The 57671-nt window shown below is 60.4% G+C and carries 45 protein-coding genes and 3 tRNA genes (2 of these 48 cut by a window edge); 25 read left to right on the top strand and 23 right to left on the bottom strand.

Features of this window, described 5'->3' with window-relative positions:
• From ROI90_RS06000 to coaE, 6 genes are all read left to right on the top strand, one after another.
• Positions 1-120: the 3' end of a YtxH domain-containing protein gene (locus ROI90_RS06000; RefSeq protein WP_125436073.1), read on the top strand. The gene continues 192 nt to the left of window position 1, outside the view; the window shows 120 of its 312 coding nt (coding positions 193-312); its start codon lies off the left edge, out of view; the stop codon is at positions 118-120.
• A 223-nt stretch (positions 121-343) separates the two neighbouring features.
• Complete coding sequence (locus ROI90_RS05995) at positions 344-1348, top strand: isocitrate/isopropylmalate dehydrogenase family protein (protein ID WP_315997425.1); 1005 nt, start codon at positions 344-346, stop codon at positions 1346-1348.
• A 185-nt stretch (positions 1349-1533) separates the two neighbouring features.
• Entirely contained in the window at positions 1534-2061 is a 528-nt protein-coding gene (locus tag ROI90_RS05990; RefSeq protein ID WP_315997424.1) for a DUF1573 domain-containing protein, read from the top strand.
• Between the two features lie 112 nt (positions 2062-2173).
• A complete protein-coding gene (yajC, locus tag ROI90_RS05985; protein WP_315997423.1) occupies positions 2174-2494 on the top strand; it encodes a preprotein translocase subunit YajC in 321 nt (106 codons plus the stop codon).
• A gap of 151 nt (positions 2495-2645) precedes the next feature.
• Positions 2646-3605: a YbbR-like domain-containing protein gene (locus ROI90_RS05980; protein ID WP_315997422.1), complete on the top strand. Its 960-nt coding sequence runs from the start codon at positions 2646-2648 to the stop codon at positions 3603-3605.
• A 20-nt stretch (positions 3606-3625) separates the two neighbouring features.
• Complete coding sequence (gene coaE / locus ROI90_RS05975; RefSeq protein ID WP_315997421.1) at positions 3626-4219, top strand: dephospho-CoA kinase; 594 nt, start codon at positions 3626-3628, stop codon at positions 4217-4219.
• A gap of 67 nt (positions 4220-4286) precedes the next feature.
• On the opposite strand, the gene ROI90_RS05970 is transcribed toward coaE, so the two are convergent.
• Complete coding sequence (locus ROI90_RS05970) at positions 4287-5459, bottom strand: GNAT family N-acetyltransferase (RefSeq protein WP_315997420.1); 1173 nt, start codon at positions 5457-5459, stop codon at positions 4287-4289.
• 289 nt (positions 5460-5748) lie between these two features.
• Between ROI90_RS05970 and ROI90_RS05965 the strand changes: the two genes are divergently transcribed.
• Complete coding sequence (locus tag ROI90_RS05965) at positions 5749-7032, top strand: hypothetical protein (RefSeq protein ID WP_315997419.1); 1284 nt, start codon at positions 5749-5751, stop codon at positions 7030-7032.
• 3 nt (positions 7033-7035) lie between these two features.
• Here ROI90_RS05965 and ROI90_RS05960 read toward each other — a convergent pair whose 3' ends face one another.
• The 3 genes from ROI90_RS05960 to ROI90_RS05950 all read right to left on the bottom strand — a co-directional run bounded on the left by ROI90_RS05960 (position 7036) and on the right by ROI90_RS05950 (position 8947).
• Entirely contained in the window at positions 7036-8655 is a 1620-nt protein-coding gene (locus tag ROI90_RS05960) for an ArnT family glycosyltransferase (protein WP_315997418.1), read from the bottom strand.
• A 117-nt stretch (positions 8656-8772) separates the two neighbouring features.
• A tRNA-Val gene (locus ROI90_RS05955) sits at positions 8773-8847 on the bottom strand.
• A gap of 25 nt (positions 8848-8872) precedes the next feature.
• Positions 8873-8947 (bottom strand) — tRNA-Val (locus ROI90_RS05950).
• Between the two features lie 151 nt (positions 8948-9098).
• Between ROI90_RS05950 and ROI90_RS05945 the strand changes: the two genes are divergently transcribed.
• The 3 genes from ROI90_RS05945 to ROI90_RS05935 all read left to right on the top strand — a co-directional run bounded on the left by ROI90_RS05945 (position 9099) and on the right by ROI90_RS05935 (position 14306).
• A complete protein-coding gene (locus ROI90_RS05945; RefSeq protein WP_315997417.1) occupies positions 9099-11612 on the top strand; it encodes an AsmA-like C-terminal region-containing protein in 2514 nt (837 codons plus the stop codon).
• A 92-nt stretch (positions 11613-11704) separates the two neighbouring features.
• Entirely contained in the window at positions 11705-12616 is a 912-nt protein-coding gene (locus ROI90_RS05940) for a tellurite resistance TerB family protein (protein WP_315997416.1), read from the top strand.
• Positions 12617-12728: 112 nt separating this feature from the next.
• Complete coding sequence (locus tag ROI90_RS05935) at positions 12729-14306, top strand: DUF4139 domain-containing protein (protein ID WP_315997415.1); 1578 nt, start codon at positions 12729-12731, stop codon at positions 14304-14306.
• Between the two features lie 83 nt (positions 14307-14389).
• Here ROI90_RS05935 and ROI90_RS05930 read toward each other — a convergent pair whose 3' ends face one another.
• Both ROI90_RS05930 and ROI90_RS05925 read right to left on the bottom strand, forming a co-directional pair.
• Positions 14390-15499 (bottom strand): mechanosensitive ion channel family protein, encoded by a 1110-nt coding sequence (locus ROI90_RS05930; RefSeq protein ID WP_315997414.1) that lies wholly within the window; start codon positions 15497-15499, stop codon positions 14390-14392.
• Between the two features lie 115 nt (positions 15500-15614).
• Positions 15615-16844 carry a Glu/Leu/Phe/Val dehydrogenase dimerization domain-containing protein gene (locus ROI90_RS05925; protein WP_315997413.1) on the bottom strand — a complete coding sequence of 410 codons (1230 nt, stop codon included), beginning with the start codon at positions 16842-16844 and terminating at the stop codon, positions 15615-15617.
• Between the two features lie 376 nt (positions 16845-17220).
• Here ROI90_RS05925 and ROI90_RS05920 point away from each other — a divergent pair, with 376 nt between their 5' ends.
• On the top strand, positions 17221-17529 hold the full coding sequence (locus ROI90_RS05920; protein WP_044003755.1) for an ArsR/SmtB family transcription factor: 309 nt from the start codon (positions 17221-17223) through the stop codon (positions 17527-17529).
• Positions 17530-17631: 102 nt separating this feature from the next.
• Here the strand turns inward: ROI90_RS05920 and hemA are convergent, their stop codons facing one another.
• On the bottom strand, positions 17632-18903 hold the full coding sequence (hemA, locus tag ROI90_RS05915; RefSeq protein WP_315997412.1) for a glutamyl-tRNA reductase: 1272 nt from the start codon (positions 18901-18903) through the stop codon (positions 17632-17634).
• Positions 18904-19167: 264 nt separating this feature from the next.
• On the opposite strand from hemA, the gene ROI90_RS05910 reads away from it, so the two are divergent.
• Positions 19168-20355, top strand: a complete 1188-nt coding sequence (locus ROI90_RS05910) for a sensor histidine kinase (protein ID WP_315997411.1) — start codon at positions 19168-19170, stop codon at positions 20353-20355.
• Between the two features lie 74 nt (positions 20356-20429).
• Here ROI90_RS05910 and ROI90_RS05905 read toward each other — a convergent pair whose 3' ends face one another.
• From ROI90_RS05905 to ROI90_RS05865, 9 genes are all read right to left on the bottom strand, one after another.
• Complete coding sequence (locus ROI90_RS05905; protein WP_315997410.1) at positions 20430-21539, bottom strand: lipocalin family protein; 1110 nt, start codon at positions 21537-21539, stop codon at positions 20430-20432.
• A gap of 255 nt (positions 21540-21794) precedes the next feature.
• Entirely contained in the window at positions 21795-22832 is a 1038-nt protein-coding gene (locus ROI90_RS05900; protein ID WP_315997409.1) for a M14 family metallopeptidase, read from the bottom strand.
• Between the two features lie 383 nt (positions 22833-23215).
• Positions 23216-24598 carry a DUF3526 domain-containing protein gene (locus tag ROI90_RS05895; RefSeq protein WP_315997408.1) on the bottom strand — a complete coding sequence of 461 codons (1383 nt, stop codon included), beginning with the start codon at positions 24596-24598 and terminating at the stop codon, positions 23216-23218.
• Positions 24599-24602: 4 nt separating this feature from the next.
• Positions 24603-26021: an ABC transporter permease gene (locus ROI90_RS05890; RefSeq protein WP_315997407.1), complete on the bottom strand. Its 1419-nt coding sequence runs from the start codon at positions 26019-26021 to the stop codon at positions 24603-24605.
• Positions 26022-26024: 3 nt separating this feature from the next.
• A complete protein-coding gene (locus tag ROI90_RS05885) occupies positions 26025-26732 on the bottom strand; it encodes an ABC transporter ATP-binding protein (RefSeq protein ID WP_315997406.1) in 708 nt (235 codons plus the stop codon).
• Between the two features lie 106 nt (positions 26733-26838).
• Entirely contained in the window at positions 26839-29301 is a 2463-nt protein-coding gene (locus tag ROI90_RS05880) for a TonB-dependent receptor (RefSeq protein ID WP_315997405.1), read from the bottom strand.
• Between the two features lie 278 nt (positions 29302-29579).
• Positions 29580-29894: a hypothetical protein gene (locus ROI90_RS05875; protein ID WP_315997404.1), complete on the bottom strand. Its 315-nt coding sequence runs from the start codon at positions 29892-29894 to the stop codon at positions 29580-29582.
• 156 nt (positions 29895-30050) lie between these two features.
• Positions 30051-30773, bottom strand: coding sequence for a carboxypeptidase-like regulatory domain-containing protein (locus ROI90_RS05870; protein ID WP_315997403.1), 723 nt, complete (start codon positions 30771-30773; stop codon positions 30051-30053).
• A gap of 73 nt (positions 30774-30846) precedes the next feature.
• The gene (locus ROI90_RS05865; protein ID WP_315997402.1) at positions 30847-31500 is read right to left on the bottom strand and encodes a peptidase associated/transthyretin-like domain-containing protein; all 654 of its coding nucleotides are present in this window, start codon (positions 31498-31500) and stop codon (positions 30847-30849) included.
• A gap of 139 nt (positions 31501-31639) precedes the next feature.
• Here ROI90_RS05865 and ROI90_RS05860 point away from each other — a divergent pair, with 139 nt between their 5' ends.
• From ROI90_RS05860 to ROI90_RS05850, 3 genes are all read left to right on the top strand, one after another.
• A complete protein-coding gene (locus ROI90_RS05860; RefSeq protein ID WP_315997401.1) occupies positions 31640-33397 on the top strand; it encodes an amino acid permease in 1758 nt (585 codons plus the stop codon).
• A gap of 116 nt (positions 33398-33513) precedes the next feature.
• Entirely contained in the window at positions 33514-38283 is a 4770-nt protein-coding gene (locus tag ROI90_RS05855) for a DUF3320 domain-containing protein (RefSeq protein ID WP_315997400.1), read from the top strand.
• Positions 38284-38371: 88 nt separating this feature from the next.
• The gene (locus ROI90_RS05850) at positions 38372-39334 is read left to right on the top strand and encodes a lipid A deacylase LpxR family protein (RefSeq protein ID WP_315997399.1); all 963 of its coding nucleotides are present in this window, start codon (positions 38372-38374) and stop codon (positions 39332-39334) included.
• A 69-nt stretch (positions 39335-39403) separates the two neighbouring features.
• On the opposite strand, the gene ROI90_RS05845 is transcribed toward ROI90_RS05850, so the two are convergent.
• Positions 39404-40366, bottom strand: coding sequence for a DMT family transporter (locus ROI90_RS05845; RefSeq protein ID WP_315997398.1), 963 nt, complete (start codon positions 40364-40366; stop codon positions 39404-39406).
• Positions 40367-40466: 100 nt separating this feature from the next.
• Positions 40467-41456: a tRNA dihydrouridine synthase DusB gene (gene dusB / locus ROI90_RS05840; protein ID WP_315997397.1), complete on the bottom strand. Its 990-nt coding sequence runs from the start codon at positions 41454-41456 to the stop codon at positions 40467-40469.
• Positions 41457-41607: 151 nt separating this feature from the next.
• Between dusB and ROI90_RS05835 the strand changes: the two genes are divergently transcribed.
• From ROI90_RS05835 to ROI90_RS05820, 4 genes are all read left to right on the top strand, one after another.
• Positions 41608-42636, top strand: coding sequence for a CPBP family intramembrane glutamic endopeptidase (locus tag ROI90_RS05835; protein ID WP_315997396.1), 1029 nt, complete (start codon positions 41608-41610; stop codon positions 42634-42636).
• 48 nt (positions 42637-42684) lie between these two features.
• The gene (locus ROI90_RS05830; RefSeq protein ID WP_315997395.1) at positions 42685-43689 is read left to right on the top strand and encodes a phosphatidate cytidylyltransferase; all 1005 of its coding nucleotides are present in this window, start codon (positions 42685-42687) and stop codon (positions 43687-43689) included.
• Positions 43690-44012: 323 nt separating this feature from the next.
• Complete coding sequence (locus ROI90_RS05825) at positions 44013-45302, top strand: Glu/Leu/Phe/Val family dehydrogenase (protein WP_315997394.1); 1290 nt, start codon at positions 44013-44015, stop codon at positions 45300-45302.
• Positions 45303-45503: 201 nt separating this feature from the next.
• On the top strand, positions 45504-46184 hold the full coding sequence (locus ROI90_RS05820) for a phosphatidylserine decarboxylase family protein (RefSeq protein WP_315997393.1): 681 nt from the start codon (positions 45504-45506) through the stop codon (positions 46182-46184).
• Between the two features lie 95 nt (positions 46185-46279).
• On the opposite strand, the gene ROI90_RS05815 is transcribed toward ROI90_RS05820, so the two are convergent.
• On the bottom strand, positions 46280-47221 hold the full coding sequence (locus ROI90_RS05815) for a peptidase associated/transthyretin-like domain-containing protein (protein ID WP_315997392.1): 942 nt from the start codon (positions 47219-47221) through the stop codon (positions 46280-46282).
• A gap of 63 nt (positions 47222-47284) precedes the next feature.
• Positions 47285-47821, bottom strand: a complete 537-nt coding sequence (locus ROI90_RS05810; protein WP_315997391.1) for a dihydrofolate reductase family protein — start codon at positions 47819-47821, stop codon at positions 47285-47287.
• 335 nt (positions 47822-48156) lie between these two features.
• Here ROI90_RS05810 and ROI90_RS05805 point away from each other — a divergent pair, with 335 nt between their 5' ends.
• Complete coding sequence (locus ROI90_RS05805; RefSeq protein WP_315997390.1) at positions 48157-48639, top strand: GAF domain-containing protein; 483 nt, start codon at positions 48157-48159, stop codon at positions 48637-48639.
• Between the two features lie 204 nt (positions 48640-48843).
• On the opposite strand, the gene ROI90_RS05800 is transcribed toward ROI90_RS05805, so the two are convergent.
• Together ROI90_RS05800 and ROI90_RS05795 are read right to left on the bottom strand one after the other, a co-directional pair.
• Complete coding sequence (locus ROI90_RS05800; protein ID WP_315997389.1) at positions 48844-50376, bottom strand: carboxylesterase/lipase family protein; 1533 nt, start codon at positions 50374-50376, stop codon at positions 48844-48846.
• A 313-nt stretch (positions 50377-50689) separates the two neighbouring features.
• Positions 50690-50762 (bottom strand) — tRNA-Met (locus ROI90_RS05795).
• Positions 50763-50985: 223 nt separating this feature from the next.
• On the opposite strand from ROI90_RS05795, the gene ROI90_RS05790 reads away from it, so the two are divergent.
• Positions 50986-52137 carry an alpha/beta hydrolase gene (locus tag ROI90_RS05790; protein WP_315997388.1) on the top strand — a complete coding sequence of 384 codons (1152 nt, stop codon included), beginning with the start codon at positions 50986-50988 and terminating at the stop codon, positions 52135-52137.
• Positions 52138-52367: 230 nt separating this feature from the next.
• On the opposite strand, the gene ROI90_RS05785 is transcribed toward ROI90_RS05790, so the two are convergent.
• Complete coding sequence (locus ROI90_RS05785) at positions 52368-54182, bottom strand: BamA/TamA family outer membrane protein (RefSeq protein ID WP_315997387.1); 1815 nt, start codon at positions 54180-54182, stop codon at positions 52368-52370.
• 157 nt (positions 54183-54339) lie between these two features.
• Here ROI90_RS05785 and hemW point away from each other — a divergent pair, with 157 nt between their 5' ends.
• From hemW to ROI90_RS05765, 4 genes are all read left to right on the top strand, one after another.
• The gene (hemW, locus tag ROI90_RS05780) at positions 54340-55473 is read left to right on the top strand and encodes a radical SAM family heme chaperone HemW (protein ID WP_315997386.1); all 1134 of its coding nucleotides are present in this window, start codon (positions 54340-54342) and stop codon (positions 55471-55473) included.
• A gap of 141 nt (positions 55474-55614) precedes the next feature.
• Complete coding sequence (locus ROI90_RS05775) at positions 55615-56103, top strand: hypothetical protein (RefSeq protein ID WP_315997385.1); 489 nt, start codon at positions 55615-55617, stop codon at positions 56101-56103.
• Between the two features lie 182 nt (positions 56104-56285).
• Positions 56286-56939, top strand: a complete 654-nt coding sequence (locus ROI90_RS05770; protein WP_315997384.1) for an alpha/beta fold hydrolase — start codon at positions 56286-56288, stop codon at positions 56937-56939.
• A gap of 197 nt (positions 56940-57136) precedes the next feature.
• Positions 57137-57671: the 5' portion of a cyclase family protein gene (locus tag ROI90_RS05765; protein WP_315997383.1), read on the top strand. Its footprint extends 239 nt past the window's final position; 535 of the gene's 774 nt are visible here — the first part of the coding sequence; its start codon is at positions 57137-57139; the stop codon falls past the right edge of the window.

Raw genomic sequence — 57671 nt, 5'->3', positions numbered from 1 at the left:
CCCAGCTCGGCCAAGAGTGAAGGCCAGCGCGTAATTCAGGACGCCAAGAGCAAGGCCGAACAGCTGCTCGGCGACGTGGACCAGCTCATCAACCAGATTAACTCTCGCAAAACGGTATAGCCAAATGTGGAAATTGTGAGAATGTGCGAATGTGCTCCTGAGTAACCGGGGCACGTTCGCACATTTTCATTTTCAGCACCCGCCGGTAGGCGGTACCTTTATGCAAAATTGTGGGGTTGGCTGCGGCGCAACTGCCTGCTAACCCTATCATTTTTCCGCGAGCTGCTCTCCTCCTCGTCCGCCCGGCTCGCCCTCCTCTTGCCCATTAACCCAACTCAATAGCATGCATCTCATCACGCTCATCCCCGGCGACGGCATTGGCCCCGAAATCACGAAAGCAGTAACCGATATTTTCGCGGCGGCCCAGGTGCCCGTGCAGTGGGAAGAACAGAACGCGGGCCAGACCACCTTCGACCAGTCGGGCGAGTTGCTGCCGCAGGCCTTGCTGACTTCGCTGGAAAAGAACAAAGTAGCCCTGAAAGGCCCCATTACCACGCCCGTGGGCAAGGGTTTCCGCAGCATCAACGTAACACTGCGCCAGAAGTACAACCTGTACCAGAACGTGCGCCCCAGCAAAACCACGGCCGGTATCAAAACCCGCTACGAGGGCGTTGACCTGGTGCTGTTCCGCGAGAACACCGAGGGCCTGTACGCCGGCCTGGAAATCTGGGATGAGCAGAACGGCATCGGCGACTCTATTGCCCGCGTGACGGTGGCAGGGGCCCGCAATATCTGCCGCGCAGCCTTTGCTTACGCCGCCAAGCACGGCCGCAAAAAGGTGACGCTGGCCCACAAAGCCAACATCCTGAAAGTGCCGGGCAAAATTATGCTGGATGCCGCCCAGGAAGCCGCCCGCGAGTTTCCGCAGGTGCAGTACGAGGAGAAAATCATCGACAACATGTGCATGCAGCTGGTGGGCAAGCCTGAGCAGTTTGACGTGATTGTGACCACCAACCTGTTCGGCGACATCCTTTCTGACCTCTGCGCCGGCCTGGTAGGCGGCTTGGGCGTGGTTGCCGGCGCCAACATCGGCGACGACATGGCCATTTTCGAGGCTGTGCACGGTTCGGCTCCCGATATTGCCGGCCAGGGCAAAGCCAACCCCACCGCCCTGCTCCGCTCGGCTCTGATGATGCTGCACCACATTGGCGAGCATGAGCAGGCCGTGAAAATCGAGAAGGCGCTGGAGCTGACCCTGCAGGACAAAGCCAAGTGCACCGGCGACCTGGGCGGCTCGGCGTCCACCTCGGAATTCGCCCAAGCCATCATCAACAACCTGGGCAAATAGAGTTAGCTGTGAAAAAAAGGACGTCATTCCGAGCTTGCCGAGGAATCTCGCGTGCTGATGTTGAGTTACTATTCCAACGTCAGCACGCGAGATTCCTCGGCAAGCTCGGAATGACGTGCTAATGCCAACTCGTTAGTACATTTACCTTTCCGAAGACCACTGACGGCCTTCTTTTTCTGCTTTATATGAAACGTACGCTGTTTTCTGCCGTTCTGCTTTCCGGCGCGCTGCTGATGGGCGCCTGCAACAACAATAAAACCGCCGAGGTGGGTGCCGAAGGCATGAACGCCGCCGCCGCCACCGCCAACGAGGCCGCCGCTAACCCCGTGGTGGACAACCCCAACGTAACCACCGAAACGGAGGCCCCCAACCCCAACGCCCCCGTAATGACCTTCGCCGTAGCCGAGCACGATTTCGGCAACATCAAGCAGGGTGAGGTGGTGAAGCACACGTTTGAGTTCACTAACACCGGCAAGTCGCCGCTGCTGATTGAGAATGCCACCGCCAGCTGCGGCTGCACCACGCCTAACTGGACCAAGGAGCCCATTGCCCCCGGCGCCAAAGGCACCATCGACGTGCAGTTCGACTCGCACGGCAAGTTTGGCATTCAGAACAAGGAGGTTGCCATTCAGGCTAACACCCAACCCAGCATCACCAAAGTGGTGATTAAGGCCAACATCCCCGGCGACGGCCAGAACGGTCCTACCCGCTAGATTATCCAAGTTGATTGCGAAGGAGTTGGCGAGTTGAGGAGGGCGCAGATTCACTGACCCACCGACAGCTCGCCAACTCTTTCTTTTTTGTCATTTTCTGATTTCGCAACACATGCTTGCATCTCTCTTTCTCCAGGCGGCCCCGGCCAGCACTGGTGGTATCACCCAGGTCATTCTTCTGGTAGGAATGGGCATTGTGATGTACTTCTTCATGTTTCGGCCCCAGCAAAAACGGCAGGCCGAGGCCAAGAAATTTCGGGCTGCCCTGGCTAAAGGCTCCAGCGTGGTAACCATTGGCGGCCTGCACGGTAAGGTGGTGGACCTGAACGAGGAAACCGTAACCGTGGAAGTGGACAAAGGCGTACGCCTGCGCTTTGACCGCTCGGCCATTGCCCGTGAGGTAGTCGGCAAAACCACTGCTCCTGCTGCGTAGCTGCCACTTGGTACTACTGGCCATTATGTGCCCGCTTTGGGCCGCCTTGTGTACGCAGGTGGCCCAGGGCGGGCACTTTGCCTGCCGTAAGCAGTAGCGCCTATGCAGGCGAGTTAGTACCTTGCCAGCTTCTCATCAAGTTTTCGTCTCTGTGTCGTCTGTTCCGTCCCGTTGGCTGCGCTGGTTCGTGGACCCGTTTTTCGGGCAGGAGCGGAGCTATTGGCGGGCAGTAACGGCCTGTTTTCTGATTGCCAGCACCTTCTGGCTGCTTAACGCCCTCAACAAGACCTACACCACGCGCATCACCTACCCTTTGGCCTGGCGCTACGACCAAAGCCGGTTTATTCCGGTGCAGCCGCTGCCTACTGAGGTGCCCGTGAACGTAACCGGCCGGGGCTGGAAGCTGCTGCGCCGCCAGCTGCTGCTGGATGTAAAGCCCGCTGAACTTACGCTTAGTACCCCCGCCAACACCCGCTACCTTACGGCCCGCGCCCTGCGCCCGGCCCTGCAGCAGGCCATGGAAGGCTTACAGTTCAATTACCTACTCTCTGATACGCTGTGGGTGGAGCTGGACCGCCTGGTAAGCCGCCGCCTAGCCCTGGGGCTAAGCCCGGCCACCAACGGCCTGGCCCTTCCTTACGATGCTAAGTTTGAGCCGGCCAACGTAGTTTTTCGGGGCCCCCAAAGTAAAATCAGCACCCTGCCCGACCCTTATCCGGTGCATCTGCCCCAGGCCCCGGCCGGCTCCTCTACCGGTGATATCCGGGTGCCCATTGGCGGGCCTGAGCTAGTGCAAACCAACGTGCAGGACGTGCGGGTAAGGCTGCTGCGCCGGCCCATGGTTACCATTCCGGTGGAGGTAATACCAGAGCTGCTGGATGCCCCGGCTGGCCACCAGTATCAGTTTTCGCCTGCCAAAGTGCGCGTGCGCCTGCAGTTTTTTCCGGAGGATACGGTAGGGTTCCGGCCGGAGCAGGTGCGGGTGCAGCTGCATTTTGGGCAGTTCACCAACCAGGATTCCAGCCTGCGGCCCTTCCTCTCGAAAAAGCCAACCCACACGCGGGGCTACCTCGTCCTGACCCGGGGCGTGCGGGTGCACAGCGTACACTAAGCCAACTAGGCACAAGCCATATGAAGCTGATTGGAATTACGGGCGGTATTGGGTCCGGGAAAAGCGTGGTGTGCCGCCTGTTTCAGGTGCTGGGCGCGCCCGTGTACGACTCAGATGCCCGCGCCAAGTGTGTAATGGCCCACGACGCCCGGCTGCGTGACGAGTTAACGGCTGCTTTCGGGCCGGAAGCTTTTACACCCGAGGGGCAGCTGAACCGCACCTATCTGGCCCGTGTGGCCTTCCCCGACCCCGCGCAACTGGCCCGGCTCAACGCCTTGGTGCACCCCCACGTAGGCCGCGACTTTGCCGAGTGGGCCGCTGCCCGCCAGCAGGAGGGCCATGCTTACGTGCTCAAAGAGGCCGCGCTCTTGTATGAATCCGGGGCCTACCAGCAGCTGCACCAGGTAATTACAGTGTTTGCGCCCCAGGTGCTGCGGCAGGCCCGGGTGCTGCGCCGCGACCCGCACCGTACCCCCGATGATATCCTCACCATTATTGGTAAGCAGCTCAGCGAGGAAGAAAAGCTGAAACGCGCCCACCACGTGGTATACAACGACGATGAGCACCTGCTCATCCCGCAAGTGGTGCAGCTAGACAGGGAGTTTAGAGACTGATTAACGCCATGTGCCGTGCAGAAGCGTAGGGCATTGCGCTTCTGCACGGCACATGGAAACTCTTCAACTACCGAATAATAGGACTCCGCTCGAAGGGGCGGTTGCGGTCGAACTGGTAGCGGTAGGTGACGTGGGTTTTGTAGATGCGGGCCCCGATGGAGCGGGTGAGGGCCAGCATGCGGGGGTTGAAGTCGCCAATCCAGTTCATTTCGATGTCGTGGTAGCCAGCGCGCATGAACTCCTGGCGGGCGTGCACCATGAGGGCGCTTTCCACGCCCTTGCCCTGCCAGGCCGGTACCACCCCGAAAATCACCCCGAACAATTTCTTATCCCGGCGCCGCTCGTATTTGCGCTGCTCCCACAAAAAGCGCAGCTTACCCCAGAGGTTGAAGTTGCGGCCTACGTGCTTGAAAATCTGGTTGAGCTCGGGCAGGCTCACAAAAAAGGCTACCGGCTCATCTCCCGCGTACGCAAACCATAAAATCCGCTCATCCAGCACGGGCTTCATCTGCTTCACCAGGTCGCGGGCCTTATCCAGGCTCATGGGGTTTACGCCGCTATGGTTGGCCCAGGCCAGGTTATACACGTGGTGAAAGTCGCGGGCCAGCTTATCGGTGTCGCGCTTACTGGCGTGGCGAAAACTGAACTCTGGATGCTCCTGGGCATAGCGCTGGGCAGCCTTATCAAAAGTGGGGTGCAACAGCGTGGCCACCTCGCGGTAGCAGGTGTACTGCTTGAAATAGAGCTGAAAGCCGTAGTTTTCGAACAGCGGCTGATAGTACGGTTGATGATAGAACATGCCGTAGTTGGGCTCGGTGAAGCCATCAGTAAGCAAGCCCCAAAACCGGTCCCGCTCCCCAAAGTTGATGGGCCCATCCATGGCCGCCTGCCCGCGCGCCGCCAGCCATTGCTGGCAGGTGTCGAACAGCTGGTTGGCCGCTTCCTGACTATCAATGCACTCAAAAAAACCCATACCGCCCACCGGTTGGGTGGGGTCGGTTTGGGGCGTGTGGTGGTTGATGAAGGCCGCTACCCGGCCGACAACCAGGCCGGCCGCATCCGTCAGCACCCAGCGGATAGCCTCGCCGTGCGCAAAATTCGGGTTCTTCTTGGGGTCAAAAACGGCCTCTATTTCGTGGTCAAGGGGAGAAATCCAGGCAGGCTGGTTCTGGTAGAGGCGGCTGGGCAAATCCAGAAACTGCCGGACCAGGGCCGGGGAGGTAACTTCGAGTACAGGCATGAGACTGATAATAAAGGAGCTGGCGTAGGTCCAGGGGGCTACAGCGGCAAACTCAGGGCTGGGTGATGCGAAACCTAGCGCACCGGCCGGCACATCACCAACAGCAAAGTAAAGCCATTTGCTTACCGGACGTACACCACGCAAGTCAACGGGGCTGCCAGGAAAATCAGCTGGCTACTAGGTAACCATCCTGACTGGCAGAGCGCAACGCCCGCCGCGTAAGACCAGGCCGAAACCTCACAAAACGCAGCTACATTCGGTCTTTCATATTTTCATCCTGCTTTTTCCGGTGCTTCGTTCTATTCCTCGTGCTATCTGGGCTGCGGCCGTACTGCTCCTGGCTCTTCGGCTGGTCCTCAACCTGGGGCTGAACCCCGGCCTGGAATGGAACTACGATGAGCGCCGCAACGGCCGCATTGCCGATAACTACCTGGCCGGCCGGGGCTACGTGAGCCTGGACCCGGAACGCAAGCAGCTCCGCCCCGATTCCTTTCACGCCAGCTTTCCGGTGTTTGTGTACGTGGCCTGGAGCCGGACTGGCCTGCCCCGGCACTACCTCACGCTGCTGGTGTACGCGGCGGCGGCGGGCTGCTACCTGCTGGGCGGGCTGTACGTGCAGCGCACCCTGGGGTACTATGGGTTGCGGCCGCATATAGCCTGGGCGGGGGCCTTACTATGGGCTTTGTCGCCGGGGGTGGTGTACTACATTGGCGCCTTCTGGTGGTACGAAAACTTGGCCTTGCCCTTGCTGATTGTAGTGGTATACAAGCTGCTGCGCCTGCACGGCGGCCGGCCCCTGCGCCTACCCGATGCCCTGCTCATTACCGGGGCCGTGGTGCTCTCGTGCTTGCTGCGGGGCTACTTGCTGGCGGTATACGGACTGTTGTTTGCAGTTTGGCTGCTACTGATGCTGCATCGGCCGGCACCACTGCGGCGGGCAGCCTGGGGTCTGGGCCTGGGGCTGCTGCTAACCCTGGGGCTGGCCCACACGCCCATCCTGCTCAAAAATTACCGGTTATTTGGGGTTTATGTGCTTAGCAATCAGGCTGGGTTTGAGCTGCTGCAGGGGCACAACTCCGTTACGCAGGGGCGCTTCATGTTTGATTGGGACGAGCGCCAGGGCCCTTTTGACCGGTATGTGCGCGCCCACGTCCCGCAGCTGGACTCCCTGAATCAGTACCAGGAAAGCCAGGCCCGGGCCCGGCTGGCCCGGCAATGGGTGGCCGCGCACCCGCAGGAGGAGGTTCAGCTACTGCTGCGCAAAACGGGCCTGTTCTTCTCCCCCGAAAACTTTGTCGCCGATGCCCCCCGCACACCCTGGAACCCCTTTACCGCCCTACTGCTGCTGGCTTTCGGGGCGGCAGTGCTCCTGACTTTGCTTGGCTACCGAGGACTGCGCTTCCAGCCGCACGACTGGCTGCTGCTCACGCCCGTGCTGGCCACCTGGTTGCTGAGTCTGGTATTTTTCGTGGGGTTTCGGTGGCGGTTTTTTGCTGAGCCGGCCTGGCTGCTGTTCCCGCTGGTGGTAGCGCAACGCCTGGGGTGGTTTGGCCGGAACACGGGCGGCCGGTAACCGTTACGGATGCTGGTAGATAGAGAGAATGGGTAGCCCATCGGCCGTAACTTGGTATACTTCCCAGCCGGTGGGCGTAACCACGGTGCCCGCCTGGCTGCGGTAATCCAGCAGCAGAAAGCGCCCCGGTGCCGTTTCACTTACCACAAACCGCTGCCTGTCAGTGGGAGGTAGCATAGCTCGGTTATTCTCGAAAGGAGGAATGTGCTGCGGGTCCACCAGAATTGGGCCCTGCGGATAAGTTCGCGCCAGGTATTCCAGCCCTTGCCGGTAGGAGAGGCCCCAGTAGTCACGCTCAAACCATTGCGCTGCCTTGTGAGTGGGCAGAAAGCTGAAATACACCTGTTGCTGCGGGTGCATCAGCGCCATGCGAATAACCGTAAAGGTCATTTCCAGGGTTACTACGCCGGCAATAGCCTGCGTTATTCGCCTCCGCTGCGTGGCCTGCCCGGCCCAGCGCCACAGCCGTACGCCCGCACCAACAGCCAGCAGCAGCAGTGCCGGGTATACAAAATACAAGTGCCGCCAGCCGTCGTATAGCACTGAGTTCATCCCTATTACCAGTACCAGCGGCCCCAGCAACCACCCGCAAAACAGCAAATCGAGCCGGCCGGTGTAGGTGCCCAGCACCGCCCGGGGGTGGGTGCATACCTGCCTGAGCTGCAGCCCCAGCCCCCCCAGTGCCGCCAGGGAGTAGGAAAGCGGAGTAGTAACCAGCAGCCAAACAGGGGCATAATGCCAGGGCAGCTCCTGCGCCGACTCATACTCGCCCCAGTACAGCACCTTGCCCTGCCACCGGAAGCGCCGCATGGCCTCAAAAGCCTGCAAGAAGTTGTCCAGCGGGGCCGCCCACAAGTAAGGCCAGCCGGCAATACCGGCACCCACCGTACTTAGCAGGTACACAGCTCCACTAGCCCCAAGACGCGCCCGGTTCAGGCTCTGCTGCGTTGGTTGAATAGCTTCCAGCAGCAGCAGGGCCAGCGTAAAGGGCACCAGCATGCTACCCAGGATCCGGATGTCCAGGGCCGCCGCCGAGGCCAGCCCGTGCACCAGCGCCCGGCCCGGCGTGGGCCGCTCCAGCAGCCGGGCCAGCGTGTACATGCCCAAGGTAAACGCCGCCAGAAATACCAGGTCCTTGGCGTTGTAGAAGGACTCGGCGAACATGCGGGGCGAAAGCACGAAGAGCAGCGCCGTAAACAGCGCCAGGTATTGATTGCGGAAGCGTAGCAACGCCAACCGGTACAGCGCCCAGATTCCGCCCACGCATACCAAAAAAGTGGCCATATGCCGCCACAGGTAGTAGGTGCGCAAGTCGGAGCCGGAACGGAGCGTAGTATGCAGGAGGGCCAGGGGTAGCTCAAATAGTACGCCGTGGTCATTATCCACGTAGCCAGCCAGGGGCGGTACTTGTTGCAGCAAAGGTTGACGAGCTGCCCACTCGGGCGCTACCAGCGTGACTATGTGCCGCAAGCTCACCAGGCCATTCAGGTGGTCTACGGGCTCATCCCAGGATACCCCGTAGTCGGCTACCAGCCAGGCCCCCAGCAGCAGCAAGCCCCCGAAAAAAGCCGGTGCCAGCCAGCGGGGTGCCCAAACGGTGGGGTTAGCAAGGAGGGAAGCCATCAGGGAAGAAGGTAAGCGGCAAACTTGCCAGAGCCAGCAAGGTACTTTCCGGCCGCAAAATGGCCGCTTTGGGCACAACAAAAAAGGACTGCCGCAGGCGGCAGTCCTTTTTTGTTGTGGGAGATACTGGGTTCGAACCAGTGACCCTCTGCTTGTAAGGCAGATGCTCTGAACCAGCTGAGCTAATCTCCCGAGGGGTAAGCGTACTCTAAAAAAGTGGGAGATACTGGGTTCGAACCAGTGACCCTCTGCTTGTAAGGCAGATGCTCTGAACCAGCTGAGCTAATCTCCCAATGGGCGTATCCTGTTTGGGATGGCAAATATGGGAGGCTGTTTTCGAAAACGCAACACTTTGTGCCATCTTTGGCTGAAGATTTTTTGCAGTTATTCGTTGGGTTCATCTCAACTAACTGCCAGTCAGAAATTTCAGCGGAAGGAATACAGTGCGTCGATTTCTGAAAATTTTCTGTTTTACCCTGCTTGGCCTGCTCACTATGGGCTGGCTGGGCTTGTGGCTGGGGCAGGATTACTTGGTAGGCTTGTTTGTGCGCGGGCTCAACCAGTACCTCTGCGTACCCGTGCACGCCAGCCGGTTGGAGGTATCGGCCCTGGATCAGTTTCCGCGCCTCTCGGTAACGCTGCACGATGTAACGGTGCGGGGCTCGGTGCCCACTGATACCGTGCGCCTGGCCCGGGCCAGGCGGCTGTACTGCGCCTTTAATGCCTGGGACCTGGTAAGTGGGCACTACCGCATCCGGGAGGTTACCCTCACCGATGCCCGGGTTCACATTCGGCGCAACCAGCAGGATGTGGGCAACTACCACATCATTTGCCCCGATACTGCCGCCGTTCAGCCCGATGACACACCTTTCAAGCTGGCCCTGGAAGGTATTCGGCTGGAGCGGGTAGCCGTGGTGTACGAAGATGCCGGCCGGCGCCAGTACATTGCCCTGCATACCCCCGTCGCCCAGGCTCAGGTAGCTATTATCGGGCCGCTGGTAGAGGTGGCCGCCACCGGCGAAGCCCTAGTGCGTACCGTGCGCCTGGGTTCCGACGACTATTTTCAGCAGAAACTCCTGCAACTCCGGGCCGCTGTACGCATCGACCGGCAGCAGCAACAGCTTACCATTCAGCCCTCAGAAATTGGGGTAGGCCCGGCACGTTACTCCCTGGCTGGTAGCATCGGCTACCGGGGCGCACCCCAGCTGAATGTGCGTTGTGAAGCTGCCGGGGCCGATGTGCAGGCGGTGCTGGCCCTGTTACCTCCCCGCCTCACGCGCTCCTTGGCCGGCTACCGCAGCCGGGGGCAGGTGTATTTCGGGGGCACAGTGCAGGGAGAGTGGTCAGATAAGCAGAACCCGGCGGTGCAGGTGCAATTCGGCTGCCGGCAGGCGTCGTTTTTTCACCCTAAGTACCGGCAGGCGGTGGAGCAGGTAAGCCTGAGGGGGACGTTCAGCAACGGCGCCGCCCGCAACGGCCGCACAGCGGTACTGGCTTTGCAGAACATCCAGGGCCAGCTAGCCGGGCGGGCCTTCAGCGGCCAGCTACGGCTGGAAAATTTCATCAATCCGCAACTGGTCCTCACGGCCCGGGCCGATGTGGATTTACGGCGCGCGGTGCAGTTTTTCCCGGTGGCGGCGGTGCAGTCGGCCCAGGGGGAAGCGCAAGTGGCGCTGCAACTCAACGGTCCGTTGCGCTCCATCCGGGCGCGGCCTACTGCCCGGCAAGCCAGCGGGCAGCTTACGTTTAGAGGAGTTACCCTGCGCCTGCGCGACTTCCGGCAGCCATTTACCGGCCTGGCTGGGCGGCTGGAGTTGCGCGGTGCCGATGTAGCCTTTCCAAGCATTGTGGGGCGGTTGGGTAACTCTGATTTTCAGGCCCGCGGAACCTTACATAACATAACCGGCTGGGCCACCAACGCCCGCCAGCCTCTGCGTGTGGAAGCCGCCGTAACCTCTGAGTTGCTTGATTTCAACCAATTACTGTATGTGTATCAGCCGGTGAAAAGCAGCGCGGCTAAGCCGGGCCAGCCCGCGTCAGGCGGCTTACACGTACCCGCTACGCTGGCGCTGAGCGTGCAAACCCAAGCCCGGCAGGTGCGGTTTAGGCGGTTGCGGGGGCGGCAGCTGCGTGGCACAATGCGGCTGCAAAACCAGGTGTTCAGCTCTCCGGGCCTCACCCTGCTGGCCGCTGGTGGGCGCATAAGCGTGCGGGGCACGGTAGACGCCCGCCGGACGGAATTGCTGAAAGCCAGCACCGTAGCCAGCTGTCAGCAGCTGCCGCTGGACAGCCTGTTCTACGTGTTCGAGAATTTTGGGCAGCAGTTTATTACGGCCCGCCACCTGCGGGGCCGGCTGACGGCCACCGCCGAGTCGGACACGTATTTCGATGCGCACCTGAGCCCGCTAACCGAGCGGCTGGAAGCGGAAGTGCACGCCACTATTCAGGACGGACAACTGCTTGACTTTGAGCCCTTGCAGCGGCTGAGTCTGGTAGCTAACCGGGCCACTTTGCGCCACCTGCGCTTTGCCGAACTGCGCAATAGCCTCTACGTGCAGAGCCGTACCGTGTACATTCCGCAGATGGATATTCGCTCCAACGTGCGGGCGGCATCCCTAATTCGGATAACGGGCACGCATACGTTTGATCAGCAGATAGACTACCATGTGCAGATTCCGCTGCTGCCGGGTTTGTTGTCGCGGGTAGCGGCCCGCGCCGATGGGCCGGGGCTGCGGCTGGCTATTCAGGGCTCTGAGGATCAGTTTACGGTGCGCTACGAGGCTGGCCCCGGGCGCCCGGCCCCCGCCCCGACTGCTACACCTAGTTCAACGGCGCCGGTAACCGCTACTCCGGCTGCCCCGCCCGTTGCAAGGCCTGCCTCCCGCCCCTCATTCGAGGTGAAGAAGCCCGTGAAGCAGCCCGCCCAGCCCCAAACGGGCGAGTATTTTGAATTTTAGGCCGGCTGAGGGCGGGTTATTCCAACCCCATTCAGCCCCTCTGCGTTAAGGCCCGAAGAGTTCTTTCCACTCCACCCCATTCTCCTCTCGCCATGAACGATACGCAGCTACTTCAGAATTATTCAGATCAGGAAAAAGCGGCTTACCTCAGCGTTATTGCCAGCCTGGCTTCAGCCGACCGGGAAGCCTCGGCGGCCGAAATTGAGTTTTTGCAGCAGCTGGCCCACCAGGCCGGCCTCAGCGGCGGTGCTACCCAGCAGGTACTGTCTTCGGCCAAAGATGCTAGTAACGAGTCAATCAAAGCCAACCTAGATGCCCTGCGCGGCAGCGACCTACGCTTTTCCCTGGTAACCGACCTCATCAGTTTTGCCCGCGCCGATGGCTCTTATGCCAACGATGAGGAAGCCATGATCAACAAAATTGCCAGCTACCTTGGCATCACGCCCCAGCAAACTCAAACCCTGAACCAAGTAGTAGACCAGGCAGAGCAGGTACCGCACAACGCCAGTGACCCGGCCAAACAAGGCTTTTTCGGGGGCATTACCGATAAGCTGGAAAGCGCCGGTATTCCCAAAAGCGCCCTGATGGCCGGCTTGCTCGGCGTAGTGGCCCCCATGGTTATTTCGAAAGTAATGGGTGGCCGTAGCAGCCAAGGCATAGGTGGTATGGGCGGCGGCTTGTTGGGCGGCGGCTCCATGGGCGGCTTGCTAGGCGGTGCTGGCGGTAGCGGCATGGGCGGCTTGCTCGGCGGCCTTCTCGGAGGCGGTTTGCTTAGCGGCGTACTGGGCGGCGGTGGCCAGCAGCAAACCACCGATTCGTACGGTAACTATCCGCAGCAAGGCAGCCACGTAGGTGGTGGCGGGCTGGGCTCTTTGATGTCAATTCTCGGTGGCCTGGGAGGCCAGCCTAACTCGCAGCCCCGGAGTGCCGGCGGTGGCGGGCTGGGTGGCCTGATGAACGGCGGCATGGGTGGCCTGCTGGGCGGCCTGCTGGGCGGACGGTAAACAGCCTGGAAGATACATATCAAGCCGGCCAGTTCTGTTGCTACAGAGCTGGCCGGTTTTTTTGTGCTAGGTGTTGTGTGCATCTTGGCCAGTATTATTCAATACCATTCGTATGAAACTAGTTGTACTGGTAGGTTTACTGCTGGTGGGCCTTGCGGCACAGGGGCAAAACAGAGCGGCAATTGAGGTGCGCCCACCACTGAAAGTGGCAACACTATACCTGAGCAGTATAGAGCTGGAACACCAGGCAGATGTGCAGTTGCCAGCGGGTACGAGCCGGTTACTTATCGGCAACGCCTCACGCTACCTTAGCAAGGCCAATGAAGTGGAGGTGCGCTTTGGTGATGGAGTAGAAGTGCTGTCGGTGGATGATGATGAGGTGGAAGAGACAGGAGCTGCCTCCTCGCGGCCTGCTGCCCTCGGCCGAGCTGCAGCGGATAGTCTGGGGCGAGCTACTGACGAGTTGGCCCGCCTGGATGCTGAGCTGAAGGCCCTGGAAGAAGAAAAAGCCATGCTGCTGGCCAACCGCGTGCTGCCAAGCGGAACGCAGGCAAACTGGAGTACTGAAGTACAAAAAGGGGCCTCCCAACTCCGTGCCCGCCTAGTGGCAATTCAGTTAACCACACGTCAGCTTACGGCGCAGCAGGAGGTGCAAAAAGGCCTTGTGCAGGGAATGGAGCGGCGTAACCAGCCCGCCGAGCAGGTCAAGCCTTTCTATATCACCGTGCGCGTAGCGCGGGCGGGTACCTTTCCGCTACGGCTGCGCTACGGGGCCAACCGGCTGCTCACCTGGCGGCCCAGGCTGGAAATTCGGGCCGATGGAACCGGCCAGACAGTGCAGTTTGTGCCCGGTGGGCAAGTATACAACCGCACCGGTCTTGATTGGAACAGGGTGCGGGTGGTGCTCGTGAACGAGGTAAAAGAGGTAGACATCAGCAAGCCTGCTATGGAGCCCTGGACGCTCGACTCCGACGGCCAGGACGACCACGTGGGCGAGGGCCGGGTAGATGCGTACGTGGTAAAAGGTAGCTCAGCTGGCCGGCCTACGGAGGCCTCACAAGGAACCCGCTACGAGGTGCCGGAGCTGGTGTCGCTGAAAGCCGGAGCATCGCGCCGCCTTGTACTACCAATTCTCACCCTGCCTTCCCGCACCGAGTACTTGGCGCTGCCGAAGCTGTCGGAAAAAGTATTCCGGCAGGCGAAAGTGAGCGGGTGGGAAGGCCTGCATCTGCCCGATGAAGCGCAGGTGTACTACGGTGGAGCTTACGTGGGCGACGCCGAGCTGGAAGGTCGGGCCTACAACGACTCGCTGGAGCTGGCGCTGGGCTATGATGAGCGCATTGTGGTAGGCCGCACCAAGCTAGAGGACTACAGCCGCAACGTGGGCAGCCAGAAGCGTAAAGTGCGCCTGACCTACGAGCTGAACGTACGCAACCTGCGGGCGGAGCCGGTACGCATCAAAGTGCAGGACCAAGTGCCCGTATCCAGTGAAAAAGAAATTGAGGTGAAGGTGATAGAAACCAGCGGGGCCCAGCTGGAGGAGCGTATTGGCCGCCTGACGTGGTACCTGACCCTGGCCCCGAACGCCAGCCAGCGCCTGAAATTCAGCTTCGAGGTAGAAATGCCGAAGGATAAAGAAGTTAACATCATCAAGCACGACATCCGCATCCGCTCCCCTAAGTTCCGGTAAGCTGCTTGCAGTTGCAGTTGCCCCCAACAGAACAGGCCCCGTTTGAAGCGGGGCCTGTTTGGGTTATAGTCGAAAATCTGGCGTTAGCCTGGCAGCCCGCTCACCTGCACAATGGTGGTGCCAGTGCTGGCGAAGGTGCCGCCGGCCTGCTCCACGGTTTCCACCAGCCGGTAGTTCAGCTCCTCCTTTACCTCCAGATACTCATCGTAGTTGGTGGTTTCTACGAAGTATTGCACCGTAACCTCCTTGGCGGCGGGCGTGAGGGCCGAGAATTGCATCTGCACCTCTTTGGTTACCAGTGGGTTTTCCTCAATAGTGCGTTTCCCTTCCTCTACAATGCGGTGAAGCTGCTGGCTGGTGGTGGCGTGACTCAGGGCCAGGGTGAAGTTTACGCGCCGGGCCGTGCGCAACGAGAGGTTATCCAGGGGCTTGTCAATCATGCTCTTGTTGGGCACCGTCACGTAGCTTTTCTCAGCTGTGCGCAGGCGGGTACTCCGGAAGCCTACTTTCTCCACGGTGCCGATTACCCCGCCCACATCCACTAGGTCGCCCACGGCAAAGGGCCTATCGAGGAAGATGGTGAAGGAGGCAATCAGGTTTTCCAGGCTTTCCTTGGCGGCGAAGGCCACCGCCAAACCACCGATGCCCAGGCCCCCAATCAGGGCCGTTACGTTCACGCCAAACACCCGGCTCAGCATCACCAGAAAGGTAATGGTGAGCACCAGCACCTTCAGCAAATCCTTGGCGAAGGGAATGAGCTGGTTGCTGAGGCGGGAGTGACTGTTTTCGGAGCGGCGCTGGAACACGAGCACCAGAAAATCGATGATGCGCAGCCACACCCAGCCAATACCCCAGATAACGGCCAGCTGAAACAGCCGAAACAACAAACGCTTCGCCCAGGGCTCATTGTGGGCAATTTCGGAGCTGCGTACCGGATAGTCCAGCACCTGAAACGCGAAGTAGGCCGTGACCAGGAAGATAACGATGGACAGCGGCTGAATCAGCAGGGCCTGAAACTGCTCCTCCGACACCCCCTCCGTACGCCGCCGGATAAACCGAAACACCAGCTTGGACAGCAGCCGGGACAGCAGCGTTTTGAAGGCATACCCAAACAGCAATATGCCTGCGCACCACAAGTACGCCGCCACGTTGTTGCCCAAAAACCGATAGTTGAGAATTTCCTGAAGGGTCATAGGAAAGGACTTAGTTTTTAGTGCCTAGTTAATAGTGCCTGGTACTTAGGTCGTTCAATCCGAAAATGGTAATGAACAACCTAAGCACCAGGCACTACCAACTAAGCACTAGGCTCTATACCAATTGGCGCAGGGCCATTTCAAACGACTTCTGGGCAATGCCAGTAGTCGCGTCGCCTTGGTGGCGGGTGCGCTCTAAGGCCGCCCGGATGATGCGGGACGTGTCCTGGAAAATGGCCTGGTCGGTAATTTCGGCGTTGGATTCCATCAGGTAGGCGAAAACCCGGGCCATGCCGCAGTTGGCAATAAAGTCGGGGATAACGCTGGTGTGGGCATCGGCAAACTCACCGGTAGGGCCGAAGAAGATTTCCGGGTCCTGGAAAGGTACGTTGGCCCCGCAGCTAATCACCTCTAGGCCCCCGGCTACCAGCTGCTCCACCTGCTGGCGCGTCACCAGCCGGGAGGCCGCCGCCGGAATAAAAATTTCGGCCCCGCTGCTCCAGATGCGCTGGTTTACCTCTTCAAACGAAAGCAGGTTGTCGGCGGTGAGGGCGTTGCCCTGGCGGCGCAGAAACAGCTCCCGGATTTCTTCCAGCGTGAAGCCTTCTTCCTTAATCAGGCCCCCGGCCCGGTCGATGATGCCGGTGATGCGCGCACCCTGGCTGGCCATGTAGTAAGCCGCCGCCGCACCCACGTTGCCCCAGCCCTGCACAATAGCCCGCTTGCCGGCCACTGCGCGGCCACCCCACAGCTCGTAGTAGTGGCGCACGGCCTCGGCCACACCGTAGCCCGTAATCAGGTCGGCCACGGTGTATTTGCGGCTCAGGTCGGGGGTGAAGGTGGCATCTTCCAGCACTTTCACCACGCCTTGGCGCAGCTGCCCCAGCTTCTGAATCTTTTGGGGCTCGGTGGCCCGGTAGTGGCCGTTCACAATGCCTTCCTGCGGGTGCCAGAGGCCGTAATCCTCCGTAATCGGAATCACATCGTGAATTTCGTCCACGTTCAGGTCGCCGCCGGTGCCGTAGTAGTTCTTCAGCAGGGGAATTACGGCCTTGTACCAGCGCTCCAGCACACCGCGCTTGCGCGGGTCCTGGGGGTCGAAGTTGATGCCGGATTTCGCGCCCCCAATAGCCGGGCCCGATACGGTGAACTTCACCTCCATCGTTTTGGCCAGGCTTTCTACTTCCCGCTTGTCCAGGCCCTTACGCATGCGGGTGCCGCCACCGGCCGCCCCGCCGCGCAGGGAGTTAATCACCACCCAGCCCTCGGCCTCGGTTTCGGCGTCCTTCCATTCAAAAACTATTTCGGGGCGTTTATTCTCAAACTTGGCCAGCAGGTCTTTCATCCGTTCAGGTAGTAGGGTGGTGGGTGGAACTCAGAGGGGGCAAAGGTAAGCAGCCCCAGCGGCCAAGCCATATTCGCTTCGGTAGTAAGCACCTGGCTACTAAGCAGGGCGCAGGCACAGCAACAAAGCCAGTTTATATAGGATAAATTATACACTCGGTGATGGTGACCTGTAAAAGCACGCGCCACGCAGCTTTAGTGGCCGGGCTTCGTCTGTTGTCGGCAAGAAGCCGTAAAGGGGCATACGGATCCAATTTCCGCGGTTTATAAATTTTTTTCGTCTCTGGTACGCTGGGAGGAACTTTGCGGGGCTTGAATATCGTATTACCCCTATTCCTGCATATCCCCCACTGGTCCCACCACCGTTGTAACGACATATGAAACCTTTGCTTTCACGAGTAGAATCCAAAAAAGTAGATAAGGCGGCCGCCATGCTCAAAGTGCTGGCCCATCCCAAACGGCTGGCTATTGTTGACCTGCTGGGTAAGGAAGAGAAAATGACCGTCACGGAAATTTACCGTTCCCTGGATTTGCCTCAGGCCATTGCCTCTCAGCACCTTATCACCTTGAAAGACCGGGGTATTTTGTCCTCGTTCAAAGTAGGCACCAAAATCTACTACTCCCTCTCCATCCCCAAGCTGCTCGACGTAATCGACTCGCTGGAGGATTGCTGCGACACGATGTAAACTTGCTCTGCGCCTGCTGGTGTCGTTGCCTGCAAATAAAAAGCCCGCTTCACAGTTGTGAAGCGGGCTTTTTCTGTATTGGTCGGGTGGGGCTGGTAGTGCTTAGGCAACGTTGGGTTGGCGCTCCAAGTCAAACAAGTCGGTGAGTACGTCGATGAGCTGGTCGGCCTCGCCGCGTTTGCAGGCCGCTTTCAGCTGGAGCACCGGCTGCTTGAGGATTTTTTGCATTAGGGAGCGGGTAATGTCGTCCATGCGCTTGGTTTCCTCGGGGCTCATCTTCTTCTGGTAGCGGTCCATTTCCTCCAGCCGAATCTGCTCCAGGGCATTTTTTAGCTTTTGAATAGTGGGTGACACCAGCATTTCCTTGCTCCAGTCCTGCAAACCCAGGATGCTTTCCTCAATGATGGCCCGCACCTGCGGCACGGCGGCCAGGCGGCGCTCCAACGCGGCCGAAGCCTTGCTCTGGATGGCATCGATATTATACACCAGCACGCCGGGCACCTGCTCCACGTCGGTGGCAATGCTGCGGGGCACGGAAAGGTCAATGAAGAACTTGTAGCTCAGCACTTCCAGGCGCTCCACCATGTCGCGGGTGAAGAACGGGTCCTGGCGGGAAATGCTGCTGATAATCACATCCGCTTCCTTCATGCCCTGCACCAGATTCTCGAAATCCAATACTTGCAGGCCGCACTCCTCGGCCAGCTCATCGGCCTTGGACCGGGTGCGGTTGCAGATGGTTACGTGGGTAAACACCTTGCTGTCACCGAAATGGCGGCACACGTCGGCCCCAATTTCGCCCAAGCCTACCACTAGCACGCGGGCGTTGGCCACGTCGGCAGTTAGCTCCTCAACCAGTTCCAGCGCGGCGTAGGAGGTGGAAGCGGCACCGTCGCGGAAGGAAGTTTCCTGCTGTACGCGCTTGTTGGTGAAGAACACGGTGTGCAGCAGGCGGTGCAGGAAGGGCCCGGCCGCATCCTCATCTGCCGACCACTGGTAGGCTTGTTTTACCTGGTTGCTGATCTGCAAATCACCCACTACCTGGGCATCGAGGCCCATGGCTACCTCAAACAGGTGGCGCACAGCCTCCGTCTGCTGGTCCAGCACATCGAAATAGGGGAAATACTCGGTTACCTCGGGCAGGTTTTTCAGCTGGCCCAGGGCTTCAATAATGGCCGGACTCTGGTCACGCTCCGCCGAGTAGTACACTTCGGTGCGGTTACAGGTGCTCAGTACCAGCAGGTCGGTCAGGCCAAGCTCGTGGTGCAGGGTGTGCAGAAAACGCCGACAGGCAGTTTCATCCAAGGCAATAAGCTCCCGAATTTCCAGGGGAGCTTTCTTGAAGGATAAACTAAGGGCCTTGAAAGGTTGAAGCATAGCAGTTGCTAGTGCGGAAATCAGGGGGCAAAAATACGTTACAAATTGCTAGGTAAAAACAGTTAGAGTACGCCCAGGGTTCGGGTGAGGCTGAAATTGAGGCAGAAACCTAGTTTAAACCGGCTAACCAACGATTATTCGGGCTGAAACTGACGAAAATCATTTGACCGGCGTTGCTAGGGCAGACCTTGCGGGGGCCGCAAACGTATCTTCGCCGCAGCGGCGGCCGTATCCGGGCCTGCTGACTTACCCCACTTCCTGCCCGTGCTGCCCATCCCCATCTACGACCAAAAGTCCCGCATCAAGCTTGTCATTGTGGCCGTGGCCCTGCTCATTGGGGCGGCCACCGTCATCTACACTAACGTGCTGGTGCAGCGCCTCTCGGAGCGGGAGCAGGAGCAGATTGACCTGTACGCCAAAACTCAGCGCTACATCATCAACACCGAGGAAACCTCCAATCTGTCGTTTCTGATGGATGAGATTATCGGGGCCAACACCACCATTCCGGTTATCGTGACGGATGGGGACGGCAACATTGTGGATGCGCGCAACGTGAACGTGCCCAAGGGCGCCTCGGAGCAGGCCTCCATTAAGCAGCTGCGGCAGGAAATTGAGCTGATGAAGGAGCAGCACCCGCCCATCGTCATTGAAATTGGGGCCGGGCTGCGCAACTACATCTATTATAAGGAGTCGGATTTACTCACGCAGCTGCGGCTGTACCCGCTGGTGCAACTGGCTATTATTGGGTGCCTGGCCGTCATTGCCTACTTCGCGTTCAGCTACTCCCGCCGGGCCGAGCAAAACCGCGTGTGGGTGGGCCTGGCCAAGGAAACAGCCCACCAGCTGGGCACACCCCTGAGCAGCCTGGTGGGCTGGCAGGAGTATTTGCGGGAGTCGGAGCGGTTTCGGGGGGAGCCCATTGTGGAGGAGCTGGGCAAGGACATCCGGCGGCTGGAAATTATTACTGAGCGGTTCAGCAACATTGGCTCGGTGCCGGTGCTCAACGACGAGAATATTCTGCGGGTAACTCAAAATGCTATTGCCTACCTGCAAAGCCGGGTGTCGCGCAAAGTCAGCTTTGAAGTAAAAACCGACCTGCCCACCGACACACCCGCCCAGGTAAACATTCCGCTCTTCGACTGGGTGATTGAAAACATCTGCAAAAATGCCGTGGACGCCATGGATGGTAAGGGCAGTATTACCATTCACCTGCGCCGTCCTATCCGCAACAAGTCCCAGATTGCCATTGATATTACAGACACCGGCAAAGGCATTTCCAAGAGCAAGCTAGACCGGGTATTTCAGCCTGGCTTCACCACCAAAAAGCGGGGCTGGGGCCTGGGCCTGGCGCTGGCCAAGCGGATTATTGAGAACTACCACAAGGGAAAGCTCTTCGTGAAATGGAGCGAAGTCGGCCGCGGCACCACCTTCCGGGTGATTCTGAATGGGTGAGGTTTAGTTGTTAGTTGCTGGTTATCAGTTGTTAGCAAAGTCTTTCTAACAACTGACAACCAGCAACTAACAACTCATTTTCCCCGGTTGGTTAGCTCGATGTAGCTATTGCCGCTGACGGGGCGGCCGTGGTGAGTGCCTTCTACTTTGCACATGCCTTCCCAATAGTGCATTTTGATGCCGGCGAACAGCTTGAGGGTTAGCTCCTGGTCGGCCATCAGTGGAGTAAGGATGAGGTCATACTCCTGGCTGGGGATGCGCAGGCGCCACTTGCTGGGGTAGCGCAGCTTGGAGTGGGGGCTGGTCCAGTAGTCCAGCACTTCCAGCTGGAAATCCTGGGCTTTCAGGTCTACTACGATGCCCCCGCTTGCACTGTAATAGGTACCCCCACTCACGCTTCGGTCGGAGTTCCGGTCAAACAGCTGATAGGTCATGATTTCGTGGTGGCCCACCGCTTCCTTGGTATCGGGCTGGCCACTTTCCGTCAGCGTCGGCTCATCGAGTTGCAGGGAAAACCAGTCCCACCCGATGCCTTTGTTGGTGACGCTGTTACAGTTCCATTGCCGGTCGTACCAGAGGTAGCCCTGCACTTCGCGCACTTTACCGTCTACCTCAATGGTGCCTTTGGTGGACATGCGCGGGTAGCTATAGTAGCCGGCCTTGGCTACGTCGCCGTAATTCTCGTAGCCGGTGCCGCTGTGCAGCAGCAGGCCTTTGTGGGGCGTAGTGCGCAAGTTAATGGCGTAGCCGGGGTGGGCCGCCATCCGGCCCTGGAGTACATACGTGCCGGTTTGGCCGCCCAGAGTCCAAATTTGATCCTTTTTCTTGGTTTTAAGGCTTAGGGGCAACTGTGGTTCCAGCAGCTGGGGCAGGCGCTCCACTTTGTAGTCGTAGCGGAACTGCTGGGCCTGCGGGTCGGTGAGGGCGAAGTTGACCATCTGCCAGTCGCGCTTGCCATTCAGGTTGAAGTGGAAAAACACGTACTCCACCCCGAACTGCTCGCCGGTTTTTTTGTCGCGCAGGTGGCCGGTGAAGTACCACCACTCCAGGGAGTTCTGCTTGTGCACGGCCTCCTCCTGGGGCAGTTGGGCCCGCTCCGTGAATACGTCAAATTTATTGGTCGGCTTCAGGGCGCAGCCCGCCGCCGCAAACAGCAAAAAAGTAGCCAGCAGGTAGTTCTTCATACTGCCGGAATAAGCCTTTTTGGGGCCGAAAGGTTTAGTTTAACGAGGCTGCTAAATCGGAAAATGAGCAGCTTTACCTTACTAAGAACGTTCTGCTGAGCGCAGCCGACGCAGCTCGCGCGCTGACGCTGCTTGACTAACCCAGGGTTTAAATGCTGGGCTACGGAGCCGTGCCAGTCCCACAATTCAACAACGTCAGCACGTAAGATGCTTCGCCTTCGGCTCTGCATGACAGTTTCTGAACGCGTACGGAGGCTACTGCCGGGCCGGGGCTTCGCCGATGGTGAACAGGTTGTCGCCCTTGTTGATAGGAGGTGTGCCCGTCATCACCAGCACTACGCCGTTGGCAGTGGCCGTTACGTCGGTCAGGTGGCTGCCGAACAGGTCGGTTATGTGGCCCAGCGCCTGGCCTTGGTACACGAACTCGCCGGCCTTCACCTTCGGAAAGAAAAAGCCGGTGTGCTGGCTATCGATGCTCACGCGGCGGGTAACCAGGTAGGGCGCCGGACTGGCGGGCAAGGTGCCTTCCTCGATGCGCAAGTGCATCAGCAGCCGGTGCAGCGCCTGCCTGATGAGGGCTACGTTTTCGGATTCGGGCATTCCCAGGCGGCCGCACTCAATATCGGCGGCCGGAATGCCGCGCTTGATGGCTTCGCGGGAGCAGTACACGCTTGCGGCCTTGAGCGTGGGCTCGTTGCCGAACTGGATGACGTAGGGAAAACCCATAGCTACGGCCATCTGCCGGCCTTTTTCGGATAGCTCGGGCGTATCGAAGTAGTTGTAGTAGCCGGCGTAGGGGCGCAGGTCTTCGGGGGCGTCGCCGGCGTGCACGTCCACCACGTAGTGGCAGCGGCCGATGATGTCGTGGCTCAGCAGCCAGGCCAGCCGCTCGGTAACGGTGCCGGTGGCCTGGCCTGGAAATACGCGGTTCAGGTTTTTGTTGTCCTGGGGGTTAACGTTGACGCTACGCCCCAGAAAGCCCGCCACGTTGGCTATGTGCACCAGGATAATAGTGCCGCTGAGCTGCGCCGGGTCCAGTTCCCGGGCCAGCTGCTGGGCCGCCAGTATCGGCGGATACTCGTAGCCGTGCACCCCGGCAATGATGCCCAGCACCGGCCCCGGCTTGCGCCCGTGAAACACCGTAACCGGCACCACGGCCGTGTCGCGCCCATCCGTCACGGGCAGCAGCACCGCCAGCTTCTGCCCCGGCGCTATCGACTTGCCGTTGAATTGGAAAGGCTTCCAGGGAGCAGCAAAGGAGATGGTACCAGCAAAGAAGCAGCTTAAAAACAAGCAAAAACGAAGTAATGGCAACATTGAAAGGTAATCAGGTGCAGAAAAGGAGGCTGGTCAACTAGCAGTATTATTCTTAAGCTGTCATGCTGAGCTTGCGAAGGACCTTATCATGCCTGAACTAGTCGCAAGATGATTTTTCAAGCGTGATAAGGTCCTTCGCAAGCTCAGGATGACAGACGCGTTATTGTATTGCCGAGCAGCTTTTAAGTACTGGTTCATAAGTAACCGTATGCACGTCATGCTGAGCTTGTCGAAGCATCTCTACCTCTTCTTTGGATAGTTCAGGCGAAGCGGTAGAGATGCTTCGACAAGCTCAGCATGACGTTCTCTCTGTAGCTGTTTACTTTTAGCTGACTACTTAACAGAGCCAGATATGTCTCCTAGCGCGGCAGCACCGGGCGCACCCGCAGTAGCGCTAGGCCCAGGCCATACACCGCTACCACACTCAATAGCAGCTTTAGCAGGCCGCGTTGGGCGGTGGCCAGTTCGGGCTGGCTGGTAAACGTGTGCTGCGGCTCCTGGGCGTAGTCGGCGTGGGTGAATTCGACTTTGCGGTACAGGTAGGGGTAGTAATACGCCCGCAGGGAATCGTGGTAGCGGGTAGCGCTGCGCTGAAACGCCAAATGCGTAGGAAGGTCGGAGCCGGCCAGGGCATTGAAGCTGGTTTGGGCGTTGATGGCGGGGGACAGCAGGTTGAGCTTTTCCGCGAGGTTGTGGCGCGCTTGCAGGCCGGTGGCGTAGGTCGCCGCTTGTGGGGCCACGGCCAGGTCGCCAAGGTGCTGGAAGGCGTAGTACCAGCGCCACACAAACCGCTCCCGGATAGTGGTTGTGTCGCGGAACTGCGGGTAGAGGGTGAAAAAGCGGTTCATGGTTTCCATTTTGGGCCGGTCCCAGCCGCCGTGGATTTGCTCGCGCTGCTTGATGGTCAGCTCGATGCCCTGGGGCAAGGGGCGGGCCGCGGCCACGCCTAAGCTCAGCAAGCTGGGCACCAACACCACCAGCACCAGCCAAGTACCCAGCAGCGCCACGGCATTCACCGCCGAAGTGCGTTGCAGAGCCGTTACTACCAGCACCACCCCAAACCAGAACAGGCAATACAAGGTGCTAAGGGCCAGCCAGCTAAACATGCGGCTATCCAGCGGCACCCTGGCCCACCCCATGCCCACCACCGACAGCAGCCACACCAGCACCAGCACCAGCGCCACCCGAAACGCCAGCTTGGCCCCAATGACCGTGGCTGGCCGGATGGGCTGGGCCAGCAGCAGCGGCAAAATACCTTCCTCCCGCTCACTGGACAGCAAATTGAAACTCAGGGCCACCACCAGCAACGGTAGCAGATACACCAGCACAAAGGCCAAATCGAAGTTGCCGCTGAGCAGCTTCAGGGGGTTGGTGTTGTCGGTGGCGTAGAGTTGGTTTTGCAGGCCCAGCAGGCGCAGCTTCACGTAGCTGGGGTTCACGTCGCGCAAGCCCAAGGAGAGGGCCGCCCACGCATCGGGGTGGTGCACGGCGAAGGTGGAGTGGTAATAGCCGATGTCGCCGGCGTCGGCGGGGCCGGGAAATTTCACTTTCAACTCCTCTACGTTGCGGCGGGTTAGCTCGGGTAAGGCGGCCAGCTGCTGGCGCTGCCGGGCTATTTCGGTGGTGCCGTAGTAGATACCGTAGAGGCCGGTAGCCAGCAGCAGTCCGCAAAGCAGCACCAGCCCTTTGGCCGCCCGAAAGTGGCGCCACTCGGCGGCAAATAATATCGAGAATATACGCATCAGCTTAGGCAACAGACGTTTTAGAAAGCAGGCGCAGCCCCAGCCAGCACAAGCCCACGGCCCAGAGCAGCAGCGCGGCCACCGGCAGCAGCAGGCGCGGCAGCGCCCAGCCCAGCGGGGGCGCCTGGTAGCTGAAAACCGGCAGCTTCTGCCAGGTGCTGGCATCCAGGCGCCGCTCTTTGTCGCCGTAGCCCATGCTGGCCTGCAGGCCGTTCAGGCGCTGCACGAGGCCGTAGCGGTAGGTTTCGGCGGCTTGCTGGAAGTGCACGTAGTGGGCAAAATCGGAGCCGGCCAGGCCCATGGAGAGGGGCCTGATGGCCTGGTAGGGATTCAGCAAGCCGGCCCACTCCGACAGGCGGTTCTGGCGCTCGTAGGTAGCGTTCAGTTCGGCAAAATGCTGCTGGTAGACTTTGGCCGAATACTCCTCGCCGGCCGCCATCTGCACCCCGGCCAAACTCACCGGCAGCTTTTCCTCGGAGTCAACGCCGTACTTCTTGAACAGGTCGGCTTTCAGGGCTTCGGCCCGCTTGTCGTGCGGGTCGTGGCCGTTGATGCCGTGTTGGGCTTCGTCGTGCACCTCGGCGTCCATCTGGGCTTTGGTGATAGTGGGGTAGAGCGTGGCGCCCAGGTTGGCCGTAGCTTTAGGCAAGATGATGCAACCCAAAATCCAGAGGCCGAGCAGCGTGACTAGGGCCGCGCGGGAACTGGCCTGCCAGGCCGACACCACCACCGCGCCCACCACGGACAGGAAGAAGTATACCGCGTAGCTCAGCACGAACAAGACCAGTCGGGCCACCAAATCGGGGCCGCTGGCAAACTCCTCACCCGTAAACAGCAGGGCCGCCGCCAGCGCCAAAGCTGGCGCTACCACCAGCGCCACGGCCTGGCTGTATCCCCGAATCTTGCCCCAGGCCACCTGCCGCAGGGTTACGCCCTGGCTAAGCAGCAGCTTGAGCGTACCCGTGGCGCGCTCCTCCGAGAATGCTCCAAAACACAGAAAAATTATCAGCAGCGGCACCAGTAGCTGCAGCACAAAGGCCACGGTCATTTCCCCGAACCGAATGAGGGAACCAGCCTGCTGGGCCTGGCTGAAGTTGATGCTGTTCTGCTGGTGGGCCTCCAGGTACACGGCGCTGCCCGTAAACGAGTCCACGCCGCCATCCAGCAAGCTCAGTCCCGATTTCGGCCGGAACGCATATGAGCCGTAGTGGGCCACGCGGTGCGGGTGCCGAGCGGGTTGGTTTCGGAACTTATCATTGACGGTTTGCTGGGCCAGCTGGCGCTCCTGTTGCAGGGTTCGGAACGAGGCCCGGCCCACCAGCGTAGCGGCCAGTAACAGCAGCAGCACCAAGCCACTCAGCACCGCAAAGCGCCGGTCGCGCAGGGTGCTGACAAATTCTTTTTGGGCAATGCTCTGGATCATCGGCTAGTGCATGTAGTTGAGGTAGAGCTGCTCCAGTTCCTGGGCGTTGAGGGCAGCGGTGGGGCGCACGTCCACCAGCTCGCCTTCGCGCATGATGCCCACGCGGGTGCCTACTTCCTTGGCCCGGAAGATGTCGTGGGTGGCCATGAGCACAGCCGTGCCCTGCCCGCTGAGACGGTGCAGCAGCTCGGAAAACTCGTTGCTGGCTTTGGGGTCGAGGCCGGAGGTGGGTTCATCGAGCAGCAGCACCTTGGCGTGCTTGGCTACCGCAATGGCAATGCCCACCTTCTGGCGCATGCCCTTGGAGTAGGTGCCCACCCGCCGCCGCACCGCCTCCGCGGGCAGCCCGGCGTCGGTGAGGTAGTTCAGTAGCTCACTTTCCGAATACTTGAAGCCCGCCAAGCTGCTGAACAAGGCCAGGTTTTCCAGCCCCGACAAGTGCGGGTACAGCAGCACGTTTTCCGGAATGTAGGCTAGGTGCTTCTTAATTTCGAGCGGATTAGCAGCCACGTCCAGTCCGTTCACGAAGGCCGTACCCGAAGTCGGCTGGATGAACCCCAGAAACAGGTTGATGGTGGTGCTTTTGCCGGCCCCGTTCTGGCCCAGCAAGCAGAAAATTTCGCCCGGCGCAATCTGCAAATTCAGCCCGCGCAGGGCCAGCTTATCGGCGTACTGCTTGCGCAGCTCCCGGGCTTCGAGAAGGTAAGTCATGTAGTTAGGGTAAGGGGGTGGGAGGGTATGGGGGTAGGAGGGTGATGGGGTATGCGGAAATCTTTTCAGCCTCCTACCTACTTACCCTCTTACCCTCACACCCTACTCAAAACGTGTAGCCCATGGTGGCCATGAAGTTGCGGGGGGCGCCGGGGCTGGCCCGGAAGTAGTCGTAGCCGCCCACGAAGTAGTTCTTGTTCAGCACGTTGTTCAGGTTCACGTGGAAGTTGAAGCGGTTGACGGTGTAGAACAACGCCACGTCGGCCACGGCGTAGCCGGGCCAGTAGGCCCACTCGTCGGGGCCGCCGTCCAGAGGCTTCACTTGGTTCTCGAAGCGGCGGCGCGTGACGAAGTTGCCGCCCACGGCCACGCCCAAACCGCGCAGTGTGGGCGAAAGGAAGGTGTACTTGGCCCACAACCCGCCCGAGTTGCGGGGGGCGTTAGCCAGGGGCTGGCCCTGCTCGGTCGCGAGGTCGGCTTTGGTTACCTCCGTGTGGTTGAAGGCGTAGCTGGTGTTCAGGCTGAAGTTGGGCAGAATGTTGCCGGTCAGCTCCACCTCCACCCCGCGCGAGCGGGCCTGGTTTTGGCGGTAAATGGCGGCCCCTTCGGCCGTGAGGGCGCCGGTGGCCACCAGCTGGTTGCGGCGCTCAATCTGGTAGGCAGCCACGGTGGCAAACAGGGCCTTCTGGAAAAACTCGCCTTTCAGGCCGGTTTCCAGTTGGTAGCTGGTTTCGGGGCTGAAGGGCTCCGAGCGGCCGTAACGCTGCGGAAAGCGAATCAGCTCGGGCCGCAGCGGCCGGAAGCCCGCGCTGTAGCTGGCGAAGTAGTTCAGGTTGTCGCGCAAAGCGAAGGTGAGGCCGGCCCGGGGCAGAAACTTGGTTTGCGGAATGTTCGTCGAGCCGTCGCCGTAGTCCCGCTCATCGGCAAACAGCTCGTAGCGCGCCCCCAGCAGCAGCCCCAGGCGGGGCGTTACCTCCAGCTGGTCCTGCACGTACAGGCCGGTGGTGTGGTACACGGCGTTGATGTAGTCGGTGAAAAACGCCGGAGTGGCCCGCCGCACGTAGGTGCTCGGGTCACGGATTTCGTAGCTGGGGTTGTTCAAATCAAGCTGCAAAGGCACCACGCGCTGGCTGACCACGCCGTTACTCACGCTGGTCACCACCCGCTGCCGCGCCTCAAACATGGCGCTTTCCTTGTCGGTGTTGAAGCGGATGTAGTCGGCGCCCACCACCACTTTGTGGGATACTGAACCAGTATTGCGGCTGAGCACAAAGTAGGTCGACAGATTCTTGGTGTACTCCTCGGCACGGCGGTCAAAGTAGCGCAGGTTCATCACCGAGTTGGCGGGCTTGCTGGGGTCCGAGTTGTCGTAGGAGTTGAGTGTGCGGTGCTCACTCAGCTTCTCGTTGAAGGTGAAATCCAGGTAGGACGCGTTGAACGACAGCCAGTCGGTGAAGCGGTGGTTGAGCGAGGCGTTGAGGTAGTAGGTCTTCGTGCGGAAATAGTCGCTCGGCTGGCTCAGCGTGAAGGAGCGGGGCACCCCGTACAGGTTGTTGCTCTTAATGGGCAGGCCCCGGTCGAGGTAGCCATCAATGGCCGTGTACACCAGCTCGGCGTTGAGCGTGGTTTTATCCGACACCAGAAACGTGACGGTGGGCGCCAGCATCAGGGAGCGGGTGTCATTCACGTCGCGGAAGGTGTTGCTCTTCTCGTAGCCCGCATTGAAGCGGTAGAGCACGTTTTTCTGCTCGGTGAGCGGGCCGGTGAAGTCAGCAGTGGCGCGGGTGGTGTTGAAGCTGCCCGTGGAAAAGGTGAGGGCCTTGCGGTCGGTTTGCAGCGGCTTTTTCGTCACCATGTTGATAGTGCCACCGGGGTTGATGTCGCCGAACATGGCCGCGCCGGGCCCTTTCAGCACCTCCACCCGCTCCAGGTTCACCGTGAGCGGGGCTTGGGTAAACGCGTTGCCGAAGCTGAAACCCGAGCGCAACCCATTCAACAGCCGGAAGCCACTCTCGTAGCCGTTGCGGAACCCCCGAATCGTGAAGTCGTCGTAGTGCGAGTACTGGCTGACGCCGGCCACGTTCTTTACCGTTTCGGTGAGGCGCAGCGCCTGCCGGTCGTCCATCAGCTCCTTGGTCACCGTGGATATGGACTGGGGCACGTCAATCAGCTCGGTGGCCGTGCGCGTGCCCACAAAGCTGTAGTCGCTCTTGTAGGTTTTCTCGGTGCGGCCCAGCACTTCCACCTCCTGCAAGGCCGTGGTAGTGGGTTGTAGCGTGAAATCCACCGTCAGCGTGGGCGTTTCAGTGGTCAGTACTACCGTGCGGCGCTGCTCCTGGTAGCTCAGGTTGCGGGTGATGAGCGTGTACTCGCCCAGCGGCAGGGTGAGGGAGAAGTGCCCATCTGCCCCGGTGAAGGCGGAGAAGTGGCCGGTGGTTTCCACCACAGAAATGCCTTCCAGGCCGTGGCCGTTCGGACCGTTTACGTGCCCGTCAATGTGGCCCGTGGAAGATTGCGCCACCCCCAGCAAAGGCCAGAGCAGCAGCAGACAAAATAGGATTCGTTGCATGAAAAAATGCGCGTACCCGAGCCCAAAGCGGCAAAGCCAGCGGGCGTGTTGAAGTCAGGAAGGTGAGAGGAGATGCGCCGCCGCAAGCAGCAAGGCGCAGGCGCGCAACGGCCTATGGCCGATAATCCAATCCGCGCAATCAGCAGAGTGACAGCCCGTAGGTGGCTACTCCAGGTACGTAGGGGAGACTAGCTACCCGAAACAACAGATTGTGCTGGCCCCGCAGGCAATAAGCCAGAGGCAGAGCACGAGTAAGCCGGAAAGTGGATTAGCGCCGGTTAAATCCGGCCGGTGGGCGGACCACGCAACGAAGCCCCATCCAGCAGATGGGAGGCCCGGCACACGGGGGCTTGCGGCCGGTACACGGCGTAGGCCCGCAACTCCAAAGGCGCGGGCATCAGCAAGGGTGCAGCCGGCTGGAATGGCGCATCAAACAGGTGCTCCGTCTGGCAGTGCTGGTGCTTGGCCGAAAACACGGCCTTGGCTCCTACTTGAGCAGCGTACCGCACGGTAACGGTGTCGTCGGTGTGCTGGTGAAAGTGCGTGCGCAACACGGCCGCCTCGGGTGTGAGCACCCGCAGTAACAGTAGCAACAGCCACCAGGCAACCAGTTTACGCTTATTCAGCACGCTTCACCGCCTCAATTGATGAGGGGCAAAGGTAGTCGAGGATTCTGTAAATGCAACGTGGTTACACGTGAAAAGCTCGTCCGTATAGTTAATTCAACCCGCTATTCTCCTTCCGCGCCGTTACCGCCGCAACGGCTGCGTCAGCCGCTGCCACAGGCCGCGCGGGGTGTACCACCGTGACATACAGTATCCGCCAACGACGATTCGCTCGTTCATGGCTTTCTCATCAACGACAAGCTTTATCGAGCTGGCCTGGCCTTTGAAATCCGCCAACGCGACCTGTTGGGTAAAATAACCGATTGAAGAAAAAATAAGCTGGCTACTAGCCGTAGATGAACTTACCAACTCAAATGAGCCATCCGAGTTGGTGGACGTTCCCATAGTAGTACCCTTCAGTAACACCGAAACGCCCGGTAGTCCCTCACCCGTAGCCGCGTCCGTCACCCGGCCCCGGGTGGTTTGAGTCGGTGATGCCGGGATGGGTGCCGCTGTTTTCCCTGGCAATATTCGTTGTTCCTGTGGGACAGCTGACTTGCCTTGTGCCGCAGCCGGTCCAGCCGCGCCTACACCCAACACCGCCAGCGCAACAGCCAGCCACCGCCGCGAAACCGGCGCTTCGATAGCCAGTCGGAGGGGGCGTTGCAACTGCTCTGTCCGGAACCGGCCGCAGCTTTGGCCGCTGGTCTGGGTGAAGTAGGCTACCACCTCGGTGTCGGTCATGCGGGTGAAATCCACCACTACTTTGTTGCAGGCGGCGCAGTGGCGGCCTTGGGCGGCGGGTGTCATGGCGGCCCAGTTTTCGCGGCAGGGCTGGGGAATAGCAACGGTGAGGGCACGGGGCATAACAGTGGGCTCAGGTTCAGGCAGTCTGATGCCGCGCCGCGCCGGATTCCACACGCAGTAGTAGAAAAGTGCGCTAAGGGGAAAGCTTAGGCAATGGTGGGGGCGGGGCTAAGTGCAGGATGTGCGGCATAACGGCCGGCGAATAATTTTCCTCAGGCTCCAGGGTCGGCTGACCAATCATGGGCCCCGGGTTGCGCAACTGAATTACAGTAGGCGTACCTTCTTCCGCAGAAAAGTAGCGGGGAATGTACAACCCAGGCTCGGGGTCATCAGGCCGCAGGTCGCTCGGTAGGGGCTGAGCCGCCACCAGTTGGGTGCCGCGCAAAGCATTGGGTAATATCAGGGCAAAGGTACCGTCGGCAGTAGTGCGGGTGTGTAAGGTAGTGTCCAGCTCACTGATGATAATAGCTTGCGCCAGGGGCCGACCACTCTGCTTATCCACTACTTTGCCGCGTATCAGAATAGAATCCTGATGTACGACTGTTTCCTTGGCTGGCAGTACTAAGCGGGTTGTTGGACTTGATTCGCAGGCTGATAAGGACAGCATAGCTGCTGCCAACCACGGTGCCCAGCTGGAAACAGGATTGATATGCTCGGGGCTGAATTTGCCGCAGGCGTTGGGATGGTGCTGCAGGTAGGCTACCACCTCGGCGGTGGTCATTGGCGTGAAGTCCACCACTACTTTATTGCAAGCGGCGCAGTGACGGCCCTGAACGGCGGGCGTCATATCGGCCCAGGAAGCCGGGCAGGGCGCAGGTAGAGAAACGCAGGTTGCCATGGCCGGAAGATAGGGAGCGGCAGGGGTAACGTGCAGCCGCCGGCATTATTCTGTATCTTTTGCCCCTCTTTCAACCCCTCCCAACGCCTTGTCTACTCCGCTTCCCCCTTCCCGCTCCACCGGTTTGTTCCGCCGCAAGAGCCTCCACGACATTCTGCACAACCCGCCCGCCGATGCCGATGGCCACAGCCACGGCGGCCTGGAGCGCCACCTCACCGTCCGCGACCTGACGGCCCTAGGTATTGCCGCCGTTATCGGGGCCGGTATATTCAGCACCATCGGCAACGCCTCCCACGATGGGGGCCCGGCCGTGTCCTTGCTGTTCGTATTTACGGCCATTGCCTGCGCCTTCTCGGCGTTATGCTACGCCCAGTTTGCGGCCACCATTCCCGTATCGGGTTCGGCCTACACCTACGCCTACGCCTCCTTCGGGGAGCTGGCCGCCTGGATTATCGGCTGGGCCCTGATTATGGAGTATGCCGTGGGTAATATCGTGGTGGCCATCAGCTGGTCGGATTACTTTACCGGGCTGCTGAGTGGGGTCGGTATCAATCTGCCCATCTGGTTGACGATGGGTATGCAGAGTGCCCACAAGTATTACAACGAGGTGTTGGCCCTGATGCAGGCCGGCAAACCCCTCACCGATGCCTCGCCGGCACAGTTGGAAGGTTATAAAGCCTGGGCTGCGGCCCCCGAGTTGGGTGGTGGCCTGCGCCTGGTGCTGGACCTGCCGGCCGGACTTATTACGCTGGCTATTACGGCCTTGGTGTACGTGGGTATCAAGGAAAGCAAGAACGCCAGCAACCTGCTGGTGGCCCTGAAGCTGGTAGTGGTGGCCGTGGTGATTCTGGTGGGCGCGTTTTACGTGCAGCCCGAAAACTGGAGCCCCTTCGCCCCCAATGGTATTGGCGGCGTGCTGAAAGGCGTGTCGGCCGTGTTCTTCGCCTACATTGGGTTCGATGCCATTTCGACAACGGCCGAGGAGTGCAAGAACCCCCAGCGCGACCTGCCCCGGGCCATGATTTACGCCCTCATCATCTGCACCATTTTGTATGTGATTATCACGCTGGTACTCACCGGTATGGTGAACTATAAGGAGCTGGCCGTGGGCGACCCGCTGGCCTACGTGTTCAACAAAGTGGGTGTGAAGTGGCTGGGCGGCGTGGTGGCCGTGTCGGCGGTACTGGCTATGGCCTCGGTGCTGCTGGTGTTCCAGATTGGGCAGCCCCGCATCTGGATGACCATGAGCCGGGACGGGCTACTGCCGCCGGTGTTTTCCCGGGTGCATCCCAAGTTCCACACGCCTTCGTTTAGCACCATCGTCACGGGCTTTTTTGTGGGCGTGCCGGCTATGCTCCTGAACATGGATTTGGTAATTGACCTGACCTCTATCGGGACGCTGTTTGCCTTTGCCCTGGTGTGCGGCGGCATTCTTATCATCGACCCCCTTGGCCAGAGCGACGCCCGCTTCAAGGTGCCCTACATCAACGGGCAGTTTCTGGTGCCGCTGGTGCTGCTGGTGGGGGCGGTGCTGCTATTCGTGTACAACCAAGCCGGTATTCAGGAGTTTACCACGGCCCTGAGCAGTGGCTACGAAGAAGGCCGCCACTACATCCCCATGCTGGTATTCTTCGGGTTCTGCCTGGCGCTGGCCTGGCTGTCGTTCCGTAAAAAGCTGAGTTTGCTGCCGGTGCTGGGCCTGCTCACCAACCTTTACCTGATGACCCAGCTGGGCATCAATAACTGGCTGCTGTTCTTCGGCTGGCTGATTATCGGGCTGGCGCTGTACTTCAACTACGGCTACAAGCACAGCAAGCTAGGGCTGAAAAAGCCGGCAGTAGGGTAGAGGATAAGTTGCCATTCGCGTATTCCCCTGCAAACCCGCTGGCCTGTTTAGGTGGCGGGTTTGTTGCGTAAGTTGGGGCCGCCTTTGCCCCACTTGGGGCCAGTTGACTTGCTTGTATGCCTGATGCTTCCGCTCTTGCCGTCCGCCTTGCCGCCTCCCGTCAGGAGTTGCTAGACCTAGGCTTGCGCAACCCCTTGCTCAACTTCCGGCCCTCCAGGGTGCGCGGGGTAGAAATAGTGGGGGAGGAAGCCGCCGCAGTATGGGAGCGGCTGGTCAGTAAAGCCCGGCCCATGGTGTTTGCCCCAGTTTTGGAAGCGGGTCTACCGGCATCCGTGGGCCGGAAGGCGGACCCGGAACGGGGCACCCACCAGGCTGCCGCACTGGGCCTGCCAGTGCCCACCGAGGTTCCCACGGAGCAACTCAGCCCCGCCACCCCACTGGCCGCCGACCCTACCGACAACAAGCTGCAAACCGCTGAGCCACCGGCCAAGCTGGAAAGCCGCCTGCTGAACACCTACTACACTGCCCGCACCAGCCTGGAGGAGCAGGGCACCAACATCCTGTACCTAGCCCTGGGCATGCTAACGTGGTACGAGGATGCCCAGAGCGAAACCCCGCGCCGGGCGCCGCTGGTGCTGGTGCCAGTGCTGCTGGAGCGGGGCACCGCCGCCGAGCGGTTTACGCTGCGCCACACCGGCGCCGACGTGGAAACCAACCTCTCCCTGCAAGCCAAGCTCAAAACCAGCTTCGGCCTCACGCTACCCGATTTCGACGAGGATACGTCCCTGCCCGAGTACCATGCGGCCGTAGCCGCCGCTACGGCCAGCATGCCGCGCTGGCAGGTAGCGCCCAACAGTTTAGCACTGGGGTTCTTTTCCTTTGGTAAGCTGCTGCTCTACCGCGACCTGGACCCTACCACCTGGCCCGCAGAAAATACGCTGCTCACGCACCCGGGCATCGAGGCCCTGCTAGGCCCGGATACTGGTTTCCAGGATGCTCCGCCTAGCCTGGACGAAGCCTCGTTTCTGGATGCTGAAAGCTCCGCTGCCGAGCTGCACCAGGTGCTGGATGCCGATTCCTCGCAAGTTCTGGCCCTGCTGGCAGTGCAGGAAGGCCGCAACCTGGTAGTGCAGGGCCCGCCCGGCACCGGTAAGTCGCAGACTATTGCCAACCTCTTGGCTGAGGCCATTGGGACGGGCAAGAAAGTGCTGTTTGTGGCCGAGAAAATGGCTGCCCTGGAAGTGGTGAAGCGCCGCCTCGATGCCCTGGGGCTGGGGGCCGCCTGCCTGGAGCTGCACAGCCACAAAACCAACAAGAAAGCCGTGCTAGCGGAGTTGCAGTACACCCTGAGCCTGGGCCGCCCCGCCACCGTAGCCGCCGTGGAAGACCAAGTGGCTCAGTTGCCCCGTTACCGCCAGACCCTCAACGACTATGCCCTGGCCGTGAATGCGCCCGTAGCCCGCAGCCGCCGCACTGCCCAGCAGGTAGTTGGGGAGCTGCTGCATCTGGCCGAGGCGCGTGGAGCCGTAGAGTTACCGCGCGTTGCCTTCTCCAACCTGGCCCATTGGACTGATGCCGACGCAACCCGCGCCGAAGCTCTGGCCAGCAGCCTGCAGGCTACGTTGCAGAAGATGGGCCCACCCAAAGCCTTGTTATTCTGGGGAAGTGAGCTGACGGTACTTTTGCCCGCCGACCAAGCAGCCCTGACCACCCAGCTTCACGTGGCCCAAACGGCGGTACAGGCGCTGCACACCCAGGCGGCCGCGCTGGCACAACTGCTCGGCCTGCCCGTACCCCCCGACCGCGCCGCCGCTGAAAAACTGCTGCCCGCCGCCCGCCACGTCCAGCTGGCTCCCTCCCTAACCGGCGTAGCAGTAGCTGATGGATCCTGGATTCAGCAAGTCAGCTACCTGGCGCAGGTGCTTCAGGCTGGTGCGGATTACGTGGCTCTGCATCAGCAATTTGCTGCCGTGCTGTTGCCCGAGGCCTGGGGCCAAGAGCTGCAAGCTGAGCGGGCTGCCTTGCTAACCTATGGCGGCAAGTGGTGGAAATTTCTGAGTGGAGACTACCGCCGGGCCCGCCAACGCCTGCAAAGCCTCTGGCGCGGCCCGCTGCCCAAGGAGGCGGGGGAGCTGGTAGCCGCCATTGATGCTGTGCACTACGCAGGCCGCCACCAACAGGCACTGGCCGCGGCCCAGGAAGTGGGTAGCCGCTTGTTTGGTCCTGCCTGGCAGGGCCCGCGCTCCGATTGGCCCACGCTCACCAAAATCCAGGAATACCTAACCCTCACGCACCAGCGCATCAGTCGCGGCGAGTTGCCAGCGGAACTACTGGTCTATCTGAAGCAGAGTACCTCAGTGGACCAACTGAGCGGCCCGCTGGCGGCCCTGGAAACTGCCCTAGCGCACCACCGCACTGCTCTGCAAACCGTGGTGGATGGCCTGCAACTCAACGAAGTGCGCCGGTTTGGCCCGCAAGGCCGCCTGCAGTTTCAATCCTTCGAAAATCAGCGGGCCACTTTGGCTGCCTGGGCGGCTGATGTGCCGGCGCTGCGCCTGAGTACCGAATGGAACAACGTAGCCGCAGCCGTGCAAGTGGAGGGGTTGCCGGAATTACTGGTGTTGGCCGAAAGCTGGGCGGCTGCGCCGCAGTGGCTGGCTGCGGCCGTGCGGCAAACCTGGCTGGAATACCTGCAGCGCCACGCCTACGAGCAGCACCCGGCCCTGCGCCAGTTTGAGCGCGCCAGCCACGAGGAGGTAGCTGCCCGCTTCCGCCAGGCCGACCAGGCTGCCCTCTACCACCACCGCGTGCGGGCCCTGCGCCGCCACCACGACGGCCTGCCTCACCCCCAAGCCGGGGGGCAGATGCTGGTACTCAAAAACGAATTCGCCAAGAGGACCCGCCACAAGCCCCTGCGCCGCCTGCTGCTGGAAGCCGGCCGGGCCATCCAGGCCATCAAGCCGGTGTTTATGATGTCGCCGCTGTCAGTGGCGGGCTACCTGCCGCCGGGGGCGGTGGAGTTTGACCTAGTGGTGTTCGATGAGGCCTCGCAGGTAAAGCCAGTGGAAGCGCTGGGTGCCATTGCCCGGGGCCGGCAACTGGTAGTAGTCGGCGACTCCAAACAGCTGCCGCCCACGTCGTTTTTCGACTCCCTGACCAGTGCCGGCGAAGAGGAAACCGAGGAGGAAAACGTAACGGCCGACATCCAGAGTATTCTGGAGCTGTGCAAGGCCCGCCAGATGCCCGAGCGGATGCTGCGCTGGCACTACCGCAGCCGCCACGAATCCTTGATTCAGCCCTCCAACCATTTATTTTATGATGATAAGCTGGTCATTTTCCCTAGTCCTGGCGGGCAGGGCGAGTTAGGATTGGTGTACCATCACCTGCCCGAAACCCACTACGAGCGGGGCAGTACGCGCACCAACCCCCGGGAGGCGCAGGCCGTGGCCGAGGCGGTGCTCCACCATGCCCGCACTACGCCCCACCTCACGCTGGGCGTGGTGGCATTCAGCACGGCCCAGCGCCAGGCTTTGCAGGATGCCCTGGAACAGGTGCGCCGCCAGCACCCCGAAACGGAAGCGTTTTTCAACAGCCACCCGCACGAGCCGTTCTTCGTGAAAAACCTGGAAAACGTGCAGGGCGACGAGCGGGATGTCATCCTCATCAGCATCGGCTATGGGCGCACCCGGGAGGGCTACCTGGCCATGAGCTTCGGGCCTCTGAATGGGGAAGGCGGGGAGCGGCGCCTGAATGTGCTCATTACCCGGGCCAAACTGCGCTGCGAAATCTTCACCAACCTCACGGCCGATGACCTGGACCTGACCCGCATCCAGGCTAAAGGTGTAGCCGCCCTCAAAACCTTTCTGCACTTCGCCCAGCATGGCCGCCTGCACCAACCCCAGGAAACCGGCCGCGCCGCGGAGTCGCCGTTTGAGGAAGCCGTGAGCCACGCCCTTACGGCCCGGGGGTACCAGGTGCGCCCTCAGGTGGGCAGCCAGGGTTTTTACCTTGATTTAGCAGTAGCTGACCCCGACCAGCCCGGCCGTTATGTGCTGGGAATTGAGTGCGACGGAGCCATGTACCACTCGGCCCGCTCGGCCCGTGACCGGGACCGGCTGCGCCAGCAGGTGCTGGAGGCCGTGGGCTGGCGCCTGCACCGCATCTGGAGCACCGACTGGCTGCGGGACCCCCAGCGCGAAACTGAGCGGGCCGTGCAGGCCATTGAGCAAGCCCGCCGCTCTGTGGCCTCCGTTGCAGTTGATGCCCATGAGGTAGGGCAGGCACAGCCGGAAGCTGCTGATGTTGAACGAGAAATATTATCGGCGGCCGGGCAGCTGTTGGCCGAGCCTTACCAGATAGCCCAGTTGCCAGCGGCTGTGGGCCACCGGGAGCTGCACCAGCACAGTCTGGGCCAGCTCGCCACCTGGCTTAGCGTGGTGGTCCGCATCGAAAGCCCAATTCATGTGGACGAAGCAACCCGCCGTCTGGCCCAGGCCGGTGGGGCCACGCAGGTAGGAGCCCGTATGCGCAAAGCCGTGCGGGCGGCGGCTTTGCTGGCTACCAACCTGCGTCACCTGCGCCAGCAGGGGGAGTTTCTCTGGGAAAATACCATGCAGCAGCCACCGCTCCGCAACCGGGGCCAGCTGCCGGCCATTTCGCGCAAGCTCCCCCTGGTAGCGCCCGAGGAGCTGGCCCTGGCCCTGCGTACGGTAATAGAACAGAGCTTCGCGCTGCCCCGCGAGGCCGTGTTTCTGCCCGCCGTGCGCCTGTTGGGGTTCAGTCGGTTGTCGGATGAAATGCGCCTGCAGCTGGAACCAGTGCTGCTCGGGTTACTGGAGCGGGGCGAAGTGCTGGAGGTAAGCGGGGTATTGAAGCCAGCGGTGTGATGAGGCAGCCGGAGCGGAAGGCGGTAAAACAGCAGGACACCAAAGCGTACCTGGGCTCAGCTGCGTAGGTAATAGAAATCCTGTATTGATGCGCTTTTCCCTCTTGCCTGCCTTGTTGCTACTGCCCGCTTTGGCCCAAGCCCAGCACCCCGACAGCACCCGGACCAGCCCCGACCGCCTGCTGTTCTACACCTTTGCCAACGACGCCTTCTTCCGGACCGATTACTACTTCACCCAGGGTATGACCGGGGGCGTAGTGCTGCCCGCCCTGCGTTACTCGCCCGTTAATTACGTGCTGGGCCCAACTCCGGGAGGAAGCGCCCTGTACCACGGCGTCCGGCTGCACTACGATGGGTTTACGCCCCTGCGCATTCATGACCCCTTTATCCGGTTTGCTGACCGGCCATACGCCTCCTACTGGTATGCCCATCTGTTTCGGGTTGCCAACCAGCCCGCCCGCCGCTACCGTCTCACTACCGCCCTGAATCTGGGGTTTATGGGGCCGGCGGCCGGGGCCAAGGGCTTCCAAACCACCCTGCACGAGTGGCTGGGTGCGCCCACGCCCCGGGGCTGGGACTACCAAATCCGCAACGATGTGGTGCTGGGCTACGAAGCGCGGCTGGAAAAGCAGGTGCTGGCCGTGGGCCGTGCTGCTGAGTTAGTCGGCGACGTAAATGCTTCGCTGGGCACACTGTATACCCACGCCGGCGTGGGGGGCCGGCTGCGGGCGGGCCTGTTGCAGCCCTATTTCAGCAACCTGGGTGTGAGCCGCCAACCTGGGCAGCGCCGCGCACAACTGTACACCGAAGCGCAACTTGAAGGCCGTTTGGTGGGCTACAACGCTACCCTGCAAGGGGGCCTGCTTCGCTCCGACAACCCGTATACCCTGCCTGCCTCGGCCGTGCGGCGCACGGTAGCCAAAGGTACCGGCACCCTTGGGCTGGGCTATGCAGGCTTACGACTCACGGCTTCCGCGGTGTGGATTTCACCGGAGTTTATTGGGGCTCGCACCCACAAATGGGTGCAGTTTGGGGTGCAAGCTGCTTTCTAAGCAGTTCTCCTGAGCCCGGTAGCGGAGGTGCCTGAGCAGAGAGTACGCAAATCTTTCTGCTCAGGCACCTTACTTCGCCCGGTTGATGATGAACACGCTAAACAGGATGATGGCCATGCCCAGCAGGTGCCAAGCGTTGATAACTTCCCCATCCAGCACGCCCCAGGCCAGGGCCATAACGGGCACCAGGTAGGTGTTGGAAGAAGCAAACAGAGCTGTAGACTGCTGAATCAGCTTGTTGAACAGCACCATGGCTACGGCCGTGCTCATGGTGGCCAGCAGGGCAATGTAGCCAAAGGCCGTCCAGGCACCGGGTACGTGCTGGAGCTTATACAGAAACTCGGTGCCCAGCAGCAAATACAGCAGCGCCGGCCCCCCAATGAGCATGAGAAGCAGGGCCGTAACTGCCACCGCCGGAATACCCTGGAAGTGGTGCTTGATCATGTTGATGCTAATGCCGTAGCCCATGGTAGCCAGCACAATGTAGAGGCCGTACCAGGCATTGCCCTCGCCGGTGGGCGTGGCCGTCCCCCCGCTGCCACCCACGGCAATCAGCACCACGGTACCTAGTAGCCCCACGCCAATACCCGCCAGCCGCAGCCCCGTAATCCGCTGCCCAAAAAACAAGGCGCCCATCAGTAGCGTGAAAGCCACGGTAAGGGCATTGAGGACCCCAGCCAGCCCCGAGGCCATTTTGGTTTCAGCGTAGGCAAATAGAAAAGCGGGCAGCAACGTGCCAATAACTCCGCTCAGCAGCAGCCACTTGAAGCGGCTGCGCTCCACCTGCCGCACATGGCGCAGAGCAAAGGGCAGCAAAATCAAAGCGGCTACGGTTACGCGGGTAGCCCCCAATTCCACCGCCGAAAACACCACCAACCCCTTCTTCATCAGGATGAAGGAGGTGCTCCAGATGGTAGCCAGCAGCACCAGCAGCCCCCAGGCCGAGGCCGGAACGCGGTGCGGGGGCGCTGGCGCTACGGGCGGGTTTTCGGGGGCGGCCGTAACGGCTGGCGCAGGAGTATCAATGGGCATAACGCGTGAGGAGGTATAAAAGAGAGCAACAAATAGAAAGCGTCATCCTGAGCAGAGCGCAGAATGACGCTTTTATCCGGTTTCGACGATTGAAAATAGGCTACCCCACCAGCACGGGCTCGGCAGCAATAATTTCGTCCATAATGCTGTGAATTTCCAGCGGGTCGTTGCTGTCCACGAGGCGGGTGCGCCACTGGCGGGCTCCTTCCAGGCCCCGGAAATACTGGGCGTAGTGGCGGCGCATCTCAAACACGCCGGCCCGGGGCCCCTTCCACTCCAGGCTTTTCTCGAAGTGCATACGGCAGGCCTGTACCCGCTCCTCCACGGTGGGTGGGGGCAGCAGCTGGCCGGTGGCGGCGTAGTGCTTCACCTCCCGAAAAATCCAGGGGTAGCCGATGGCGGCGCGGCCAATCATTACCCCATCCACGCCGTAGCGGTTCTTGTACTCCACGGCCTTTTGGGGCGAGTCGATGTCGCCGTTGCCGAAGATGGGGATTTTGATGCGCGGGTTGTTCTTGATGCGGCCAATCAGGTCCCAGTCGGCCTCGCCCTTGTACATCTGCACGCGGGTACGGCCGTGTACCGTGAGGGCTTCAATACCAATATCCTGCAGGCGCTCGGCTACATCCTCCACGTTCTTGGTGGAGTCGTCCCAGCCCAGGCGGGTTTTCACGGTTACGGGCAGGTGGGTGTTCTTCACCACGGCGGCCGTCATTTCCACCATCTTGGGGATGTCGCGGAGCAGGGCCGCGCCGGCACCCCGGCAGGCCACCTGCTTCACCGGGCAGCCGTAGTTGATGTCGATGAGGTCGGGTCCGGCCTCGGTGCTGATGCGGGCGCATTCGCCCATGGTTTCCACATCAGAGCCAAACAGCTGGATGCCGATGGGCCGCTCGTAGTCGAACACATCCAGCTTCTGCCAGCTTTTGGCGGCGGCCCGGATCAGGCCTTCCGAGGAAATAAACTCGGTGTACATCAAATCGGCCCCGCCCTGCTTGCACACGGCCCGGAACGGCGGGTCCGACACGTCCTCCATGGGCGCGAGCAAAAGCGGAAAATCAGGCAGGGCAATGTTACGGATGTGGACCACGGCAGTCTATTCTAGTATTTTGCGCAAATTTACGACAATAGGATTTAGTGCCCGGCTGCTAGTGCCTGGTGCGTAGGCGGTGTAGCCAGCAAGCCCACGCCAGCTTATCCGCCGCTAAGCACTAAAATCCAAGCACTAAGCCCTAAAATCAATGAAAGGTTTCGTCTCCAGCCGATTACATCCCTTTGCCAACCTAGGGCTGCTGATGGTGCTGCTGCTGGCCGCTTTCTGCGTGGCCAGCCTTCTGGTGATGGTACTCAACTACCTGTTTTTTGGGGTGGGCATGCAGGACATGGGCAACGTGACCCAGCGCCCCGCCGATTACCCAAATGGCTGGGGCGTATCTATGCTGAGCCAGGGCGTGTTGCTGCTGGGCGGGTTGGGCGGTGCGGCCCTGGCTTTGGCGGCTCTTACCGGTAACAAGCTCGCCGATTACTTTATGCCCAGCCGCCCGGTGCCGGCGGGCTGGCCGCTGCTGGCCGGGCTCATTATTGTGGCGAGCCTGCCGGCCATGTCGGTGCTCATTGCCTGGAACGCCGGGTGGGATTTGCCGGCCTGGGCCGTAGCCAAGGAAGAGCAGGCCAATGCTATCCTGAAGATTCTCACCAACTTTTCCTCGCCCCTGCGCTTTGGGGTGGCGGTGCTGGTAATGGCCATTATACCGGCCGTGAGTGAGGAGCTGTTTTTCCGGGGCGTGCTGCAGCGCAACCTGGTGCAGTGGGCCGGCCGTCACACGGGGGTCTGGCTGACGGCCATTGTGTTCAGCGCCATTCACATGCAGTTCGAGGGCTTTGTGCCGCGGTTTGTATTGGGCTTGGTACTAGGGTATCTATATGAATGGAGCCGCAATATTCTGGTGCCCATAGCGGCCCACTTCGCCCAGAATGCTTTTCAGCTGGTGTTACTGTATGCCCGGCAGCGCGAGTGGTCTTCCTCTGATTTTGACCCCGACTCCACCGAGGCCCTGCCCTGGTACTGGGTGCTGGCCTCGCTGGGGCTGTGCGCGGCTGGGCTGTGGTACCTCTACCAGCAAACCCAGGCCCCCCGCCCCGATGCGCTGCCCACCGAAATGCACACGCTGGGTGCCCGGGGCGTGGCTGTCAGCCGGCCGGCGGCGCCTACGTCAGCAGCGTCTCGCACCCTCAGCCACGATGGTGTTGATGCTACCAAAGCCAACTAGCCCCTGCGGCCGGCCAAGTTTCTCCCTGTTCCTCTCCGTACCTCTCTCTTGACTACCTCTCCCGCCCCCACGCCCGCTACCACCGAGCCACCCGCCGACAAGCCGGGCATGTCTAACCTGTCCCAGCGCGTCATCTTCGGGCTGATTGGGGCCGCCCTGCTGCTAGGCAGCGTGTGGTACAGCGCCTGGACGTTTGCCCTGTTCTTCGGGGCCGTGCAGATGCGCATGCTCTGGGAGTTCTACCGCATGATGCGCCACGCCGGCTACAAGCCAGCCGCGCTGCTGGGTGGCGGGATTAGCATACTAATATTTACGGTGATTTATATCTACTCCGACTTGTTATCAGGTAATCTTACTGGTTACCCTCCTATTGCTGCTGAGTCAAATTTATCGGTATCTGATAGTGGTGTAGGGCAATTGTTAACGTCTCTTCGAATACAAGTACAAGTGGCAGCGCCACTGTTGATACAAGGCATGTTAGGGTTGATATTGCTCTTGCCTGTCGTCCTCATCCTGCGGGAAATGGCCGCCTGGCCCCGGGAGCAGCAGGATTTCTCGCCCTTCTCTAATGTAGGCGTGGCGTTGCTGGGCTTGCTGTACGTGAGCCTGCCCATGAGCCTGCTCAACGTGGTGGCCTTTACCGAAACCGGCTACGACTACCGCCGCATCTTCGCGCTGCTGCTGCTGGTGTGGGCTTCCGATACGGGGGCGTACGCGGCCGGCAAAACGTTTGGTAAGCACAAGCTGGCTCCTAAAATCTCGCCTGGCAAAACCTGGGAAGGCGCCATCGGGGGCTTCGTGCTGACGCTGGCAGTGGGCTGGGGCCTGGGCTACCTGCTGCCCGAGCTTTCCCTTACCTACCGCCTAGTGGCCGCCGGCGCAGTAGCCGTGTTCGGCCCCCTCGGTGACTTGGCCGAGTCCATGCTCAAGCGCAGCGTGGGCGTGAAAGATTCGGGCCGCATCATGCCGGGGCACGGCGGCTTGCTGGATAGGTTCGATGCGTTTCTGTTTATTCTGCCAGTACTGGCCTTGCTGCAGCTGCTCTGGGGCTAGATTACAAAAACTGGTAATCAGCTGACTGTCGGGCAACTTTCCGTTGAAAGTTGCCCGATTTTTTTGTGGCAGTAAATCCACGGATGTATTGCAAAGAATAGAAGAAACTGAATAATAAAATAGCAAACTCACCGGCATTTCGCACGGAGTTTGCTACGTCGCTCACGCTAGTGCGCTGGCTGAGTAGCTTCGGCACAACGGCCGGGCCGCGTATGCAGTAAACCGCTTACCTTTGACCACCCAAAATTTCCGCGCGTAGCCAGGTTGCCCACCAGCTTAGCTGCCGTAGTTTATTTCTCACCCACCCCAACCCCCACCTCCGTATGGCTGCCACCACGGTGTACAAAGAACCGGCTCCCCGCGTGGATGCCGAGAACCCCCTGGAATCGATGATGTCGCGCTTCAACGTGGCCACCGAAATCCTCGGCCTCGACGAAGAAACTTACGACGTACTCAAAGCGCCCGACAAGCAGATCATCGTGCACATTCCTGTGACGATGGACAACGGCAAAGTGCGCGTATTTGAAGGCTACCGCGTGGTACATAACACCATTTTGGGCCCCAGCAAAGGCGGTATCCGCTACGACAAAAACGTGCACCTGGACGAGGTGAAAGCTCTGGCCGCCTGGATGACCTGGAAGTGCGCCGTGGTTGACATTCCCTATGGCGGTGCCAAAGGCGGTATCATCTGCGAGCCAACCAAAATGAGTGCCGGCGAAATTGAGCGCCTTACCCGGGGTTACACCCTGGCCATGAAGGATGTGTTCGGCCCCGACCGGGACATTCCGGCCCCGGATATGGGCACCGGCCCCCGCGAAATGGCCTGGCTGATGGACGAGTTCAGCAAGACGGTGGGTGCTACCTCACCCGCTGTGGTAACCGGCAAGCCTCTGGTAATGGGTGGCTCTTTGGGCCGCACCGAGGCTACCGGCCGCGGCGTTATGGTATCGGCGCTGGCTGCCATGAAGAAGCTGGGCATGGACCCCACCCAAACGTCGGCGGCCGTACAAGGCTTCGGCAACGTGGGCTCCTGGGCCGCCAAACTGCTCAGCGAGCAGGGCGTGAAAATCAAGTGCGTATCCGACGTGTCGGGGGCGTACTGGAACGAGAACGGCATCAACATTGATGAAGCCGTAGCCTACAAAAACGTACACAGCGGCCGCCTCGATGGGTTCACCGGGGCTACCCTCATGGACAACGCCGACGACCTGCTGACCGCCGACGTAGACCTGCTGGTGCCCGCCGCCGTGGAAGACGTAATTACCGAGCACAACGCCCACGACATTAAAGCTAAGCTGATTGTGGAAGGTGCCAATGGCCCCACCTCCGCCTCCGCCGACCCCATCATTAATGAGAAAGGCATCATGGTAGTGCCCGACATTCTGGCCAACTCGGGCGGGGTAACGGTATCCTACTTTGAGTGGGTGCAGAACCGCCAGGGCTTCAAGTGGAGCGAGGAAATGGTAACGGAGCGCGCCGACCGCATCATGACCGATGCCTTCGAAAAGGTATACGCCACCAGCCAGAAGTATAACATCCCCATGCGCATTGCCGCTTACGTAGTGGCCATCGACAAAGTAGCCCAAACATACAAGTTCCGCGGGGGCTTCTAACCGAAAGCTCAACAGTGCACTAGGGCATATGCCCTGACTCATTATATTTGTTTGCAGGATAGCCCGGGCCGGTGGCTCGGGCTATCTTTGTGCACTACGGCCAGCCGTTTCACGAGTGAAACGATTTGACGGCCGCCCTCTGTTTCTGAAAAAAGCGTCTGAGTACGGGAGTTTTCCGTATTCAGCGCAAATCAGCTGTTTATGAAGATCCACAAAGAAGGACGACGTATTCTGTTCTTTACGCTGTTGGCCCTGCTGGCCGCAAACCTGCTGCTGTTTCGCTATAATGCTGAAAACGACGGTTTTAATAAGGTATTTGCTGGCATTTCCGTCATCGTATTCCTCACGTTGCTGCAGTTTTTCCGCAGCCCGGCCCGCCGCCTCTTCACCCACGAAGACCTGCTGATTGCCCCGGCCGACGGCAAAGTGGTGGTAATTGAGGACGTGCATGAGCCGGAATATTTTGACGATGTGCGCAAGCAAATCAGCATCTTCATGTCGCCGATTAACGTGCATATTACCCGCAACCCCATTTCGGGTATTGTGCGCTACTTCAAGTACCACCCGGGCAATTACCTGGTGGCCTGGCACCCTAAAAGCAGCACCAAAAACGAGCGTACCACAGTGGTAGTGGAGTCGGAAGCCGGCCCGTTCGTGCTGTTCCGGCAGATTGCCGGGGCCATGGCCCGCCGCATTGTGTGGTACGTGAACGAGGGCGACGAAGTAAGCCAGGGCGAGGAATTCGGCTTCATCAAGTTCGGCTCCCGCGTGGATATTTTCGTGCCCGTGGATACCGAAGTGAAAGTGCAGATTGGGGAGAAAGTGAAGGGCGGGCAAACCATCATTGCCCAACTCAAAACCACTGCCCCAACGCTTTTCTAAGCACGAATTCGTTCTGATTCTGATACAAACACAAAACGGCTGCTCCACATACTGGGGCAGCCGTTTTGCGTAGTACGCGGGAAGTAGCCGTTGCTTTAGGGCATATACTGGGCCTGAATAGCGGCGTCACCAATGCGCTGCTGGCCAGTCTGGTCCCGAGTTTGAAACTTCCGCCAGCCGTAGGTGATGGTGTAGTACCACGTCTGGGTTTCGGGTGTGAGCCGGCCGCCCAACGACTGCCCGTAGCGGGTGCCCGTTTTCTTTTCCTTGGTGGGTAGCTGCGTGTATTGGTAGGAGCACAGAAACTGGTCGGAGGTGTACACCCACTCCATGGCCACAAAAACGCCCTGAGCCGGAAAAGCGAGGTTGTAGGGCCGCAGATCCACGGTTACCCAGCCGGCTTTAGCGGCAGAGGCCAGCACGGAGGCAGTCAGTAAATCGGTGCCGGGGCCACCGTTGGGGCCGTCGGCCGTGTACACCCGGATGCGAAACGGCGTCTTCAGCAGCTTTTTGTCGCAGTTGCCCGAGCCATTGCCATTTACAAAGAAGCGGGCTCCGGTTAGGTAGCCGGCGGCCGCTGGTTGGAAATACCGGGCTACCTGCCAACCCGTATTTTTTTCCGGGGAGAGGCCATTCTGGCTGAACCCAAACCGCTCCGTATCTTCCTCGGGGCCCAGCCACTGCGGTGCAATGGCGGTAGCGTGCACGGTTACACCCGCCAAGGACACTGGCAGCGCCTGCAGCTGCAACCGGGTCGCGGCGGTGGCCGGCACCGGCAGCCGGAGCCGCTGGAAGCCCAACGCCGAAACAGCCAATGAATCGGTGGAGGTAAGGCCGGTGGGCAGGGGCAGTGAAAAGTATCCATCCTGATTGGCCTGCACCCCGAGGTGGTGGGCGGGCAGCTCCACCACGGCAAAGGGCACGGCGGTGCCCTGGGCATCGTGCACAATGCCGGTAAGGGGGCGCTGGGCGTACAGAGTAGTACCCGCGCCGGCCAGCAGCACGGTAAGCAGGAAAATTCGGATAGCTGAAAACATAAAAAACGGAATAGTTCGACGGGCGAAGCTATTCCGTTTTCCGGTTAAAAGCACAGGGCCGGACTATTCTGCCGGTTCAATCAGTCGGTAGTGCAGCAGCATCATGCCATCGGGCCAGGCTTGGTTGCGCAGCAGGTGCAGGGGCTGGGCGTGGTCTTGGTGACGCCAGAGCGGAATGCCGGCTCCTAGCACCCGGGGCACCACAAACAGCATCAGCTCATCAACCAGCCTGGCCGCCAGCAGCGGGGAAGCCAGCGTGCTGCCCCCAATCAGCCAGATGGTACCGCCGGGCTGTTGACGTAACTCCCGCACAAAGTGGGTTGGGTCTTCGGTGATAAACTGCACGGAGGGGTGCCCTGCCTCCCGCGGGGGCTGGCGCGTAAACACGTAGTTGGTTAAGGTAGGGTAGGGCCACTCGCCAAAGGTGAGCACCTGCTCGTAGGTGGCGCGGCCCAGCAACGTAGCATCGGCGGTGGCCAGAAAATTAGCGTAGCCATAGTCTTCGCCGGGTGGTGGCGTGGGTAGCCACTCCACCGAGCCATCGGGGGAGGCTATGTACCCATCGAGGCTGGTGGCAATGTACAGAACAACTTTGCGCATGTGGGAAGTGGGTGGGAATGGTTGTGGGATTGGGGACAGAAGAACAGAAAGTAAGCCGCAGGCCGAGCCCTACGTACGGGCCCCTCGGCGGTACTGGTCGGGGGCGGGAGCCAGGAAAGTAGAAAAGTGGGGTGGGTGCGCCGATAACTGGCTGAACAATAGCGAGTATCTGCAGCCGTAAAATACAACATCTTTCCGCCCAGTAAAGCCTGTGCTGCCAGATTGGCCAGAAGTAAGCGGCATGGGCGGCAGTAGGCGTACCTTTACCCCCGCCGCCCGCCCAACCTTGGAGCCATCGAGCGGTTATACCGTGCACCCCCTTGTCTCCTTACTTTATGGCCGAAGAACTTCACCTCGATACCACCCTCACCAAAGCCGAGCAGTACCGCCAGCTCCTGCCCCAGATTGAGGCCCTGACTACCGGTGAGCCGGACCTGGTAGCCAACTTGGCCAATACCGTAGCCGCTTTGCGTCAGGCTTTCGGGTTTTTCTGGGTGGGCTTTTACTTGGTGAAAGAAGACGAGCTAGTGCTGGGCCCGTTTCAGGGGCCCATTGCCTGTACCCGCATCCGGCGTGGCAAGGGCGTATGCGGCGGCAGCTGGGCGCAGGCCGCCACCCTGCTGGTGCCCGATGTGGAGCAGTTTCCGGGGCACATTGCCTGCAGTTCCGAATCCAAATCGGAAATAGTGGTACCGGTGTTAAAGAATGGGCAAGTGGTGGCCGTGCTCGACGTGGACAGTGACCAGCTCAACGACTTCGACCACCACGACCAGCAAGCACTGGAACAGTTGATGCCGCTGGTAGCCTCCTGGTTCTAGCACCTCCCGGCAGCCGGGCGTAAGAAATACATAAAAAGGCAGATTGGAGCTACCACAGGCGAATATCGTTAATGCTCGGCGGCAGGGGCGCTAGCCCGCTGAAGCCCAGCGTGTACCACCCTTTAGCTACCTCAAAGCTGCCACTGCGGAGGATGTGCCATTCTACGATGAAGTGCTGCTGCCCGGCAAGCTGATACGGCCGGGCTAACGTGCGTAGCCTTGCACCGGAAAGGTAGCGTCCTCATACGGGGCCGGTATAACTTCCGCGCGGCTGTGGCGGTTGAATAGCATAACCGGCTTTTCGGGAGCTGAATATTGGGGCCAAGCCGCACCCGGCTCCCCGGTTTTAATAAAGTGGGCCCAGTATGCGTGCATCTGGGCGGCCAGGTTGGGGTCGGCGGCTTTGCTGGGTGTACCAGAGGCGGCCACTGTAGCGGCCGCCGAGGTGCCCTGGGGCGCATTCCACACAAAGGCCAACTCCTGAGCGTGAGTGGGCCGCAGGGTAGCATTGCTCCATTCAAAGCGGTAGAGCCAGGTAGGTACCTGCTGCGCGGCCAATGCAGTGGCTAGGCGGTAGGTAGCTAGGCCGTATAGGTAGTCGGTGAGGGTAGTGTTCCAGGCAGTTAAATCGGGCTGAGCTTGGCGGCGCTGCTGATAAGCGCGCCACACCTGCGGGCTGTTGCGGGCTCCGAATACTTGCTGCAATGCAGCTTGGCTGGGCGTGTGCAGCACCGAGGCGGGCCCGGTGAACAGGCCAGCTTCCTCCAAATTGCTGCCCAGCAGCACCCGCAGCGGCGCCAGCCCCGGTTGGCGCAGATATTCCAGCGGAGCCCTCGGAATCACCCGCCCGTCCTGCACCGGCCCAAATACCTGTAGGCCGCGGGTGCTATCAGTAAGGTGAGCCTGCGCCCGAATGAGTTCGGCGGCTGGGAGCGTGAGCAGGGTGCGGGTATCGGTAAAGTGCAGTTCCTGCAGCAGCCGGCGCGTTACGTCAGCCGCCGTAGCCGTGTCACGAATGGCCTGCACGGCGCCGCTTTCCAGAATAACCTGTTGAAACAGCGGCCGGGCCGCAGGTGTTACCAGCAGCCCACCAATTAGCTTAGCCCCCGCCGATTCGCCCATTACCGTTACCCGGTTTGGGTCGCCGCCGAAGGCCGCAATATTCTCGTGCACCCAGCGCAGAGCTGCCGTAGCATCCAGCAAGCCGCAGTTGCCGGCTTCGGCGTATTGCGGGCCCAGTGTGTTGCCCAGTTGCAGAAAGCCCAGTGCCCCGAGACGGTAATTGATGCTCACCGCCACCAGCGTGTCCTGAGCGGCAAATGTCCAGGTGTCGTTTTCCTGCCCTGAGCCCCCGGTAAAGGCCCCACCATGTACCCACACTACCACCGGCCGCTTCACATTACGGGGCAGCGCCGGAGCCCATACGTTCAGGTATAAGCAATCCTCGGAACCCTGCACACCACCCGGGCCGCCTGTTTGCGTGGCTTGGCTGCCGAAGCGGGTGGCCGCCATAACACCCCGATACTTTTTCAGTGGCTGCGGTGGCCGGAACCGCAGGGCCCCTACCGGTGCCTGGGCGTACGGAATACCCCGAAACACGCGCAATGTACCCTCCTGTATGCCCCGTATCCGTCCTTGCTTGGTGGTAACCACCGGGCCCGCTGCCTGGGCATACCCCCAGAGCGGGGCGCTTATAGCAACCAGCAAAACACAGCACATCAAGCGCGACTGAGGCATACACAGGAAGATAAACCCGGCAGGGGTAGTGAGACGGTAGCCGAAGTTAGCTACTACCGAATAAGTGCCAATCTGCATAGTACCCTGAAAAGGGCTGAGAGTAATCGGCCGACCTATAGCTTGTTACGCTCCTACAGCTCGTTACCCTGATTCCGGAGGGCTAGTACAGTGCAGATACCCGTGGCAAGTGCGGCCGCGCGAGTATGCCTCCTCCCGTGCAGCGGATAGAAACCTTGGGGTCGGTCAGACAAGGGATTTGTGAAAACAAAAAACCCGGAAGCGGCTCAGATGAGTTGCTTCCGGGTTATCGAGGTAGCGGGGACTGGACTCGAACCAGTGACCTTTGGGTTATGAGCCCAACGAGCTACCAACTGCTCCACCCCGCACTGTTTGGTAATACAAATGTACGAGCCTTTTTGACAATCGAAATATTTGGGGCTGCAAAAATACATAAAATGTTTGTGGTTGCCTGATTATCAGGGGCAATAAAAATTTTAGATGACGAGTAAAATTCTCAACTGTGTGCAGAATTTGGCATTTCTGTCGATGGTGAAGAGGGGTGTTGCGTAAGGTGAACAGTATTTTGTCCTACATAATCCCCTCAACATCATGAACACCTTTTCTTCCTCTACCTGCAAATGGGGTTTGTCAGTGCTAGCTGCTGGACTTACGCTGGCTTCCTGCAACACGGCCCAGACTACCGACTCAGCTACTACAAGTAGCAGTCCGATGGATTCCACTACTACTGCGGCTCCGGCGGCGCCTGCCGGGCCTACACCAGTGCGGCCCGCTGGCCCTGCTCCGGCCTGGGCCACGGGCATCAAGCCCGAAATGCAGACGGTAATAGAAGCACTGGCCAGCCTGGGTGGTAAGCCCATCGAAACCCTCTCGGCCCAGGAGGCCCGACAACAGCCCACGCCCGCCGATGCCGTAATGAAGGTGATGCAGGCCAATAACATGCCCATGCCCCCCGTAACGGCTGACACCATGAGCCGCATGGTGATGCCCGGCGTGAAGGTGCGCATCTATACCCCCAAGGGCGCCACCGGTACGTTGCCGGTAGTGGTGTACTACCATGGCGGCGGCTGGGTAATTGCCAACCTGGATACCTACGATGCCTCAGTACGAGGGCTAGTAGAGAAAACCGGTGCCATTTTCGTGTCGGTGGCGTACCGGCAAGCCCCGGAGCTGAAGTTCCCAACGGCGCACAACGATTCATTTGCGGCTTACCAGTGGGTGCTGCGCAATGCGGCTTCTTTCAAAGGCGACCCGCAGAAGGTGGCCGTAGTAGGCGAAAGCGCCGGTGGCAACCTGGCGGCCAGCGTGAGCATGATGGCCCGCGATAAAAAGGTAACGCTGCCCAAGCACCAGGTGCTGGTGTACCCTATTGCCGGCTACGACATGAACACGCCTTCCTATCAGAAAAATGCCCAGGCTAAGCCTTTGAATAAGCCCATGATGGCCTGGTTCTTCGACAAGTACCTGCGCACCCCCGCCGACGGCAAAAACCCGATGATTTCACTGGTGAATGCCAACCTGAAAGGGATGCCACCCACCACCATCATCACCGCCAGCCTCGACCCCTTGATGAGCGACGGAGAAATGCTGGCTAGCAAGCTGAAAGCGGCCGGCGTAGCCACCAAATACCAGAATTTTGAGGGCGTAACGCACGAGTTCTTCGGCATGGCTCCCTTGGTACCCCAGGCCACCGAGGCCCAGAGCCTGGCCGCCGGCGAGTTGAAAAACGCGCTGATGAAGTAAGCCTGTAGAGAAGCCAAGAAGAGAAAGTAAAAAGTTAACGCGTGGATGTGGCCTGGTAAAGGCGGCATCCACGCGTTAACTTTTTACTTTGAAGCTGTTTGGGAAGTTAAAATCGTTGTCATCCTGATAATTCCGCGCATCAAGCGGCGAAGAAGGATGACAGTTTCGGGTCCAGCACCAGCTTCCTGAACACCTTCTTTTACTTTTTACTTCTCCCTTCGGCTTACCTTCTAAAACCGGCTGGTGATGCCGAAGTGGATTTTGCCCGCGCTCAGGGAAAACCGCTGCTGCTCACTACGTCCCAGGGCGTACACAAACTGAAACTGGCCCGCGCCCGTGCGGAAACTCAGGCCCGCGCCCAGGCCCGTGGGTGCGTCTTGGGGGTAGGGGTCATTGGGAATGTCGCGGCGCAGGTAGGCTTGGTCGGCAAACACGAATACGTAGGCATCGGCGCCGGTAAACTGGCGGAACTCGGCGGTACCCACGGCGTACTGGCTGGCGTAGAAGTTCAACTCATTGAAGCCCCGCAACGTGGCCAGGCCGCCCAGCCGAAACAGGTCGTTGAGAAAGAGGCGGTTGTTGATGAGGGCCTCGCCGCGCAGGCGGGTGAGCAGTACGCCCTGGCGGCCCACCCGGAAATAGTGCTCGGCCCGCAACCCCAGCGTAATCTGCCGGGTGCGTAGCGGTACGCCCTCATAGAAGCTTTCCGGCAAATCGGCGTTTTTGCTGATGCGCTTGGTGCCAATAGCACCCTGCCCGCTTACCAGTAGCCCCCGGCGCGGGAAGTAGGGGTCATCCAGGGTGTTCCAGGTGTAGTTGAGGCCGTAGGAGCCGTACTGTGAATCGACGTTTTCGGGGAGGGCCGTGGCTTTGTTGAGGGCGGAGGAAATCAAGCGGGAGCTACGCCACTCGGCAAACACGGCCAGCCGCCCGGCCAACGCCGTGGGGTAGGCCACCTGCAGGCGGGGCCGGGTATTGAGAAACAGGGTGTCCTGCTTGAGCAGGTTGAACGAGCCGCTGACTTCCAGCGGCGTGCCGAAAAAGGCCGGGTGCAGGTACTGGGCATCCAGCAGTTGGGAGTTGGCATCTAGCTTGCGCCACTGCAGGCCCACGCCCTTGCCGCCGCCGTTGATGTTACGCAGGTTCAGGGTAACGTCGCCGGTAATCTGCACCCGTTTCTGGCCCAGGCCCGGGTTAGGGTTGGGCAGTACGCCTACAATGGCATCGAACTGGTTGGCCGTGCGGTCTTCGAGCAGGAAATACACCCGAGCCCGGCCGCGGGCAAACCGTACTTCGGGCTCGGTCTTGAGCTGTAAATACGGCAACTGGCGCAGGCGGCGGGTGGCTTCCTGAATACGCTGCTGACTGAACGGCTGCCCGGGCTCCAGCTGCAGGTAATCGATGAGGAAACGAGCCTTGGTTTTGGTTTTGCCCAGAATCTGGAGCGAATCGAACTGCACCAGGGGGCCACGCTGCAACACCACCCGGCCGGCTATTTCCTGCCCGGTGAGTTCCAGCGAATCGAGGCGTAGGGTGGCGAAGGGAAAGCCCTGGTTTTCGGCCTCGTGCAGCACGCTTTCCTGGAGCCGGGCCCACTCCTGGGGGCGCAGGGGCTGCTGCCGAAATAGCTTGTCGCGGAAGCCGGCGCGGGTGAGCAGACCGTCGCCGAGGTTACCGTTGCGCAGGCGGGCCCAGCGAAACAGCTCGCCCACGTACAGGCGCACCTGCAAGGTGTCGTGGCGCCAGCGGAGCTCATCGGCGGAGGCCGTGAGGTAGGCATCGGCCTGGAGGGCCACCACCAGGTTGCGCACTTCGCGCAAAGCCGCCAGAGAGTCGGGCAGATTGGTGCGGTAGCGGTAGGGGCGGAGTACGGGCTGGTCGGCCGTTTCGGTGAGCAGGCGTAGCGTAACGGGGCGAGCCGGCCGCACCGCTACCGGGGCCGCTCGCCGGGCCGAATCGGGCGGGGCCAGGGCCGGTGCCGCCGAAACCGGCGGGGCGGCCGGGTTGAGCGGGGTGGTGCCCTGCGCCCGGACAGGCGGCGCCATCAATCGGCACAGCAACAGAAACCAGCAGATAACGAGGGCGCGGGCGTACATTTGCAGGTGGAAACGCGAAACCCCGCGTTTAATTTCCCGAAAGTACATTTTGCCGCTTCAACCCCTGTGCTGCCTCTGCCCAGAGGACCCGGGGTGGCCCTCTATTATGGCTGGCCTCTACCTTCATATTCCGTTCTGCAAGCAGGCCTGCCACTACTGCGACTTCCACTTCAGCACCAGCATGGCCCTGAAAAGCCGCCTGGTGGATGCACTGGTGCAGGAACTGGCGCTCCGCCAGGGCTACCTGGAGCCCGGAGCCACCCTCAATACCATCTACTTCGGGGGCGGCACCCCGTCTTTGCTCACGGCGGCGGAGCTGGAGGTGCTGTTTGCGGCCATTCACCGCCACTTTGCCGTGGCTTCGGATGCGGAAATTACCTTGGAAGCCAATCCCGACGACCTGACCACGGCCAAAGTGCGGGAGCTGGCGGCCTCGCCCATCAACCGGCTCAGTATTGGGCTACAAAGCTTCCACGAGCCCCACTTGCGCCTGATGAACCGGGCCCACTCGGCCGAGGAGTCGACGGCGGGGGTGCGGCGGGCGCAGGAGGCGGGCTTTGAGAATATTTCGGTGGATCTGATTTACGGCGTGCCGGCCCCGGACCACGGTATATGGGAGCAGGATATGGCCACGGCCTTCGCCCTTGGGGTGCCCCACCTGAGCTGCTACGCCCTTACCATTGAGCCCGATACGGTGTTTGGGCGGCAGCTGAAAAAGGGCAAATTTCCGGCTGTGCCCGATGAGTTTGTGGCCCGGCAGTTTGAAATGCTGCTCCAGAAAATGGCCCGTCACGGTTACCAACAGTACGAAATCAGCAACTTCAGCCAGCCCGGCCGCGAGTCGAAGCACAACTCGGCGTACTGGGGTGGGGTGCCCTACCTGGGGCTGGGGCCGAGTGCCCACTCCTTCAACGGCCACAGCCGGCAATACACCGTGGCCAACAACCCGCAGTACGTGGCGGCCGTGCTGGAGCGCGGCGAAGTGCCCGCCACCGTGGAGCACCTCAGCCCCCGCGACCAGGCCAACGAGTACCTGATGACCAGCCTGCGCACGGCCCAAGGCTGCAACCTCGCCCGCCTGCGCACTGAGTTGGGCGTAGACCTGGAGCAGGAAAAAGCCGCCTACCTGCAGGAGTTGCAGCGTACCGGCCTGGCCCGGCGGGTGGGCAACCATCTGCAACTCACGGATGCGGGCAAGCTGCTGGCCGACCACATTACGCTGGAGCTGTTTCAGGGCTAACCCCACACGCTTAGCCAGCGCCCGGATTAGCCTTTTCCGGCTTTTCTTCTTTCTTTGAAACAGCCAATCGGCCGGCCGTTCCGGCCTCGCTCAACGGTAGGCGCACCGCAAAATTCCCGTTGATTGGCTAGTAGTATGAAAATGAGACGATTAATAGACGCCCTGGCCGACGACACTGATTTCTTTATCGAGCAGGTGCAGATTACGGCCATCGTATTCGATAACTCCGACGACGTAACGGTGTGGGCTACCACTTATTTCGACCAGGAAGCCCACTTTTTTCACCTGGGGCTGCCGTTTCAGCAGCTGGATTTGCTGTTGCGTCTGGCCGGCAGCCGGGCCGAAGCGCTGCAGGAAGACGTGGCCGACGCTCTGGCCACCGTGCAGGAATGGCCCTGCCTGCTGCAGTACAATACTGAGGCTGCCCCGCCCGTGCCCTTGCCCAACGTGGCCCTGAAACTATCCTGCACCTATCCCGCCGACCTGTTCGAAGATGAGGAAGAAGGCGAGGACGACGACTCGTTCGATATCAGCATGAACGCCGACAGCGAGGAAGCTGAGGATTACGACTCCGGCCAGCCCCACAACATCTTCTACCTGGAGGATGTGTTCTTGCGCATTGAGCCGTGAAATCAATTAGGAATTGAGAATTAAAAATTAAAAATCAGCCAGTGAAGCTGTTTAGCAAGTGTTGGAACGTCATGCAGAGCGGAGCGTGACGTTCTGTTGATTTTTACGACTTGTTAAACAGCTTTAGTAAGCATCCGGAAGCAGGGCATATTCAAACGCTTTTCAATTTTTAATTAACCACCATGTTCTACCTGATTCCGGGGCTGGGGGCCGATGAGCGGGTATTCGGACGGCTGCAGCCCTTGCTGCGCGGCGAAACCCGCCTGCTGCCCTGGCTCACGCCGGAGCCCCAGGAAACCCTGCCGCAATATGCCGCCCGCATGGCCGCCGGTATTCCGCCGGAGGCGGAAGGGCTGCTGGTGGGTGTGTCGTTTGGGGGCGTGGTAGGGCTGGAAATCAACCGGTTGCGTCCCCGCCTGCGCACGGTGCTTATCAGCAGTATTCCGGATGCCAGCTGCCTGCCGCCCCTGCTGAAACTGGTGCGTGGCTCAGGGTTGTATCGGTTGTTTCCGCCGCAGTGGCTAAAGCTGTTTCCTAGGGCCGGGCAGTGGTATTTTGGGGTGCAGAATGGGGAGGAATACCAGCTGTTCAGGCAAATACTCAGGGATATGGAGCCGCAGTACACGCGCTGGGCCGTGGCCCGCCTCCTGCACTGGGACAGTACTCACGTGGGCCGCAGCATCCAGATTCTGGGTACCCACGACCGGGTATTTCCGTCCGGCCCCACGCCCGTGGAATACCTTATTCCCGGGGGCGGCCACTTCATGGTATTCAGCCACGCCGAGGAAATCAGCCGCATTCTGAACAAGCTGGCTGAAGCAAAAGCTGAGGATTGAACTGGAACTCCTGGTTGTAAATCCGGCTGCCGCTTTACGTTTGGCACGCTGAGCAGAACGCTGAATACGTTTACCATTCCGAGCAACGCGAGGAATCTGGATTATGCACTTAGCGGGAAACCCAGATTCCTCGCGTTGCTCGGAATGCCAGGGTTTCCCGCTAACCTTGTAATCTGATACTCGTGATTCTGTACGCCATGCTTGCTACCTACCCCTACCAGGGCCGCACCTTTGCCTTCGACCCCGCCGCGCCGCTGGATATTTCTTTGCCGCTGGCTCCCGGTGAAGGGCAGGTCAACTGTTTCTGGGCCGAGCCGGTGCAGGTGGAGGTAATTCGGGTGGGCAGCTTTGTGGGCAGCGTGGCGCTGGGCGGTAGCACCAACTACCAGCGGGTGCACCTCACACCCCACGGCAACGGCACCCACACTGAGTGCTACGGTCACATTTCCCCCGACCCTGCCGCCACCCTCGACCGGTGCCTGCGGCGGTTTCTGTTCGTGGCCCGGCTGGTATCGGTGCAGCCCCGGCCCCAGGCCAACGGCGACGAAGTAGTGCTGCTGGAAGATGTGCGGCGGGAGTTGGAAGGCGGTCTGGAGGCCGCCATTCGACCCGAGGCTCTTGTTCTGCGCACCCTGCCTAACCACCGGAGTAAGCGCACCCGCCATTACTCCGGCACCAACCCCACCTACCTGGAGCCCGCCTTGGCTCATTACCTGGCCGAGCAGCACATTG

The sequence above is a fragment of the Hymenobacter endophyticus genome (assembly GCF_032464715.1).
In the GTDB taxonomy this organism is placed as follows: domain Bacteria; phylum Bacteroidota; class Bacteroidia; order Cytophagales; family Hymenobacteraceae; genus Hymenobacter; species Hymenobacter endophyticus.
The sequence above is the reverse complement of the archived record's forward strand: the minus strand, read 5'-3'. Positions and strand labels throughout refer to the sequence as shown.

Coding starts and splice junctions, on each gene's coding strand:
- ROI90_RS05995 (WP_315997425.1), top strand. CDS start 344: ATGCATCTCATCACGCTCATCCCCGGCGACGGCATTGGCCCCGAAATC.
- ROI90_RS05990 (WP_315997424.1), top strand. CDS start 1,534: ATGAAACGTACGCTGTTTTCTGCCGTTCTGCTTTCCGGCGCGCTGCTG.
- yajC (WP_315997423.1), top strand. CDS start 2,174: ATGCTTGCATCTCTCTTTCTCCAGGCGGCCCCGGCCAGCACTGGTGGT.
- coaE (WP_315997421.1), top strand. CDS start 3,626: ATGAAGCTGATTGGAATTACGGGCGGTATTGGGTCCGGGAAAAGCGTG.
- ROI90_RS05970 (WP_315997420.1), bottom strand. CDS start 5,459: ATGCCTGTACTCGAAGTTACCTCCCCGGCCCTGGTCCGGCAGTTTCTG.
- ROI90_RS05960 (WP_315997418.1), bottom strand. CDS start 8,655: ATGGCTTCCCTCCTTGCTAACCCCACCGTTTGGGCACCCCGCTGGCTG.
- ROI90_RS05940 (WP_315997416.1), top strand. CDS start 11,705: ATGAACGATACGCAGCTACTTCAGAATTATTCAGATCAGGAAAAAGCG.
- ROI90_RS05935 (WP_315997415.1), top strand. CDS start 12,729: ATGAAACTAGTTGTACTGGTAGGTTTACTGCTGGTGGGCCTTGCGGCA.
- ROI90_RS05930 (WP_315997414.1), bottom strand. CDS start 15,499: ATGACCCTTCAGGAAATTCTCAACTATCGGTTTTTGGGCAACAACGTG.
- ROI90_RS05925 (WP_315997413.1), bottom strand. CDS start 16,844: ATGAAAGACCTGCTGGCCAAGTTTGAGAATAAACGCCCCGAAATAGTT.
- ROI90_RS05920 (WP_044003755.1), top strand. CDS start 17,221: ATGAAACCTTTGCTTTCACGAGTAGAATCCAAAAAAGTAGATAAGGCG.
- hemA (WP_315997412.1), bottom strand. CDS start 18,903: ATGCTTCAACCTTTCAAGGCCCTTAGTTTATCCTTCAAGAAAGCTCCC.
- ROI90_RS05905 (WP_315997410.1), bottom strand. CDS start 21,539: ATGAAGAACTACCTGCTGGCTACTTTTTTGCTGTTTGCGGCGGCGGGC.
- ROI90_RS05895 (WP_315997408.1), bottom strand. CDS start 24,598: ATGCGTATATTCTCGATATTATTTGCCGCCGAGTGGCGCCACTTTCGG.
- ROI90_RS05890 (WP_315997407.1), bottom strand. CDS start 26,021: ATGATCCAGAGCATTGCCCAAAAAGAATTTGTCAGCACCCTGCGCGAC.
- ROI90_RS05885 (WP_315997406.1), bottom strand. CDS start 26,732: ATGACTTACCTTCTCGAAGCCCGGGAGCTGCGCAAGCAGTACGCCGAT.
- ROI90_RS05880 (WP_315997405.1), bottom strand. CDS start 29,301: ATGCAACGAATCCTATTTTGTCTGCTGCTGCTCTGGCCTTTGCTGGGG.
- ROI90_RS05870 (WP_315997403.1), bottom strand. CDS start 30,773: ATGCCCCGTGCCCTCACCGTTGCTATTCCCCAGCCCTGCCGCGAAAAC.
- ROI90_RS05865 (WP_315997402.1), bottom strand. CDS start 31,500: ATGACGCCCGCCGTTCAGGGCCGTCACTGCGCCGCTTGCAATAAAGTA.
- ROI90_RS05855 (WP_315997400.1), top strand. CDS start 33,514: ATGCCTGATGCTTCCGCTCTTGCCGTCCGCCTTGCCGCCTCCCGTCAG.
- ROI90_RS05850 (WP_315997399.1), top strand. CDS start 38,372: ATGCGCTTTTCCCTCTTGCCTGCCTTGTTGCTACTGCCCGCTTTGGCC.
- ROI90_RS05845 (WP_315997398.1), bottom strand. CDS start 40,366: ATGCCCATTGATACTCCTGCGCCAGCCGTTACGGCCGCCCCCGAAAAC.
- ROI90_RS05835 (WP_315997396.1), top strand. CDS start 41,608: ATGAAAGGTTTCGTCTCCAGCCGATTACATCCCTTTGCCAACCTAGGG.
- ROI90_RS05825 (WP_315997394.1), top strand. CDS start 44,013: ATGGCTGCCACCACGGTGTACAAAGAACCGGCTCCCCGCGTGGATGCC.
- ROI90_RS05820 (WP_315997393.1), top strand. CDS start 45,504: ATGAAGATCCACAAAGAAGGACGACGTATTCTGTTCTTTACGCTGTTG.
- ROI90_RS05815 (WP_315997392.1), bottom strand. CDS start 47,221: ATGTTTTCAGCTATCCGAATTTTCCTGCTTACCGTGCTGCTGGCCGGC.
- ROI90_RS05810 (WP_315997391.1), bottom strand. CDS start 47,821: ATGCGCAAAGTTGTTCTGTACATTGCCACCAGCCTCGATGGGTACATA.
- ROI90_RS05805 (WP_315997390.1), top strand. CDS start 48,157: ATGGCCGAAGAACTTCACCTCGATACCACCCTCACCAAAGCCGAGCAG.
- ROI90_RS05800 (WP_315997389.1), bottom strand. CDS start 50,376: ATGCCTCAGTCGCGCTTGATGTGCTGTGTTTTGCTGGTTGCTATAAGC.
- ROI90_RS05790 (WP_315997388.1), top strand. CDS start 50,986: ATGAACACCTTTTCTTCCTCTACCTGCAAATGGGGTTTGTCAGTGCTA.
- ROI90_RS05785 (WP_315997387.1), bottom strand. CDS start 54,182: ATGGCGCCGCCTGTCCGGGCGCAGGGCACCACCCCGCTCAACCCGGCC.
- hemW (WP_315997386.1), top strand. CDS start 54,340: ATGGCTGGCCTCTACCTTCATATTCCGTTCTGCAAGCAGGCCTGCCAC.
- ROI90_RS05775 (WP_315997385.1), top strand. CDS start 55,615: ATGAGACGATTAATAGACGCCCTGGCCGACGACACTGATTTCTTTATC.
- ROI90_RS05770 (WP_315997384.1), top strand. CDS start 56,286: ATGTTCTACCTGATTCCGGGGCTGGGGGCCGATGAGCGGGTATTCGGA.